This window comes from Exiguobacterium sp. E17S (assembly GCF_057772545.1).
Genome location: NZ_JBYLRU010000009.1, coordinates 1 through 41,602, shown reverse-complemented (window position 1 = coordinate 41,602; position 41,602 = coordinate 1). Strand labels below are relative to the sequence as shown.

The following is a 41,602-nucleotide window of genomic DNA, read 5'->3' as shown; positions in this document are numbered from 1 at the left end:
GTGACCGAAGTCACGATTGACGAAGCTTGCGCTTCATTCGTTTTTGTATTCCGTAGAATACGATTTTTGCCTCATCGTTCAGTTTTCAAAGTTCGTCGTGTCGTTTTCAGCGACTTTAATATCTTACCAAGCTATCAACTCGATTGTCAACAACTTTTTCGATATTTATTTTTGTGTGTCACGACCATTCGCGGCACAAGAAGTAATATACCATGGCTTTTTGAATCGTACAAGCATTTTATTAGAAAAACATTTAAAAACTTTTATTTACCCGTTTTTCGACTCGTTTATCCCTGTGTTGACTTCAAAAAGAATGCTCCATTCCTTCTATACAGTATAGAAAGAACGGAGCTCCACTCATTAATTTTGTTGGTGACGCATCGTTGGGAAGAGTAATACATCACGAATCGATGGCGCATTCGTCAACAACATGACGAGACGATCGATCCCGATCCCAAGACCACCCGTTGGCGGCATACCGTACTCGAGTGCTTCAATGAAGTCTGTATCCATTTCATGTGCTTCGTCGTTTCCTGCTTCTTTTTCGACGAGTTGTGCTTCGAAACGTTCACGTTGATCGATTGGATCGTTCAATTCCGTGAAGGCATTCGCATGCTCACGACGGACGATGAATAATTCAAAGCGATCCGTAAAGCGTGGATCTTCTGGATTTTTCTTCGCAAGTGGTGATACTTCAACAGGATGACCATAGACGAATGTTGGTTGAACGAGTGTTTCTTCTACTTTTTGTTCAAAGAACTCATTCAAGATATGTCCCGTCGTCATGTGTGACTGGACTTCAACACCGTGTTCATGCGCTAGTTCAAGGGCACGTTCGTTTGAAATCTGTTCAAAGAAGTCGACACCTGTCGCTTCTTTAACGAGATCGACCATGTGCGCCCGCTTCCAACCAACAGATAGATCGATGACATCTTCTCCGTAAGTGACTTGTGTCGTACCGAGTACTTCTTGTGCGACGTGAGCGATCAGGTTCTCTGTCAAGTTCATGATGTCTTTATAATCCGCATACGCTTCATAGAGTTCGATCATCGTAAATTCTGGGTTATGGCGTGTTGAGATTCCTTCATTACGGAACACACGACCAATTTCGTAGACTTTCTCAAGTCCACCGACGATCAAACGTTTCAAATGGAGCTCGATCGCAATCCGCATGTAAAGCGTCATGTCGAGTGCATTATGATGCGTGATGAACGGACGAGCCGATGCTCCACCCGCAATCGTGTGCAACATTGGTGTTTCGACTTCCAAGTATCCGAGGTTATCGAGATATTGACGGATTCCACGAATGACTTTACTCCGCGCGATGAATGTCTCACGTGATTCTTGGTTCGTAATAAGGTCGAGGTAACGCTGACGGTAGCGTTGCTCGATATCTTTTAATCCGTGATATTTATCTGGAAGCGGACGTAATGCTTTTGTTAATAACGTAAATGCTGTGACGTGAACAGAGAGTTCACCAACATTCGTCTTGAACACGTATCCTTGGATCCCGACGATGTCACCTAAGTCACATGTCTTATAGATCTCATACGCCTCTTCACCGACATCATCTTTACGGACATACAACTGAATTTGACCTTGTACATCCTGAACATTCGTAAAGCCAACCTTCCCTTTACGACGTGTTGTCATGACACGACCAGCGATGGCAACTTCCGGTTTTAGTTCAGCCAACTCTTCTTTTGTATGTTCACCAAACGATGCACGAATGCTCGCGGTATCCGTCGAACGTTCAAAACGTGCGCCGAATGGATCGAGACCTTGTTCACGCATGGCGTTCATCTTACCAAGACGCACCTGCATTTGATCGTTCATTTCCATATCCTGACTCACTATCTTCACTCCTTTTAATAATGGTTCACGACGATTCTCTCGAATAAAAAGCTGCCGGAACGACCGACAGCCCTTTAGAAAACCGATACGCTCATCTTCAATGCAACTAGCGTACCACAAAACGACTCTGTCCGACTATACTTTACCTGTTAGGCATATGCTACGTCTTCTTCGAGTGTCTGCAAGTACTGCTGTAGCAGTTCAACGAGTCCTGCGTGCGTATCGATATTGAATAACGCATTGCGAACGCGACCGTTCCCCTTCATTCCTTTCAAGTACCAGGCGACATGTGTCCGCATTTCGCGTACGGCGAGTTCTTCTCCCTTTAGTGCGACTAGTCGTGTGGCGTGCAAGAGACAGATATCAATCTTCTCACGCGCCGTCGGTTCTGCCGGAAGCGTTCCTGATTCGAGATACTGGATCGTCTGATACAACATCCACGGGTTCCCGAGAGCGGCCCGTCCGATCATGACACCGTCGACGCCGATCTCATCAATCATCCGTTTTGCATCTTGCGGCGTCTGAACATCTCCATTTCCGATGATCGGAATGTTGACCGCTTTTTTCGCTTCGCCAATGATGTTCCAGTCTGCGACCCCTTCATACTTTTGCGAACGTGTCCGCCCGTGGATGGCAACGGCTTTTGCACCACCCGCTTCTGCCGCTTTGACATTATCAACACAATAGATGTGATGACTGTCCCAGCCGGTCCGCATCTTAACAGTAACGGGTTTATCGATCGCTTGCGTCACCGCATGGACCATCTCATATACCTTATCCGGATCAAGCAACCATTTCGCTCCAGCATCACTTTTCGTGACTTTCGGGACCGGACAGCCCATGTTGATGTCAATGATATCGGCATTCGTGTTCGCCTCGACATATCGCGCCGCTTGAACGAGTGTCTCTTTTGAACCGCCATAGATTTGAAGGCTCAGCGGTTTTTCCCGCTCATCTACGTACAGCATCTGAAGCGTTCGTTCGTTCTCGTACAAGATCCCTTTATCGCTGACCATCTCGGCACAAACGAGTCCCGCACCAAATTCCTTTGCAATTAACCGAAACGCCGGATTACAGACGCCTGCCATCGGTGCCAAGATGACTTGATTCTTCAGTTTGACATCACCAATGTGAAATTCCATTATTGTTCCTCCGCTTCTAAAAGCCCACCTAACCGTCGTACACCGTTTCGTTCTGTCTCTGGTAACTGCTGATACAACTGCTCGACGCTTTGTCCAAGACCGGGTATGACGCATGTTGCTGCGAGTTCACGTAATGGTGCGAGGACGAATGCCCGCTCTTGCATCCGCGGATGCGGAACGGTTAATCCTTCGAGATCAATGCGTTCTTCCTCATATAGCAAAATATCTAAGTCAAGCGTTCGTGGTCCATTTTTGAACAGACGCTCGCGTCCTTCTAGCTGTTCAATTTCCTGCAGTCGCCCAAGTAAGACAGATGCCTCATCCGTCGTTTGGATTGCGACGACCATATTATAGAATAAATCCTGCTCGAGATACCCGACAGGTACAGTCTCATAAATGGAAGAGGTCTTTACGTCATGAACGGACGGTAATGCTCTCAGGCGAGCAATCGCTGCTCTTAAGTGAGCCGCTTTATCGCCGATGTTCGAGCCGAGTGCAATGTAAGCTTCCTTCATGCATAGTCCTCCCGAAGGCGATTGATCTCGACCGCCACATGTTCATAATGACCGGCAATCGGCGGATCCGGTTTGATGACCTTGATCGACGCTTCTTGAATTCGTTCGTCTAACGCAAATACTGCTTTTGCAATACGATCCGCCAAGGCTTCGACGAGTTGGAGCGGTTCTCCTTCGACGACACGTTTCGTCGCTTCATACAATTCGGCGTAATTGACACTTTTCGTCAAATCATCCGTCCGACCGGCTTCTGCCAATGCAAGTCCGATCGATAAGTCGACATTAAAGCGTTGACCGAGTTTTGTCTCTTCTGCGAATACACCGTGGTACCCATAAAAACGCATTCCTGTTACATGAATTCGATCCACCGTTATTCCCCCTTCGTCGCAGCCAACATGATGTCCATCATCTGCGCTGCCCGTTTGACTTCTTTGACGTCATGCACACGCATCCAGTCACATCCTTGTTGAATCCCGTAGCAAACCGTCGCAATCGTTCCTTCGAGTCGTTCTTCTGTCGGTAATCCGAGCGCAAGTCCGATCATCGATTTACGGGACGTTCCGAGTAAAACCGGATACCCGAAGTCCGTTACGATCGATAGATGACGCATCAGGTACAAGTTCTCTTCATGCGTCTTCATGAATCCAATCCCAGGGTCGAGCCAAATGTGCTCTTCCGCTACGCCTGCCTGTTTTGCTAACCGAATCGATTCCTCAAGGTCAGCCCGGACTTCTGCAAGCATATCTGCCCCATGCGCCGTCTCCCGGTTATGCATCAAAATGATGGGTACTTTATACTGCGCAGCAACGTTGACCATCGAACGATCGCCCCACTTCGAGCCCCAAACATCGTTGATGATATCTGCTCCCGCTTGAATAGCAGCCTCTGCGACGACCGGTTTGTACGTATCGATCGATACGAGGACGTTCAGCTCTCGTTTGATGCGCTTGATGATCGGTAAAACACGGGCGAGTTCTTCTTCGACTGATACGAATGCTGCACCCGGTCGTGTCGATTCTCCACCGACATCGATCGCATCTGCTCCATCCGCGACGAGCTGACGCGCTTGCCGCATCGCTTGCTCGACATCGACATATTGTCCACCGTCAGAAAAGGAGTCCGGTGTCACGTTCAAGATACCCATGATGTAGGTCATAGTTGTTCTCTCCTTGTCGTCACATGTTCGACAGATTGATCGAACAGCGTCATGATTTGTGCATATCCTGTTCCGTAGATTCCAGGGAAAGGGCGTCCGTCAAGTGACGAAATGGCGACCGCTTCCTGAACGGAATTCGTATAGATGATCTCATCTGCTTCTTCAAGTTGCGGTAAATACGCCAGGCGCTCTTCGACCGGTACATGTTGCATGAGGAACTGACGGGTAATCCCGTTCAGTGCACCGGTTTCAAGCGGTGACGTATACCATGTATTTCCGTAACGCCAAAAGATGTTTGACGTAATGCCCTCACAGACATGACCTTCCTTCGTTAAAAACAGCCCTTCTGCTTCCGGATTGAACAATTGGCGTTTCGCCACTAGATTGTTCATGTAATGATGTGACTTCAAGCGGTAAGTCGTCTCCGGCGTACTGCGCGGTAAACGAATCGTCTCGAGTGCACGTTCCGCCCGTTTTCGCGAAGCGATTGGTTTCGCATAGATCAACACGGTCGGCGTATCGTAAGGATCGATTGATAACCCGATCTCGCGTGGACCAGCCGAGACGTTCAACCGAATGTATAAATCGTTCGCCCCATATGCTTCATATAAATCTTGGATCGCTTGCCGTAAGGTTTCCCGATCATATGCTAGCTGGATTCCGAGTGCGACACAACTCATCCGTAAGCGTTCAATATGATCATCGAACAAAAACGGATGTCCGTTATAGGTCCGAAACGTCTCGAATACACCCATCCCGTAGATGAATCCGTGATCGAGCGGGGAGATGCGTACTTCTTCTTCTCGTTTAATGGTTCCGTCATGCCAGAGATACATAATGCGTCAACTCCAAGAAATTTTTTAACATCTGCTTACCGTCTCGCGTCAAAATCGCTTCCGGATGGAACTGGACACCGAGAATCGGCAACGTCCGGTGACGGAGTGCCATGATCTCTCCACCGGCTTCCGCCGTCACTTCAAGCACTTCCGGGAATGTCTCGCGTTCAACGACGAGCGAGTGGTAACGCGTCACCGGCGTCGCTTGTGGGATCCGTTCAAAGATGCCTTGTCCGTCATGCGTCAGTGGCGAGACTTTTCCGTGCATCAATTCCTTCGCGCGGACGACTTGACCACCGAATACTTGCCCAATCGCTTGATGACCTAAGCAGACCCCTAGTATCGGCACCTTCCCAGCAAAATAAGCAATCGCTTCTAGACTGATCCCCGCTTCATTCGGTGTACAGGGGCCCGGTGAGATGACCAGATGATCCGGTTGCAATGCTTCGATTTCCGCAAGTGTGATCGCGTCGTTGCGAAATACCCGGATGTCTTGCCCAAGTTCGCCGAAATACTGGACTAAGTTGTACGTAAAGGAATCATAGTTATCAATCAATACAATCATTGCGTTCCCTCCGCTGTTTCTTTTGTCACCCATAACGCCTTTGCTTTACTAAGTGACTCTTCGTATTCACGTGCTGCGTCCGAATCTGTGACGACTCCAGCACCTGCTTGAACATACGCCATCCCGCCTTTTGCGACGAGTGTCCGGATCAAGATGTTGAAGATGACATCATCCGCCCAACTGATGAAGCCAAGCGACCCAGTGTAGATACCGCGCCGGACCGGTTCCAGTTCTTCAATGATTTCCATCGTCCGGATTTTTGGTGCGCCAGTGATCGTACCACCCGGGAACATCGCAGCGAGCACCTGACTCCCCGAGTGTTCCGGAGCTACTTCCCCTCTGACGTTTGAGACGATGTGTTGTACGTGCGAGTATTTCTCGATCACCATCAGCTCATCGACATGAACCGTACCATAACGACTGACGCGTCCTAAATCATTCCGCTCTAAATCAACGAGCATCACATGCTCTGCCCGTTCTTTTTCATTATCGAGTAAGGTTTTCGCAAGTCGTAAATCTTCTGCTTCATCCTTCCCGCGTGGCCGTGTTCCCGCAATCGGACGTGTCGCTAACGCATCGCCGATTTTTTCGACGAGTAACTCGGGTGAGGCGGACACGAGTGTTAAATCTTCATCCGCAAAGTAACCCATGTATGGAGAAGGATTGACTTGTCGTAATACATCATACAAATGTTCCGCTGTCGTCCCAAGCGGTTCCTGTTGACGGACGGACAAATTAACTTGGAAAACGTCACCGTCCTCAATATAGGATTTAATCCGGTGTGCCGCTGTCATGAACGCTTCCTGCCCGAAAGCCCGTTCCCGCTCACCTGATGAACCAGTCGCTGTAAATTGAGGTGCATCCGTCTCGATGCACCAACGCGCGACTTCCGTTTCAAGAACTCGCTCTGCTTCTTCTGCCGTGTCTCGTGTCACGGCAATGAACAACTGCTTCGTTTCTTCATCAAACACGGCGACTTCATCGTACCAGTAAAATGATAGATCGGGTGTTTGCAGATCATCCGTCGCTCGCTTCGGTAGCTTTTCTAAATAACGGACGGCATCATAACTGACGTATCCGGCAAACCCACCAAAGAACGGTGGCATTCCATCCGGTCGGACTGATTCACGGTCGACGCGGAGCTGTTCGAGTACATCAAACGGATTCGCCGTCGATGTCTCGACTTTTCCATCTGTCTCAATCGTCGTCGTTCCGTCTTTTGTCCGGACGTATCCGACAGGACGAGTCGCCGCCATCGTATACCGGCCGATTCGACCGCTTTCGAGCCAGACGTGTCCCGTTGTGCCATTCGTCTGTTCAACATATCGATTGTAGAATTGTTCTTTCGTCCATGGTACTGCTTTGTATTTCGTCTGTCGCATACGCGTCCCTCACTTCACACTATTCTGCTCTCATTATACGCAAAAAAGTACACGGAAGCCGAATGACTTCCGTGTACGTCAAGTTGATTACTTCGATTGGTCTGCTTCTTCCTCGATTTGATACAGCGGTGTACTTAAGTACCGCTCCCCATTCGAAGGAATGATCGCGAGAACGTTTTTCCCTTTACCGAGACGTTTCGCTGTCTTGAGCGCCGCTGCAATCGCAGCACCTGACGAGATACCGCCTAAGACACCATTCGTCTTCGCTGCTCGGCGTGCGTGATCGAATGCTTCTTCCGTCGTGATTTGCTCAACACCATCATAAATCTCTGTATCGAGAATCGACGGCACGAACCCAGCACCGATTCCTTGCAGTTTGTGTGGTCCCGGTTTACCACCTGATAAGACCGGTGAATCCGTTGGTTCGACGGCAATGATCTCAATACCTTGGAAAGTATCGCGTAACACTTTACCAGCACCGGTGATCGTTCCGCCCGTTCCAATTCCCGCGATGAACGCATCGAGTTGCATGCCTTCGAACGCTTCGACGATTTCAGGACCTGTCGTTTTTTCATGAACGACTGGATTGGCACCGTTATTGAATTGTTGTGGCATGAAGTAACCGTGTTCTTCTGCTTCCGCTGTCGCGCGAGCAATCGCACCCTTCATTCCTTCAGGACCCGGAGTCAGAATCAATTCCGCACCATAAGCGCGAAGCAACGTCCGACGCTCCATGCTCATCGTTTCTGGCATGACGAGGATGGCGCGGTATCCTTTCGCCGAAGCGACCATCGCTAGTCCGATCCCTGTGTTTCCACTCGTCGGCTCGATGATCGTGTCTCCTTCTTTGAGTTGACCCGCTTCTTCTGCGGCCTCAATCATGGATAGCGCGATCCGGTCTTTTACGCTTGATCCAGGGTTCATGTACTCCAATTTCAGATACACATCTGCATCCTCAGGACCCGTTAGATGATGTAACTTGACGATCGGTGTCCGACCGACTAAATCTAATACTGAATTCGCAATACGCATGACCATTCCTCCTCATTAGTGAACCGCTTGAATTCCAAGTAATCCGATAAACTAATTATCAGCGGATTGGATGAAATCTGTCAATCAAAGCGTTTGACTTCCGGCTTTTTTCCATCCTTCGTCTGGCGTTCGACCGCTTCTTGAATCAAACGATCAATCGTCTGTTTTTCCTGTTCCGTTCGCATCGTCTGATAGACCATCGCGCGCGTGATTTTCTCATCACCGACTTCGGCGACGACATCCTCGAGCGGACCACCGATGCTGTCTTGAACGATTTTAGGAGAATCGACCTTTGGGAGCTCACCCATGAAGGCGTAAGCACCGGTCATGAAATTCGTCAACATTAAGATGAAGATCAACATCCACAAGTACTTAGGTTGTACATTCCCCATATTAGATCCCTCTTATGCTCTTTCGAGTGATTTTTCGCGAAGTTCCTCTAATTCTGGAACATCATAGTGATAATGCTCTGAACAGAAGTGACAAACGGCTTCCGCACCACCATCTTCATCAATCATCGCTTGAATCTCATCTGGTCCAAGAGCGATGATCGCTGTCGCTAATTTGTCACGGTCACACGTACATTCGAATGATACTGGAATCGTATCAAGATGTTCGTAGTCACCGAGAACGAGTTCTAACATTTCTTCTGGTGTTTTTTCCTCACCGACGAGAATCGAGATCGGTTTTAGGGCTCCAACACGTTTTTCGAGTGCTGCAATCGTCTCTTCCGATGCACCTGGCATCAATTGAACGATCAAGCCACCTGCTGCAATGACTGATTCGTCTTCCGGATAGACGAGAACGCCAGCTCCAACGACCGATGGGCTTTGTTCCGATACAGCGAAGTAATACGTGAAGTCTTCGCTGATCTCACCTGTTTGAATCGGCGATTGACCACCGACGAAGTCACGTAGTCCGAGGTCTTTGATGACAGAGATGTTTCCGCGACCGACCGCTTCACCGACTTTTAGTTTCGTCAGACCATCTGCATTGACATACGTATCCATCTCGACGCGGGGACGACTCACATATCCACGTACGACACCTTTTGCGTCGGCATCGACGATGATTTTCCCAATCGGTCCATCGCCTTCGACTTTTAATGTGACACGTGTATCGCCTTTTTGCATCGTACCCATCATTGCACCGATCGTCAGTGTCCGACCGAGCGCTGCTGTGACGACAGGTGTCGTCTGGTGGCGCAGTTGTGCTTCATAGACCGTCTTCGTCGAACGGATTGCAAACGCACGGACTTCTCCATTGAAGCCTAACGCCCGTACTAAATAGTCATCTTTTAATTGTGCTAATAATTCTTCACGTTTCATCTTGATTCCCTCACTTATTTCGTTCGTAGATAATCCGTAATCCATCTAACGTCAAGAATGGATCGACGACCTCAATCATCGTGGATTCCTCGCTGATTAATCGGGCTAAGCCGCCGGTCGCAATGACCTTCGCTTCTCCCATTTCTTCTTTCATCCGGTGAACGAGTCCGTCCACCTGTGCCACATATCCGAAATAGGTCCCCGACTGCATCGCATGGATCGTATTCCGTCCGATGGCTGACTGCGGTTTCGCGATTTCGATTCGTGGCAATTTTGCTGCCTTATTATAGAGTGCCTCGGTTGCAACCATCACACCGGGTGAGATGATGCCGCCGTAATACCGTTTTTGTGCATCGATGTAACAATACGTCGTCGCTGTTCCGAAATCGACGATGATCATCGGTCCCTCGTATTTCGCCGTCGCCGCTACTGCGTTGACGATTCGATCGGCTCCCACTTCCCGTGGATTATCGACTTTTAAATCCAGTCCTGTCTTGATTCCTGGTCCAATCAAGAACGGACGGCGTTTAAAGTAACGCACACACATATTTTCTAGCGGAAACACGACGGGGGGTACGACAGATGATAACACGATTCCCTCGATTTCTTCCACGTTTAGCTCTGCGTCACGGAACAACGCTTTGACGAGCATACCGTATTCGTCCGTCGTCCGTGTTCGGTCTGTCGCAATCCGCCAATGCTCAATCAACTCTTGTCCTTGATAGACACCTAAGACGATATTCGTATTTCCGACATCGATGACTAAAATCATTTGCTTATTTCCCCGCTTCTTCTCAATTTTCATGCTTCTATTGTATTCCGTTGTTTCACGATCGGAACTATATACGTTGTGATTATACCATGCTCGTATGGTCACACCTACCGATGTGTATTCGCTCGGTCTGCCACAAAAAGAACGGATTCGATATCAATCGAATCCGTTCCATCCGTTTACACTTGATCGTCGCGACGCGGCGTATCTGGTGTATCCGTATCTACATTTTTCCCTTCGTCAACGACTGAACCCATTTGCGTTGGAGACTCTGTCGGTTGATCAACAGTTGCATCTGTCGATTCCGGTGCTTTCTCTTCTGCTTTTGGAGTCGTTGCTTCTGGTTCATGTTTTTTGTATTCGCCTGTCTCTAGGAGATGGTGAATTTGTTTTTGATCAAGTGTTTCAACTTCAAGCAACGTCGTTGCAATCAAGTCGAGCTGATCGCGCTTCTCAGTCAGAATATCTTTCGCTTTTTGGTAACAGCGGTTGATGATCGCTTGGATTTCCGTATCGATCTCGTGTGCGATTGCATCCGAGTAATTCTGTTCGTTTTGGAAATCACGGCCGAGGAAGACGTTACCGCTTTGACCTGATCCGAATTGAAGTGGTCCGAGTTTTTCACTCATCCCGAACTCCATGACCATTTTCCGTGCAAGACCTGTCGCACGCTGGAAGTCATTGCTTGCCCCAGTCGAGACTTCTCCGAAGACGATATCCTCTGCGACGCGACCACCGAGCAATCCAGTAATCTTATCTTCGAGTTCCGGCTTCGTCATGAAGTAACGATCTTCTTTTGGCAACATGACGACATATCCGCCCGCGTTTCCGCGAGGAACGATCGTTACCTTGTGTACTTCATCCGCATCGTCGAGCGTGACACCGATGATCGTATGTCCAGCTTCGTGCCATGCGACGATCTTTTTCTCTTTCGGCGAGATGATCCGGCTCTTCTTCGCTGGTCCAGCAATGACGCGGTCAATCGCTTCTTCGAGGTCAACGATCGAGACTTTATCACGATCTGCACGAGCGGCAACAAGTGCTGCTTCGTTTAGAAGGTTTTCAAGATCCGCACCTGAGAATCCAGGTGTCCGCTGTGCGATGGCTTTCAAATCAACCGTCGAATCGAGCGGTTTGTTCCGTGCGTGAACTTTCAAGACTGCTTCACGACCGACGACATCTGGACGGTCAACCGTGATTTGACGGTCAAAACGACCTGGACGGAGTAAGGCCGGGTCAAGAATATCAGCACGGTTCGTTGCTGCGATCATGATGATACCTTCGTTTTCACTAAATCCATCCATCTCAACGAGAAGTTGGTTCAATGTCTGCTCACGCTCATCATGTCCACCACCGAGACCTGCGCCCCGTTGACGACCAACAGCATCGATTTCATCGATGAAGATGATACATGGTGCATTTTTCTTCGCGTTTTCGAACAAGTCACGGACACGTGATGCCCCGACACCGACGAACATCTCAACGAAGTCAGAACCTGAAATCGAGAAGAATGGTACGCCTGCTTCACCAGCTGCGGCACGTGCGAGCAACGTCTTACCTGTACCTGGAGGACCTACGAGGAGGACCCCTTTCGGAATACGGGCACCGAGTTTCGCGAATTTACGCGGATCTTTCAAGAATTCGACGACTTCGACGAGTTCTTGTTTCTCTTCGTCTGCGCCGGCTACATCATCAAACGTGATCTTTTTCTTCTCTGTATCATAGAGGCGTGCCTTCGATTTCCCGAAGTTCATGACGCGACCGCCACCACCGCCACCTTGTGCTTGATTAATCAAGAAGAAGAAGAGGATGAAGATGATGATGAATGGAACGATCGTCGTCAGTAACGCGATCCAACCACCATTCGTTTCTGCTGCCTTGAAGTCCAATTTGACTCCTTGGCTTCTTAGTTGCGTATAGAGATCCGTTAGTTCCGTATCAACAGCCGGTACGACCGTCTCATACGTCGAATCTTTTTCACGCAAATCTCCTGTCACATTATACGTCTGCCCTTCATATTGGAAGGTAGCCGTCTTGATTTCACCTTTTTCAACAGACTCGACAAACTGTGTGTAATTGATTTCTTTGCTTTTGTTCACTGGACTCTGCAAGTATTGCAGAAACAAGATCAAAGCTAGAAAAATGACCCCAAACACGAGGGTATTCTTCACTGCTCGGTTCATCTTATGCCTCCTCTCCGCATCCATCTCGTTTTTCTAGTGGATGAATACGAATCCTGGCGCGACGGGGCGCGCTTTGTAATTGGTTTCATCTTATCATGGGACAGACGAGATTAAAAATAATTAGCCACCGTAGACTGCAGGTTTCAAGACACCTACGTACGGAAGGTTACGGTACTTCTCTTCGTAATCGAGACCATAACCGACGACGAATTCGTGTGGAATGACGAAGCCGCTGTAATCCGCATGCAAATCGTTTTTCCGTCCTGTCGGTTTGTCGAGCAATGTCACGATTTTAACGGACTTCGCTTTCCGGTACTTGAAGAGGTCGACGAGGTAACCAAGCGTCAATCCGCTGTCGATGATATCTTCGACAATCAAGATGTCGCGTCCTTCTACCGATGTGTTCAAATCTTTTTCAATCTTGACTTCACCTGTTGATGTTGTCCCACCGTGATACGTTGAAACGTCCATGAAGTCCATTTCAAGATGCATATCCATCTTTTTGACAAGATCAGACATGAACGGCATCGCGCCTTTTAAGACACACACAAGCAACGGAAAACGATCGTGATAATCCGCTGTCAATTCGCCGGCGAGTTCGCCCACTTTATTTTGGATCTCTTCTTCTGAAATCAGTACTTTTTCCATATCGTTCATCAAGGTCATGCTAGGTATTCCTCCTCCATAATAAACACTACATTACCATTCTATCATTAAATAAGATTTTGCGAGGAGTTCAAATGACCCGAATATTGCAATTCGATGTCCAATGACGGCTAAAATCACTCCATTTGCATCGACGACGACTGGAACCTGTTCTCGGAGATAACGCGGAACCTTAGCGTCAATCAGAATTCGACTGACTTTTTTCGATCCCACCGCAAGCTGAATCCGATCTCCCGGACGCGGCGGACGTACCGTCAACGGGAACGTAATCGCGTCCAGCGGGATACCTTGGTGTCCGATTGAGAAGCGAACCATTTGTTCACCATAATGATACGTTCCCAAATTCTCCCCTACTTGAAACGGTAAATCGTCATTCATTGACCGTATCACACGATCCTGCATCAAAAAGCCATATGCACGTCGCATCCTCCAGTTTCCATAATACACTTCGTCCGAGCCCTTATCCACCCGAAGCCATGTAACAAAGTGACGAATCACATCGGAAGAAAACGTTTCGCCCGTTAATGTCGGCAAGACGAGCCGCTGTAAATCCGTCGGTAACTCTAAAATACGTACGAGCGGAATTCCGTTTTCTTCCTTACACTGGTCGAGATAGGTCGCGACGAATGTCGTCTGCTCACGCATGATTTGCTGTCGCGCATGTGCTGCCGCTGCTGTCGCCTGTTCAAACCCGGGACGAATGTCGCGAAGTGACGGAACAATCGTATGTCGAATTTGATTGCGCAAATATGTGGTTTCTGCATTTGATGCATCTTCTCGCCATGGAACTTCATGTTGCAACGCATACTCGAGTAATGTTTGCTTCGATTCGTGTAGCAACGGACGATGTAACCAACCGTTACCAAACGGACGAACCGTCGGAATCCCATCAATTTGCGCTTCTCCACGAACGAGCTGAATAAGTAGCGTCTCGATTTGATCGTCTTGATGATGAGCGAGAACGAGATGCGAACGCCCGGTCTCTTCCATGATTCGTTCAAAAAACGCATATCGTTCCTCACGACAAGCTGCTTGAGAGCTCGTACGTCCGGTCCATTCTAAACGTGTCATGAAAAAGGAGATCTTTCGGGACGTCGCCCACTCCTTAATAAAGCACGCTTCTTCGTCCGACGCTTCTCGTAATCCATGATGCACATGTGCAATTGCGACATCGTACCCTTCTTTGTACAATCGATCAATGAGTACCATCGAGTCACATCCTCCCGACACACCCACTAAGAGCGGTTCGAACGGCACACCTTCCATAACGACTTCCTCCTTCCCGTTAAAACCTAAAAAAAGCTATCTCTATATAATAGAGATAGCTTTTGAGAATGACCCGTACGGGATTCGAACCCGTGTTACCGCCGTGAAAGGGCGGTGTCTTAACCGCTTGACCAACGGGCCAAAAAAATATGGTAGCGGCGGAGGGAGTCGAACCCACGACCTCACGGGTATGAACCGTACGCTCTAGCCAGCTGAGCTACACCGCCATATTTTTAACTCGTGCGTCTTAAGCACATTTTCTATAATACGGGCAGGTCAAATGAAAGTCAACGCTTTTTATAAAAATAATTTTAAAAAAATAAAAGATGGAATGAACAGCGCCATTCCATCTCTATTCTTATAAAGAACAGGTCAGCAAGTTATTGACGTTTTGCGCCGCGTCCGCCACGTTTTGAATCCGTTTGACGTTTCAATGTAGCAAGACGATCTTCACTATCTTTCAGGAAACTAGACATCAACGTATCGAACGATTGTTCTTTGCGCGGTGGTGGTGTGTTGCGGCCACCTTTGTTGAAGCCTCCACGATTACCGCCTCCACGTGGTCCTTTGTTATCGAACGAACGTGGTCCGCGATCTTGCCCTGCTGGACGTGGTCCACGGTCGAACTGACGTGCAGGACGAGGACGTTCGCCTTCTGGACGATCGACGGCTTTTTTGATGGAAAGACCGATCTTACCATCGTTTTCAACACTTAAGACTTTGACGGTGATTTCTTGACCAACCGTCAACACATCATTGATGTCTTTAACGTAAGAATCTGCCACTTCACTGATGTGAACAAGACCAGTTTTCCCTGTTGGTAACTCAACGAACGCTCCGAAATTCGTGATGCCTGTTACTTTCCCTTGCACTTTGCTGCCTACTTCAATCGACATAAATTGTATTGCTCCTTTTTAGTTGATTCGTTTCTTATTATACGAGTGATTCATTCTTTTTTCAATCAATCGGCAACCTTCAATTAGTCTTCTGGTGAAAAGTAGAAGATCGTTTCCCCTTTTTTCGAGTAGAGCAACTCGCTCCGGGCTAAGTTCGCTACATACTCTTTATCATTGAGGCGATTGATTTCTTCTTTCAGACGGGCGGTCTCTTTTTTTGCTTTCGTCTGCTCTTGTTCGGCGACTTGAAACGATTGCTTTTGTTCGGCGATCAATTGCCGTTTTTCCATGTATGACCACCCCATGAGGGAAAAGATGAGCAAAAAGACGGTCAGACACAAGAAAAAGCGATTTTTGAGACGTCGACGGTTTTCGATGGCATTCTGACTCAACTGCTTCTTACGGTCATTGAGCGGCTTGATCTTTGGCGCTGGACGCCCTGATTCGAGCGGTGTTGGCATATCATCCCTCCTCTTTCTGAATGGTCATCGCTGACACTCTTTAGTATACTTCCTTTTTCCGGTAAATTACATCGATTCTTCGGAATTCACCTTTTCTTCACGGATGATCTCATACATGTCAGACGCTTCTTCTTTTTTCGCATGTTCTTTAATGCTTGAAACAGCAACCGTGACAATCTTGTTTCCGAACCGGATCGTCATCTCATCACCTGCTGCTACCGTGCTACTTGCTTTCGCCACATTACCATTGATCGTAATCCGACCTTGATCCGCTACTTCTTTTGCAAGCGTCCGTCGTTTGATCAGACGCGATACTTTTAAAAATTTATCAAGTCTCATGACTGTTCCTCCTGCTTCGCTTGATGCCAGAGTGAATCTTGCTCTTCAAGCGTCATCTCAACGAGCGGTCGATCCGCTAGTTGTTCCATTCGTGTAAAGCGCCGGATGAATTTATCATTCGTCTGTTGCAGTCCCTCTTCTGCCGAGAGACCGAGGTACTTCCCGACGAGTGTCATCGAAAACAGGACGTCCCCAAATTCACCAAGTTGTTCTTCTGGTGTCGCTTCCTTCAATTCACGTAACTCTTCGATTACTTTTTCAAGTGCACCCTCGACGTCTGCCCATTCAAAACCGACTTTCGCGACTTTCTTTTGAATGTCTTCTGCGCGCATCAAGGCGGGTGCTCCTTTTGTCACACCATCGAGCAGAGATGTACGCTCTGGTTTTTCTTGTGCTTTGATATCTTGCCAGTTCGAAACGACGTCTGCTGAAGAATCAACAGTCGTTTCACCGAAGACATGTGGATGGCGACGGATCATCTTGTCACTGACGCTTCCGATGACGTCCCGAATATCGAAATACCCTTCATCTAGACCAATTTGTGCGTGGAGCATGACCTGTAACAGGACGTCTCCTAGCTCTTCTATCATTAAGTTATCGTCCTGAAGGTCGATTGCTTCCAGTAATTCGTAAGATTCTTCGATTAAATGACGTTTTAGGGACTCATGTGTCTGCTCTTGATCCCATGGGCAACCACCTTCACCACGTAATCGCGCGATGATCTCTTTTAATGTCGCGAAGTCACGATTCAACGTCTGCTCATCCGTGACGGGTGGCACGTAGACTGTCGTCAAGTTACTGAGCGTCGTCACATGATCGAGTTCATACAACGGCACGCTTTGGACGGTTTGTTTGCTTGTACCCGCTGCCGTGACAAGAGTGACAAGATGTTCGTCCGGATAACGTTCCATCAACTGGACCTTTAAATCACCGGCGACGAGCGCATCATAGACTTGTCCAATCAGCAGATGTTGACGGATCTGTGCTTCATCGACGGCAAACGCCGTCGCATCAAGCAACTGGAATCCTTCAATCGGATCCACACCAAGCGCCGCGAACATCGGATCAAGAAAACTTTGTCCGCCTACAACGTCGACCGCGTCCGTCCGCTCTAATAACTGTTGGACGGTACTTTCAGCGACCAGCGGATGACCTGGGACGGCATAGATGATGTCCGTCGTCTTTGAGAGGCGAAGTAATTCCTCAACGATTTCTGTGTATACGTCTTCAAACCGACTATGTCGTTCGTAAACCGAGTCAAATGATGTAAAGTTCATTCCCTCTGCTGCGAGTTCTGAAACGACCGGATGATCCATTGTCCGTAAATAGACGGGTTGTGTCGTGTTTTTTAATAATCGATAGATGCCAAACGGCAATTGTTCGAGTTCGCCGACGCCAAGGCCGACGATCGTAATTCGGTGTGTCATATACTCCTCCTACGTTGGTACATCTGATATAACTTATCTCCTAAAGGCAATAGCGCCCACTCTTGTTCTGTTAATGCACGGACGCGTAATGCCATACTGCCATAAATGATGGCACCACCGACGACAAGGACGCCGACTTCGAGTGCCGCACCGATTCGTGTCTCAAGCTCAAACAGCTGGAAGAACGTTTCGATCAGATACAGAAACACACCCATGGCGAGCACAGGTAAGACCAGTCGTCGGTAGAACGTGTTTCCTGCCGATACGCGACCGAACTTTCGGTTCAATAAAGTCCATTGTGCTGCCGCCATGACGGCAAAGCCGCCAAATGTCGCCATACCCGCCCCGATCATACCATATCGGGGAATGAAATAGAGATTCAGAACGAGCTTCGCCCCTAATCCGACAAGAACACCAACGAGCGCATATTTTTCAGCATCGACCGACTGGAGACAAGAGATGATCATCATCGCAATCGAAGCAGCAAATGCCGTCGCCGCGAGCCAAATCAACCCTGCTGTTCCCTGGTCATCTTGATATAACGCAATATTGAGCGGACGCATCACACCCATTAGTCCGATTGTCGCTGCAGCGGCAATCAACAGACCGGAACGGAGTAATGTCTCGAGTTGTTGACGCATCAACTGTGGATCGTGTTTACGGTATGCGGTCGATAAGGACGGAACGCTCGCAAGACTCATCGATGTCGCAAAGAGAATCGCGAATTGCAGTAACGGATATCCACGGTCGAGCACCCCTTTTTCAATTTTCGTCTCCGTCGTATTACCAAGCAGATTGACGAACGTCAATCCATCGATCAATTGCATCAGCAATAAAGCAAGTGAGGCGATACTGACCGCCACTCCGCTTGTCACGAGCACTTTCCCGACTCGTCGTACGTGAATACCTGAAAACACAGGGCGGCCGATCTTCCCTTTCGCAAAACGTAACAGGACGAATAACGAAACGATGCTGCCGCCGATTGCTGTCAGATGGGCACTGGCACCAATCCAGTACGGATCTGCCTGCATCGAGACGCCGATATAGGTCACGAGCAACAAGAGTCCGACACGGACGGCATTTTCAGAGACTTGGGATACAGCCGTCGGTCGCATCTCGAGATCTGCTTGAAACATGCCTCGCAGAACAGCAATCACGGGTAGTAAATAAAACGTACACGTCACCGCACGCAGGGGTACGACCAGTTTTGCATCGCCGAACCAGCCCGCGAGTGTCGGGGCAATCCACCATCCGAGCAGACCAAAAAAGACCGTCATCGCAAGTAAGACATAAAAAATCGACCAAAGGACTTCTCGTTTCTCATCCGGGTGGTGAAGCGTCAACTTCGCCACGATGACGGGCAGCGCATAAATTCCAAGCGCTGCCGCTATCGCGAATAAAGGATAGACCGTCTGATAGACATACAATCCGAAATCACCAGCAAGGTTCTGATACGGAATCCGGTAAAAGAAGCTGAGCAGTTTCGAGATATAACTAGAGATTGCAAGCAGTGCTGCGCCTTGCGCAATCGTTCGTCTATTCATCGTGCGACGAGCCGACGATCAAGCTCTGCTAGCAACTGTTCTGCTTGCATTGTCATCTGTTGCGTCGACTGCTTGTTGCGGTTCAGCGTCAAGACGAGTTTCTGTTCTTGTTGTCCCATCCCTAGACCACGTCCAAGCGGAACGGTCCACTTGACGAAGTCCGCCACGTCAAGCTGCTGTGTAGATTGGAGCGACAAGACGATCTCGATTTTCGGATCGGTTTGTTTGACGCGTTCGACACGCGCTCGTTCGGCAAAAATCCGCATCCGTGTCAATTGGATCAAACGCGCAACCTCATCCGGGAACTCACCGAATCGTTCAAGCATCTCTGTTTCAAGTTGTTCGAGACTGTCGACGGTATCGACATATTTCAAGCGTTTATAGAACTCGATTTTCAGCTCGGAGTCCGTCATGTAGTGTGATGGAATATACGCATCAAGACTGAACGTGAACTCGGGTACGAATTTCTGGACGCGTTTTTTACCTTTCATCCGTTCTTTGCGTTCTTCAACCGCTTCTGCGAGCATCTGCGAATAAAGATCGAAACCAACGGAGTCGATGAAGCCCGATTGTTGGGAACCGAGTAAGTTCCCCGCACCACGAATCGATAAGTCGCGCATCGCGATCTTAAAGCCGCTACCGAGCTCCGTGAATTCCTTGATCGCCTGTAGACGACTTTCTGCTACTTCCGTCAATCGTTTTTGCGGACGGTACGTAAAGTACGAATAAGCAACGCGACTTGATCGACCAACACGACCGCGCAATTGATATAGCTGCGATAAGCCCATTTGATCCGCGTCATGAACGATCAACGTATTGACGTTCGGAATGTCGATTCCTGTCTCGATGATCGTCGTACTGACAAGAACATCCGCGTCTCCTTCGAAGAACGCGATCAACTGACTCTCGAGTTCGGTTTCCGTCATCCGACCGTGCGCCGTGACAATCCGTGCTTCCGGTACGAGCGCGCGAATCTCTTCTGCCTTTCGCTCGATGCCTTCGACCCGGTTATACAGGAAGAACGCTTGTCCCCCCCGACCGAGTTCCCGCTCGAGTGCTTCCCGCATGACGATTCCGTCGTATTCCATGACATACGTCTGAACCGGATAACGGTTTTCAGGTGGGGTCTCAAGGACCGAGAGATCGCGGATCCCGATCATCGACATGTGCAATGTCCGTGGAATCGGTGTCGCTGTCAACGTCAAGACGTCAACGTTCGTCTTCAACTGTTTCAGACGCTCTTTGTGTTTCACACCGAATCGTTGCTCTTCATCAATGATCAATAATCCGATATCAGCAAACTGGACGTCTTTCGACAGCACACGGTGTGTCCCGACGACGACATCGATCGTTCCCTCTTTTAGTCCTTGTTTCGTCGCCTTTAATTCTGCTGGCGAACGGAACCGGCTCATGACCGACACACGAATCGGCCATTCACTGAATCGTTCAAGCATCGTTTCGTAGTGTTGTTGTGCAAGGACGGTCGTCGGTACGAGTAACGCGACTTGTTTTCCAGACATGACCGCCTTGAACGCTGCTCGAATCGCAACTTCTGTTTTCCCGTATCCAACGTCGCCACATAATAAACGATCCATCGGACGCGGACGTTCCATATCCTTCTTGATCTCAGCGATCGATCGCAATTGATCGACCGTTTCCTCATACGGGAACGAAGCCTCGAATGCTTGCATGTTATCGTCGTCCTCTGGGAACGCAAAACCGACGGCAGCTTCGCGAGCCGCATAAAGCTTGATCAACTCGTCAGCGATATCCTCGACCGATTTTTGGACCTTCGCTTTGACCTTTTTCCATTCCGTTCCACCGAGTTTATAGATCTTCGGCTCTTTTCCTTCAGCGCCGACATACTTTTGAATCAAGTCGATTTGATCGACAGGAACATACAACGAGTCCTCTCCCGCATAAACGAGATGGAGATAATCCTGATGATTACCGGCTACATCAATCGTCTTGATGCCGTGGTATCGTCCAATCCCATGATGAATATGAACGACGTAATCGCCTGTCTTCAATTCTTGGTAGCTCTTGATCCGTTCAGCGTTCGTCAGCTTCGTCGTTTGCTTCCGGCGACGCGCTGGTTGCTTGAAGACTTCTTCTTCCGTGATGACGACGAGACGCGCATTCGTCATCTCGAATCCACCATGAATTCCGCCAATCAGGATCGCGGGTTGACCACGAGTGATGCCTTCTTTCGTTACGATCGAGGCTTCGACTCCATAATCGGATAACGTCTGACGCATCCGCTCGGCACGTTCTCGGTTACTCGCTAAGAAAACCATCCACATGTCAGCGCGACGATATCGCTCGACTTCTTGCTTCAGGCGTTCCATCTGACCATGGAACGGTGCAATCGGTTTGATGCTGAAATGGATTGCCGCACTTTCCGGTACCCCACTCCGGCGGGTCGGTAGGAGCGAGAGGTATAACAAGGGTTGTCCTTCAAAGACATGTGCCATCGGAACGGACAGGACGTAATCACTGACGCTTTGTCCGCGTTCAATGAGAGACGCCATCCATTCTGCTTCCTCTGCATCCTGGACTTCCGCCGCTTCTTCGACCCGTGCGACTTCATCAACGATCAAGACGCTTCCCGTCACGTCTTGACGTAGCGTCGACGTGTAGAGAATCGGTGCATACTTCGCGAACTGTTTCGGACGATCGCCGTTTTCTAGCAACTCGACGTCATAAGCAATGCCCTCTTCAAGTGCCGCGAGGACCTCCGTACTTTGGACGCGCTCTTTCGTCGCCTCATAAAGACGACGGACTTTTTCACCCGCGTCCTTCAACTGATCCTTCGTCGCGAAGTGTTCCGCCGCTGGCATCAAACATGCTTCTGCGACGACGCCAAGCGAACGTTGTGTCTCCGCATCGAATGTATAGATCGAGTCGACTTCCTCGTCGAATAGATCGAGCCGGTATGGGCGTTCGACCGTGAGCGGATAAATATCAATGATACTTCCGCGAACAGCAAACTCACCTGGTGTCGTCACGGTCGCTGTCCGTTCGTACCCCGCATCGACTAAATCCTGGACGAAGTCCGGAATCGATAAGATGTCGCCCGGCTTCACTTGTTTGACGTGTGACAGGAACGTCTGTGCATCCGGAACATATCGACGTAAACCGACGAGCGGAATGATCAAAATTCCGTCGTCCGTCGTCAGTAAACGATGACGGGTCTCGATCCGCGTCGCCCGCAGTTCTGGACTTGCGCCATAGGAAAGTTCCGCTGCTAACGTCTCATCAACCGGATAGAGCATGACGTCTTCTTCCGGTACGAGTTCAATCAAATCATCGTACAACTTTTGTGCTTGGAACATGTTATGTGTCACGAGTACGAATCGACGTTTCGTCTCCTGATAAATCCCGGCGACGAACAATGCTTTCCCACTGTTCATCAGACCGGTGATCAACTGAGCGTTGACACCGTCCCGGAAGCGTTCCCGAACCGTCTTGATTTCAGGAATCGCTAGTAAGAGTTCTTGTAATTGTTTCATCTTCTTCCTCCTAAAACACGACAGCAAAAACGCTTTGGAACCCCAAAGCGTTGCGTTCAGTTATACCGATTCATCAAAGCGAGAAACGGTGTGTCTATGAAGTCCGTCGCTACATCGACAGACGCATTGAGTACGTGTTGCAGACTTCCTTGCTCCGCCTTCGAAAAATTCATTAACACCCAGTCAATGACTTGGATGGGTGCCGGTGGTCGACCGACGCCGAGCTTAAGGCGCTTGATCTCCTGCGTACCGAGGTGCTGGATCAACGACTTGACGCCGTTATGACCGCCTGCACTGCCTTTTGAACGCAACCGTAGTTTCTCAAGCGGCAAGTCCAGATCGTCATAGATGACGAGCACATCTTCGACCGCGATTTTATAGAAATCAAGTAACGGTCGCACCGCTTCACCTGATAAGTTCATATACGTCAATGGCTTGACGAGCACGACACGTTCTCCGTTTATCATTCCCGTTCCGAAGAGGGCTTTAAACTTCGATTCTGAAAGCTTGATCCCGTGCTTCTCCGCTAAGGCATCAATCGCAAGAAAACCGATGTTGTGGCGCGTATTCGCATACTTCGCACCAGGATTCCCTAATCCGACGATACATTTCATATCGATTCCTCATTTCTATTAAAAAAAGTAAACGAACAAGGGTCCGATTTCAATAAACCGGACCACGTCGTTCGTATGCATCAATCAATCAGCTGAAGAGCGGGCTGATTGATTTCTGTTCGTGTACACGGATGATTGCTTCTGCAAGCAAACGTGCCACAGAGATTTGTTTGATTTTGCTTGCACATTCGCGTTGTGTCAAGTCGATCGTGTTCAAGACGACGAGTTCTTCGATCGCTGAGTTCTCGATCCGTTCCATTGCTGGACCTGAAAGAACAGGGTGTGTACAACATGCATAGACTTGTTTCGCTCCGTTTTCGATCAAAGCGTTCGCTGCAAGTGTGATCGTACCCGCTGTATCGATGATGTCATCGATAATGATGGCAATCTTACCATCGACTTGACCAACGATGTTCATGACTTCTGCGACGTTCGGTTTCGGACGGCGTTTGTCGATGATCGCGATCGGTGCTTTTAATTGTTCTGCTAATTTACGTGCCCGTGTGACACCGCCATGGTCTGGAGAAACGATGACGAGTTCGTTTGGATCGATGTTCTTTTTCTCGAAGTATGAAGCGAGAAGCGGTACACCCATCAATTGATCTACTGGAATATCGAAGAACCCTTGGATTTGTGCTGCATGGAGATCCATCGTCACGACGCGTGTCGCCCCTGCTACTTCAAGCAAGTTCGCAACGAGTTTCGCCGTGATTGGCTCACGTGAACGTGCTTTGCGGTCTTGACGCGCATAACCGTAATATGGAATGACGACGTTGATTGTCCGTGCAGACGCCCGTTTCAGTGCATCGATCATGATGAGAAGTTCCATCAGGTTTTCGTTGACTGGTTGGCTTGTCGATTGAATGATGTAAATATCATCCCCTCGGACACTTTCTTCGATGTTCATCGAAATTTCGCCATCACTGAAGTGTTTGACTGAACTTTCGCTGACCGGGATTCCGATGACTTTAGCGATTTCCTCTGCCAGTGGTTTGTTCGAGTTGAGTGCGAAAATACGAATTTCATGTTCTAAGACAGTAGACATGTGTAGGTGGCCTCCATTTGTTTGGGTTTAGACGAGTAGAGCGACAAGTAATGAATTAACGATAATCGGGTTTCGTCGTTTGACGTTCCCGTGCGATCGCGAGACCGTTTTCCGGCACATCATCCGTGACGGTTGATCCGGCAGCAACAAGGGCATTCTTGCCGACCGTGACCGGTGCGATCAAGTTGACGTTACAGCCGATGAAGGCATCGTCCTCAATGATCGTCTGGAATTTATTTTTCCATCGTAATTGACCGTGATTGATCCACAACCGAGGTTGACGTTCTCTCCGATCGTCGCATCTCCGACATAGCTCAGGTGTGCTGATTTGCTACCTTCGCCAAATGTTGATTTCTTGATCTCAACAAAGTTTCCGACGCGTGTGTTCGCACCGAGAACCGCTTGCTGACGTAAATGCGCGAATGGACCGACTTGTGCCGCTGGACCAATCTTGCTATCCGTGACGACGGATTGACGAACAATGGCACCATCTGCCACTTCACTATTGCGGATATCCGAGTTCGGACCAATCGTACATTCTGAACCAATGACCGTGCGACCGAGTATTTGCGTTCCCGGATAAAGAACAGTATCTGAACCAATCGTGACGTCCGGTCCGATATACGTCGAAGACGGATCAACGAATGTGACACCCTGACGCATCCAGTACTCGTTCGTCCGCTTACGCATCGATGTTTCCGCTTGCGCAAGTGCGACGCGATCGTTGACACCGATTGTCTCTTCGAACGTAGGTGCCGCATACGCTGCGATCGTTTCGCCTGCTGCTTTAGCAATCTCAATCACGTCTGGTAAGTAATACTCACCTTGCGCGTTATCGTTCTTGACCTGCTTCAGCGTTGCGAACAACATCTCGTTATCAAATACATACGTACCTGTATTGATTTCCCGAAGTGCAAGTTCTTCTGCATTCGCATCCTTGTGCTCGACGATTTTCGAGACGTTTCCATCTTCGCCACGCACGATTCGTCCGTAACCTGTCGGATCGTCAGCGAGTGCCGTCAAGACAGTCACTTTTGCGTTCGTATCCGTATGATGTTGTAACAATGAAGACAGTGTCTCGCTCGTCAAGAGTGGTGTATCGCCACAGACGACGAGTGTTGCTCCCTGTTCGTTCCCGAGTACGGGTTCTGCCATTTGAACAGCATGACCTGTGCCAAGCTGCTCACTTTGAAGTGCGTATTCCACCGATGTGCCAAGCACTTCTTTGACGGATTCCGCACCGTGACCGACGATGACGACCTGTCGCTTGACGCCGAGCGTCGCTAATTGATCGACGACGTGCTGTACCATAGGTTTCCCAGCGACTGGGTGAAGTACTTTGTAAAGCTTCGATTTCATCCGAGTTCCTTTACCCGCTGCTAGAATTACCGCGAAATGATTCATCCTTGTCGCTCCTCCACGTAAATTAGTGTTGATTTCGTTCTGAAATAGTACACTCGTTCCAACTATAACGAAAATGACCTCGTTATTCAATGATAGGACGAAGGAGAATCGAGGAAAAAACGAGAAAAAAGACAGCTTTTCCCAAGAAGAGAAAAACTGTCTTTTTCTTATGCTTGATCTGTCATTTGGGCAGAAGAGACTTCGTAACCGACGCCTTCTTCTTGATCCTCACGTGCCGCATAGGCTTCGAGTACTGAATCTTCGACCTTTTTTCGCATTAATGCATTGATTGGATGAGCGACATCCCGGAAGATCCCCTCTTGCGTTCGTTTGCTTGGCATGGCGACGAAGAGACCACTGTTCCCTTCGATGACACGCAAATCATGTACCACGAATTCGTGGTCGAGCGTAATAGAGGCAAGTGCTTTCATTCGACCCTCTGCCACGACGCGACGAATTTTAACGTCAGTAACGTTCATTTTGTCCGCACCCCTTTAACCGTTGTCACAACTCTTCGTTGTCTACTTCTACTTACGGCTTAAAACAAATAAAGGTTTAGTCTTTCCCAATCTTTTTACGCATAATTTCCAAAAGTTTGATAATTACAGTATAGTTACAATCCATGCGGCTGTCAATTTCAGGTAGTCTCAGCTTCTGAGAAATAGTGGTCGACGTTTCCACGCTTGACTTGGATTTGACCAAGATCGACGTCGACGTCCGCTAATTTCATTAAGCTGACGTATTCGTTGACCATCTTCTTCTCGGCACCCTCTGCCTCGATCAAGACACCCACACCTGCGACCTTTGCTTCGAACTCGCTCAAGAGACTCATCATTCCGCGAATCGTTCCGCCGGCTTTCATGAAGTCATCGATTAATAAGACGTTCGCCCCGCGTGGTAAACTCCGACGCGCGAGTGCCATCGTCCGGATCGCTTTTGAAGACCCTGAGACATAGTTGATGCTGACTGTTGATCCTTCTGTCACGCGACTATCCGAACGCACGATGACGAACGGCACACCCAGTTGCTCAGCGACCGCATAAGCAAGTGGAATCCCTTTCGTCGCGATCGTCATGACGACATCGACTTTCTTTTGGCTAAAGACAGATGCAAACACTTGCCCCATTTGTTTGACCATTTTCGGATCCCCGAGTAAGTCCGTCAAATAGAGATATCCCCCCGGTAACAGTCGATCTGGACGTGCGACACGTTCACATAGTTCATCGATGAACGGTAACGCCTTCTTACTGCTCCACGTCGGGATGAACATGACGCCACCCGCAGCACCTGGTACCGTGACGAGACGACCTGTTCCCTCATGTTCTAACATCTCACTGACGATATCTAAGTCTTCACTGATCGACGATTTCGCCGATTTATAGCGTTCTGCAAAAATCGTCAATGAGACGAGATGATGGGGATGGTCAAGCAAGTACCGCGTCATGTCGACCAATCGACCACTTCTCCGAATTTTCATTTGTTTTGTTCCACCTCTCCGTAATTCCGAATATTCAATAGTGAATATATCATTTTCATACGGATATTATCAATGGTTTTCGCCTAAAAGACGAACGACGTAGACTTCGTTACAAAAGCCGCGTAATCCATTATAGAGACGTTGTGCTCGATTCTCGTGTTCCGTCAACGCAAAGACCGTCGGACCACTTCCGCTCATCAAGACGCCTTCTGCGCCACAACTCGCCATGAATTCCTTGATCTGCTCGACTTCCGGGTGCATCGGCAACGTGACCGATTCGAGAACATTACCGAGTGACTGGCAAATGCCTTGGAAATCTTGCGCCTTCACCGCATCGATCATCGCTTCGACGTTCGGACGTTTTGCCGTGTTCAAGTCAAGGGCACCATAGACGTCAGCCGTCGAGACACCAATCGTCGGTTTAGCAAGAACGACCCAGCATGGGGGTGGTGAGACAAGTTTTTCTAGCTTCTCTCCGCGACCCGTTGCAATCGCCGTTCCTCCCATGACACAAAATGGGACGTCAGAGCCAACCGCCGCGCCGACTTCCGCCAACTCTTCAAGCGTCAAACCAAGTTGCCATAACTCGTTCAAACCACGTAACGTCGCTGCCGCGTCACTAGAACCACCGGCAAGTCCCGCTGCGACCGGGATGTGTTTCTCTAAGAAGATTTCTACCCCTGTCTTGACGTCGTATTTTTCTTTTAAGATCGCTGCTGCTTTATACGCAAGATTACGTTCGTCGTTCGGAACGTAAGCGTGCTGGGCATTCATTCGAATTTCTCCTGACGGCAGCTCCGTCAATTCTAGACGGTCTGCCAAATCGACTGTCGTCATCACCATATGTACATCGTGATAGCCGTCCGGGCGCTTTGCTGTCGCATCCAGGACTAGGTTGATCTTGGCCGGAGCCTTTACAATAATCGTCATCGTGCCGTTCCTCCTCTAGTTCGTTTCCTGTAGGAATTGTATCAACCTTTCCACAAAAAAAGAAGCGAACATTTTGTCCGCTTCGGAAGGTAAGTTTACGAATTCGCAAATTCGATTTGTACGGAGTCTGTTAGCACGTCGGCGTAGCTATAAGAAACTCGCTCGACATTGTGGCGCTCTGCGTCTAGCTTGACTACAAACACCGAAGGATACGTCTCAACGAGCGTTCCGATTCGGGTTACGACCTTTTTACGACCGCCGCTTGCTTTTAGCGTCAGTCTTTCACCAACATGTGTTTCGAAAACATGTCTGATTTCGTTCAACGTCTTTGGCATACGCTTCACCTCACTAATATTTATTATAGCATATTAAATAAATATTAGAAAGGGGAAATATTATATCTGTTCTAATCGTATCCGTCAACGTTTTTTAATTGGCAAAAGTGCATCCGCTAACTGTGCGAATTCCTGCAGGCTGAGCGTTTCTCCGCGACGACGTGGTTCGATTCCAGCTTCCAACAATGCCGCTTCGACCGCCGCCTTTTCCGTCTTCCCGAAGTGTGTCGTCAAGTTGTTCAAAATCGTTTTCCGGCGTTGTGCAAAACTTGCTCGGACGATTTCGAAGAATAATGCCTCATCCTGTGTCTGTACCGCCGGCTCTTTTCGAATGTTCAAACGGATGACTGCTGAATCGACATTTGGTGCCGGAATGAAGACTTGTTTTGGAACCGTGAAGCAGACTTCAGCTTCCGCATAATACTGAATCGCGATCGATAGAGAACCGTATGCTTTCGTGCCCGGTTTTGCACCGATTCGTTCAGCGACTTCCTTTTGAATCATCATGACGAGCGTCCGAAACGGTGCTTTCGCTTCGAGAATCCGCATGATGATCGGTGTCGTGACGTAATACGGGAGGTTCGCGACGACGGCAATGTCAGTGATGCCTTCTTGCGTGAACTCTTCTGCGACGATCGTCGAAAGATCAAGTTCAAGAGCATCGCCGTGAATGACCTTCGTATGAGGATATGGTGAAAGTGTATCGTCAAGAATCGGTAGCAACCGCTGATCGATTTCAAGAGCGACGACTTTTTTCGCCTGTTTCGCCGATTGTTCCGTCAATGAGCCGATTCCTGGTCCGATCTCGAGTACGCCGCTTTCAGGCGTTAATCCAGCTGCCCCGACGATGTTTCCTAATACGTTTAAATCAATTAAAAAGTTTTGTCCCAACGATTTTTTAAACGAAAAGCCATGTTTCGCTAAAATTTCCTTCGTCCGGTGCAATGTAGCAATGTCTTTCAAACTTCTTCCTCCTCTAATTGTTTCAATGCCGCTTCCCATTCCGCCCGCGTGATTCGGATCGATGCGACGCGTTTGACGAGTTGTTTTGCATTCGGTTCACCAATCGCAAGAATCTGACCGAGACGACGACGACGGATCGAGGCTGCTGGTCCACCAATCAAATCGGCTGCTAGAATCATCTCACGTGTCACTTCGGCAACCGGTGCTTCTTCCGTCTCATAGACAGCAGCGAGCGCCTCTTCGATTGCGGCAGGTGAGGCATGCTCCACACCGATTTTCCCTCGTTTATCTTTTGCTTGAGCACGCGGAAGATAGGCGTGTTTACAGCCTGGTACGCGTTCATTGATTCGGGCACGGATACGATCTCCTGGAAAATCAGGGTCCGTGAAGATGATGACACCGCGTCGTTCCAGTGCCTTCTCGATGCGTTGCATCGTTTGTTCATTAACGGCTGAACCGTTCGTTTCAATTGTATCGACATCAAAGACTTCTTGTAATCGTGTCGTATCATCCCGTCCTTCGACGACGATGACTTCTTTTAAGCGTTTCCGCATGATCTCTCCACCTTCTTCAAACACTCTCGTAATTGTACCTGTTTCCACGAAAAAAACAAGGAAGCGTCACGTGTCCGCTTCCGTTGCACTAGGAATGACCCAGACTTGCAGTTGTTTTCGACCGAACGTCTTCGCTTTTTGTTCTCCATCGACCAAGACATCGATCTTATTTCCTTTGATGGCTCCACCGGTATCGAGGGCGATCGCAAGACCCACTCCTTCGACGTAGACCTTCGTTCCAAGCGGAATGACTTTCGGATCAACCGCGATGATCGGCATCCCTTGATAGGTGATCGTATCCGTCACGTCATACCCGGTCGCTGTCAAGGCACGTCCGTTGTACAAACGACTGCCGTTCGAAGCTGGGTCGTTCGTATACGCCGTCGCTTCGACCATCAAACTCTTCGCACTCGAAAAATCAAGGTCCGCGTCGGCTTTAGGTGTTTCAGTTAGTGGATTCGTCGCCTGCTCTTCGTTAAAGACGGGTGCTTCAGTAGGCGTCTCGATTGGTTTTGTTCCGACCTTGACGACTTGTTTGATCGGTGTCCGTGTCACTTGGTCATCAATCAGTTTCTTCTCTTTGCTAAGACCGTCAGCTAACGTCAATTGATACTTTTTCGTTCGGACACCCGGACGACCAGATGCCGTCACGAGTTGCTCGCCTTCCGGTAAGGTCGGATCCTCGACTTCTTCAATTTCAAACGGCACGAGCTGTTCTTGCGTCAACGTCGCACGACGTGTCGTGTTGACCGTGATCAACGTTCCTTCCGTCACGCGGGTATCGGGATCCGGAGCGACCCGGTCTTCTTTTTGCAGACGGATTCCTTCTCGTGCTAACAATTCCCGAACTGACGTCTCATACGTGTAGATTTGTCGGGCTTTTCCACCAACGACGAGATCAACGGGAAAAGCTTCTCGGTACCGAACTGTCATTCCGTTCGTCAACACAGCGTCAGACGACGGATAAATATCATCCGTATCCGCTTTTTTGATACCACGTTCTGCCAGCAAGTCCTTCACTTGGCGTGCTTGCGTTCGAACGCGACGGGACTCACCGTAGCCCATGATCAGTGTGATTTCTTTCGCCCGCTGAATGACGATCAATCGTTTTTTCGGCAGGTCGGCACTGAGTGCAGGTTCAATCACATCATTGGCACGCGTCGTAATACCGGCTTCTTCAAGTGCTCCATAAACAGAGTCAGCTGTCGTTTCAATTTGTTGTTCTTGGCCATCAATCAAGACAGTCACGATTTGTGGATGATCCATCATCCCATAGACGAGTGCAGCCGCAAGTAGCAGGCTGCACCCGATCGTAATGAACGTTAACGAACGCATCATGGCAAACGGAAGACCCGTTTTGCATTTTCCGTCGTCGCTGCTTCGACGTCAGCGTACATCATGCCACGGAGCTGCGCGATCTCTTCGGCGACGAATCGGACGTAAGCCGGTTCGTTGCGTTTACCGCGGTGCGGTGTTGGTGTCAGGTACGGACAATCCGTCTCAACGAGTAGACGATCGAGCGGGACTTCCTGCGCGACACGTTTCGGCATCTTCGCATTCTTGAACGTAACGGGACCTCCGAGTGAAATGTAGAAGTTCATCGCCAGGCATCGTGGTAATAATTCAGCACTCATGCTGTAGCTATGCAGAATCCCGCCGACTTCTTTTGCATCCTCTTCTTCAAGGATCCGTAACGTATCTTCTGTCGCTTCCCGGTTATGGATGACGATTGGTTTCTTTTTCTGCTTCGCGAGACGGATCTGTTTGCGGAAAGCTTCCTGCTGCACATCTTTCGGTGACGTGTCCCAGTGATAGTCGAGTCCGATTTCTCCGAGCGCAACGACTTTTTCGTGATCCATCAACCGTGCGACCTTTTGGTACGCTTCCTCATCAAAATCAATCGAGTCGACGGGATGCCAGCCGATGACCGCATAAAGATCATCGTACGCTTCAACGAGTTCCATCGCACGATCGATCGTCTTATGATCAAATCCGACGACGATCATCGGTGAGACACCGTTCGCGCGTGCCCGCTCGATCGTCTCGTGGACGTCGTCCGCAAATTGGTCTGCATTCAAGTGAGTGTGTGTATCGATTAACATAGCTGTTCGACTCCTTCTTTAAAAAAATGCCTGTGACATGAAGTCCACAGGCATCGGTTTTATTTTACGCTTGCGCCGTTCGCCATCGTTGACGGGACCGTCGCTAGTTCAAGTTTTCCTGCTTTTTCAGCAGCAAGGACCATTCCTTGTGAGAGTTCGCCACGTAACGTGACCGGTTTTAAGTTCGCTACGACGATGACTTTTCGTCCGACTAAATCTTCCGGCTCATACCACTGAGCGATACCAGAGACGATTTGGCGTGTTTCTTTGCCCATATCGACTTGTAGCTTCAATAGTTTTTTCGCCTTTTTGATTTTTTCAGCCGTCACGACTTCACCGACACGTAATTCGATCTGGTCAAAGACATCGATTGTCGTTTCTGGACGAATATCTTCGTCTTCTTCTTCAACTTCTTCTTCCTCAACACGTGCTGCAGAAGCTTGACGCATCATGTCGACGATTGCTTCGACTTCTTCTTTGACGTCGAGACGTGGGAAAATCGGTGTCGCTGTACCGACTTTTGTTCCTGGTGTGATGTCTGCGAATTTCTCGAGCGCCGCCCAGTCCATCGCTTGTCCAGAGAGACCAAGTTGCGCGAAGATCTCTTTTGGTGAACGCGTCATGAACGGTTGCAACATGATCGCCACGTGACGTAAGACGCCGACGAGATGCACCATGACTGAACCGAGTTCCGCCGTTTTGGATTCGTCTTTTGCAAGCACCCATGGTTGTGTCTCATCAATGTATTTATTGGCACGGCTGATCAATTGCCAAATGTTCGATAGCACGACAGAGAATTCCATGTGTTCCATCGATGCTTCGACTTTCGTGACCGTTTCTTTTGCAAGATCTGACAGTGTCGCATCAAACGGTGTCACATTACCTGTATAGGCTGGGATCTCACCGTCAAAGTATTTCGTGACCATCGCGATCGTCCGGTTGAGTAAGTTCCCGAGATCGTTCGCTAAATCGTAGTTCATCCGCTCAACGAATGCTTCAGGTGTGAACATACCGTCCGAACCGAATGGCACTTCCCGTAAGAGGTAGTAACGAAGAGCATCGAGACCGTAACGATCCGTCAACGGAATCGGATCGACGACGTTTCCTTTTGATTTCGACATTTTTCCGTCTTTCATCAATAACCAACCATGTGCGAAGACTTTCTTCGGTAATGGGAGGTCAAGCGCCATCAAGAGTGCCGGCCAGATAATCGTGTGGAAACGAACGATTTCTTTTCCGACGAGATGAACATCTGCTGGCCAGTACTTATCGAAGTTACCATGATCATCCGTACCATAACCGAGTGACGAGATATAGTTCGTCAACGCATCGATCCAGACGTAGACGACGTGCTTCGGATTCGACGGGACTTGTACACCCCAGTTGAATGTCGTCCGTGAGACCGCTAAGTCTTGAAGACCTGGTTTAATGAAGTTATTGATCATTTCGTGTTTACGTGATTCTGGCAAGATGAATGACGGATTCGCTTCAAAGTACTCAAGTAGACGGTCCGCGTACTTGCTGATCCGGAAGAAGTAACATTCTTCGCGAACGAGTTCGACCGGGTGTCCACTGTCAGGGCTCTTCCCGTCGACGAGTTGTGATTCGGTATAGTACGTCTCATCCGGAATCGAATACCAACCTTCGTATTCACCTAAATAGATATCGCCTGATTCAAGAAGTGTTTCGAACACTTTTTCGACGACTTTCTTGTGACGTGGTTCTGTCGTCCGGATATAATCATCGTACGAGATGTCGAGACGATCCCATAAGACTTTTATCTGTTCGACGACACCGTCGACGAATGCCTGTTCCGAAATCCCTGCTTCTGCTGCTTTTTCCTGGATCTTTTGACCGTGCTCATCGCTACCTGTCAAATACCGGACGTCGAATCCTTGAAGTCGTTTGTACCGTGCCATCGCATCTCCAGCCACCGTCGTGTACGCGTGACCGATATGTAGTTTTGCACTTGGATAATAAATCGGGGTCGTGATATAAAATGTCTTTGCCATGTTATTCCTCCGTTCTCTGATTTCCATCTTCATTATAGGCTATTATACGCTGTTACGGGACTGATGTCGAAACTCACTTTTTGTCGAATCGAAACATTTTTTGACATCAGACATCAAATTACAAAAAAACACACTCTATAGTTTCATTTCCTTTAAAAAGGGAAAATGTATTAATAAATCGTTTCAAATATGGTTTTTTTGAGAAATAAATGACATTTTGATTTCAAGCTATTCAGATTGGTTGACTACTTTTGGAAAGTCTAGTATTCTACATTCTATAGAAACGATGTCGAATTTTGACGATTTTTCAAAAGAAAAAGAGATCCATGACATCAAAGGAGGAACAACAAAATGAAATCAACAGGTATTGTACGTAAAGTAGACGAGCTCGGTCGTGTCGTAATTCCAATCGAATTACGCCGTACACTTCAAATTGCAGAAAAGGATGCCCTCGAGATTTATGTCGACAACGAACAGATCATCCTTAAAAAATATAAACCAAACATGACTTGCCAAGTAACAGGAGAAGTATCAGAAGATAACTTCAAATTGGCTGATGGTAAATTGATTCTTTCACCAGATGGCGCACAACGCGTTCTCGTTGAATTAAAAGATTTCCTCGATCGTCATTACGCAAGCAACGAATAAACAAAAAAGGAAGCTCCTGACGGGGCTTCCTTTTTTTAATCTGCTTCGTGAAACGCAAGGTATAGTTCCTGACGATCCAGTCCCCGTTCCTTGGCGACACGCTTCAACGCCGCGTTCGGCTTTTCGCCTTCTTCGATGTACCGACGGATTTGCTCGAGTGGATCACTGTCTTGGATGACCGCATCCGGTCGTTCTTCGTGTGATCCTTCGACAAGGACGACAAACTCACCCCGAACGTCTTCTGCTGCCCAAGCGCGTAATTCACTCACGCTTCCCCGAATGTACTCCTCGTACCGTTTTGTTAATTCCCGGGCTAACGTCACCTGGCGATCGCCGAGTACTTCCTCGATCCCTTGCAACATCTCTTTCAATCGATGTGGTGCTTCATAAAAGACGAGCGTTCCGGTTTCGTATTTCAATTGCTCTAACGCTTCGCGACGTTCTTTTTTCTTCCGTGGCAAAAAGCCGTAATATAAAAAGCGTTCCGTCGACAGACCAGACGCGACCAGAGCTGTTAACGCAGCGTTCGCACCCGGAAGAACGATGACAGGGATGTCTGCTGCAATCGCTTGGCGGATCAAGTCGCTTCCCGGGTCCGAGATACCTGGCATGCCGGCGTCGGAGACGAGGGCGATTTGTTTTCCTGTCTCTAAGTCAGCGAGGAGTCGTTCGCCGCTTGTTTGTTTATTGTGTTCATGGTAACTGACAAGCTTCGTCTCAATCGAAAAATGTCGAAACAGTTTCATCGTCTGCCGGGTATCTTCTGCTGCGACGATATCGGATTCCTGTAAGATCCGGACGGCCCGATACGTCATGTCTTCTAAATTGCCGATTGGTGTCGGGACGATATAGAGACCGGCTCCTTGCTGTTGATAGCTACTCGTCGCTTTCATGAGGTTCCTCCTTGAATCAAACGTTCTTTTTGTGAACGGGTTAATTGTTTAATCGCATATTCCCGCTTCATTGCCTCTGACTTCGTCGCAAAAACTTCCTGATGAACGAGGACGACCGGTAGACGGGCACGTGTATACTTCGCACCCTTACCTGCGTTATGTGTCGCGATGCGTTGCGTGACGTCTACAGCGTAACCCGTATAATACGTATCATCTTGGCAACGAACGATATAGACTGCATGCTCAGACATCGAACAGTTCCTTCATCTGAGCCGCATACGAGTTGTCCGCTTCATAGACGATGAATGGGGGGAGCACCTTCAGTCCAGGTTTTGCATCCTTGATCCCCTCGATCAACAGCATGTTTGCTTCCTTCCCTGCTTTCGGATAAATCAGCTGCATCCGTTTCGGTTCCAAGCGATACGTCCGCATCAAGGTGACAATATCGAGCAGTCGTTCCGGTCGATGGACGAACGCTGCCTTTCCGCCTTGTTTCAACAAATCAGATGCACCTCGAATGCAGTCTTCGAGTGTACAGAGGACTTCATGTCGTGCAATCGTATAATGTTCACTTTGGTTTTGGTTCGATGTCTCGTTTGCTAAAAAATAAGGCGGATTACAGGTGACAGCATCATAGATGCCGTATCCAAGACGCGTACCCGCCTCTTTGACGTCCCCTTCAATCATCTCAATCCGGTCGTTCAGTTCATTCAAGGTGACGCTACGTCGTGCCATCTCCGCTAGTCGCGGCTGGATTTCAAGACCCGTGATCTGCCCTTTCGTCCGGTAAGATAAAAAGAGTGGAATCGCACCGTTTCCTGAACAGAGATCGGCAATCCGTCCTTGTTGAATCGGGACCCACGCAAATCGTGCGAGCAGTGCCGCGTCGAGTGAATACGAGAAGACGGATGGACTTTGAATGATTTTCCCTTCTTGTCCTAAGAGATAATCAAGTCGTTCGTCTGGTAATAGTTCAAACATGTCGTGCCTTCCTTTCCGAAAAAAAGACTGACTCATGTAGAAGTCAGCCTCTCAATGTTTCGTTAACATGGATAAGCAAAAGAGGCAATCGCCGTCTTTTCGTACTTGTCCATAATGCAAGTTACAGATGTGGAACCCTTCCTGGTACAATCGTCCGAGATTATCGTAGCCCGCACCGACGCCCGCTTCCGCTTCTTCCGCTTCCGTGACCGGCTGTTGTTCATCGCGTTCGACTTTTTCCCGAAGATGATGATTCTCCAGATACAGATGTTGGTTCTCTTCCATCATGTAAGCCAGCTGATCCTTTAACACGCTCAGATGCTCAGTCAGCAAATGAATCTGTTGCTCAATCGCATCGACACGCGTAATGATTTCTTTTTTATCGACTCTCTCCACGCGTATGCACCCCGTTATTCTTTTGGTCGTTTTGGTTTTACGGCACCAACGGATAATAGTTCTTCCATTGAATACGTCAAGACGCGGGAACGATCCTTCAGTTCGATTTGAACGATTTGATCGAGGATGTTCAAACCAACGACGCGTCCTTCGCCTTCAGGTACTGTCAAACGTTTTCCGTAGTCCGGCAAATCACGGCGCATTTCTTCATACGTATCGTTCTCGTATTTCAGGCAGCACATCAAACGACCACATACTCCTGAAATCTTCGTCGGATTCAACGACAGGTTTTGATCTTTTGCCATCTTGATTGAAACCGGTTCGAACTCACCGAGGAAAGATGAACAACATAAGACACGACCACACGGACCGATGCCTCCCAGTAACTTCGCTTCATCCCGAACACCGATTTGACGGAGTTCGATACGCGTCCGGAAGACCGCCGCTAAATCTTTGACGAGCTCACGGAAATCAACACGTCCTTCTGCCGTGAAGTAGAAGATGACCTTATTGCGATCAAACGTGTACTCGACATCGACCAATTTCATATCGAGTTTATGTTCACGGATTTTTTCGACACATACCGCATGCGCATCAAGCGCTGCGACTTTATTTTCGCGGACGATCATTGCATCCTTATCGTCAGCAATCCGAAGAATGGATTTCAGTGGCAACACCACATCTTCTTCGTCCATTTGTTTATCGGCGATGACCACTTCGCCATATTCAATGCCCCGTACCGTCTCAACGATGACTGCTTGTCCTCGTGATAATGACTCTTGTCCAGGTGCAAAATAATAAATTTTGCCCGCTTCTTTAAAGCGAACGCCTACTACTTCTAGCATGTCGCTCTACCCTTTCTGTAAGTCAAACATGAGACGCTCAACTGTTAATTGGGGATTAACATTCGCTTCGACCCGTCTTACTGAGGCAAGCACAGCTTGCAACCAGCGGGTGATCGTCGTCTGGCTCTTGGACCCCATCTGTTCAAGTTGGGGTTTACTATTCGTATAGGTCATACCTTCCCACGCCGGATTCAGTTTCAGACGTAAGACATCCTCAAAGAAACAGGTGACGAGTTCAAGACCGATTCGGACATCCTGACGGTTCTTGAATTGTCCCATCCATTTCTCTTGTACGAACAGTGGTAAATCAGCCGGACGATTCGCTAATTCCTCCATCAATTGTAACACTGACGCTCGCGCATTTACAAACCAGTCTTCGAGTAATGCTTCTTCTGCATCCTCGACTTTTGGATAGACACGCGCTGCCAATTGCGTCAACTCGTGGTCCCGTCCCGTTTTTTCAGATAAAACCTCGCCAATCATTTGACGATCCGCCGGGCGAAAACTTAATAACTGTCCCCGCGATCGAATCGTCGGTAAAAGGAGCTGGGGTTGATTCGTCAACAATAAGGCCACTTTTCCTTCTCCTGGTTCCTCAAAGAACTTCAGCAAACTGTTTGCTGCCTGAGGAGTCATCTTATGGGACTGGGTAATGACATAAATCTGACGATCGCCTTCAAGTCCTCGGAGTGAGAGATCATGCATCAATTGTTGAATCTGTTCTTTTTTGATGGTCGCGCCATCTGGTTCGATTTCATAATAATCGACCAAGTTGCCACTTTCCATTCGCCGACAGCTACGACAGACACCACATGGCTCTACATCAACCGGGGCCTCACAAAAAAGGCTTTTCGCGAACAAGTGAGCCGCTTCAAGTAGAAGCGGCTCATAGTCTCCGGTGAAGATATAAGCGTGATTGATTCGATCGTTTCGTAACGAATTTTGAAGAATCGTCGAAATGACCGATTGTGTCTGTTCCAGTTCATGAAACGTCTGCATCAGAATTGATGAAACCCTTCGATTGGCAAGACGAAGACCGTTGCCCCGCCTACCTGGACTTCAACGGGATACGGGATGTAAGAATCGGCATGACCACCCATTGGTGAGATTGGAGAGACCATCTGTTCGCGGCTCGAACAGTTCTTTTTGATCAATCGTAACAAATCATCGAGACGCTCACTCTGTACACCAATCATGAACGTCGTGTTCCCTTCTTTAAGAAAACCACCTGTCGTTGCCAGTTTCGTTGCTCGGAAATCATGCTCGACAAGTGCTTCCGCCAAACGTAAGCTATCTTTATCTTGAACGATCGTAATGACCATTTTCATGAAAATCTCTCCTTTTCTTCTAAATACGTAATGACATCTTCCACTAAGTCCTGATGAATCGCTTCAATCGACCGATTGGCTTGTACGATCTGTACCCGTTCCGGATCCGATATTGCAATCTGTTGGAAACCTTCATAGACGCGGGCACGAAACGCATCATCTCGCTGCTCGATTCGATCAAGTGCTCCCCGTTCCATCATTCGTTTTTTAGAATCCGTTACCGTTAAATCAAATAAATACGTTCGGTCTGGCGCTAACCCACCTGTTGCAGAATCATTGATTTGACGCACGAGATCAATCGGATGTCCAAGACCATACCCTTGATACGCAAGTGACGCATCAACGAATCGGTCACATAAAACGATTGTGCCTGCCTCTAACGCCGGTCGAATCAATTCCTCGACATGCTGGGCACGAGACGCTGCATACAACAGAATTTCTGTCATCTCTTTCATCTCTTCAAAATCAGGATTCAAAATCAACGAACGAATTTCGTTCCCAACGCGTGTGCCACCTGGCTCACGGGTCGTCATGACGTTATAGCCTTTTTCTTTTAACACATCACTAAGCAATTGTAGTTGTGTCGTTTTACCGGCACCATCTGGTCCTTCGACAGTAATGAACGTACCTTTCATCCTTCAAACCCTTCCTCTATGACGCGTAACGCTCCTCGTTGCAATTGTTCGCCCCCTTGCAAATGAACGGCTACGGTTTGATAATGTCGTAAACGTAGTACCTGTTCCGCCGTAATGCGTTCGCCTCTGACGATCAACGGAATGCCTGGCGGGTACGGAATAATCGTTTCGAGTGAAACATGACCGATACACTCATCCAGCTGACGGAACGTACCTGTTGCTTGTTCTAACTGTTCATAAGAACAAGCTAAAGCAGATACCTGTATTTTACCCATAATTGGTTGCTCGATATACCTTTCAAAGGAATTCCTTCTGATTTCATCATTTGAATGGCTCGTTCGACACGGTGGACCCAGTCAGCCTGCTCAGACTTAGCTAGCGGACGAAGTGGCAAAATACAGACGACGTGATCTCCTAAAGCAAATTCTGCATCGAGTTGAACAGCTCGTAACGCGTGCAGCAACGCATCTCCTGAATATCCCTCATACGTTAATGTCATCCGTGACCAATCATCGAAGCGAAGGACCGTCATATGATCGAACCGTTGAAGTGCTTCGATGAATGCATCATGACTAGCCTGAATATCTGACATACCTTTAACTGTCCATTGTTCACGATAGGAACGGGCGTAATCTAATGAAGCCAGCAGTAAATATGAAGGACTCGAAGTCTGAAACGCTTGAAGCGCTCGCTGTAACTTCCTTCTCATCTTTTCCGAAAATCGCTCATGCATCCATGCTCCCATCGTCAGTGCTGGAAGTGTTTTATGAGCAGACTGGACAACAGCAGTTGCTCCCAATTCAAATGCAGAGCGTACACCAAATGCTTCACCGAAGTGTGCACCATGTGCTTCATCCACTAATAAAGGGAGCCCGTGCGACGCTGTGAGCTGAACGAGTGACGTGATATCAGCAGCTTCCCCGTAATAGGTCGGTGAAGTGATAAACACGCCGACTCCTCCTGGGTATTTCGTAAACGCTTCCTTTAATGTTTCACGTGAAACATGTCCACTGATTCCCGTTTCCTCATGGATGTCTGGTTCAAGAAAGATCGGTTCGATCCCCAGCCATTCTAACGCATTGAACACCGATTTATGGGAATTACGCTGTACATAAACACGCTCTCCTCTTGTTGCTGTAGCGGCAAGCATCGCCCAGTTCCCAACGGTCGAACCATTTACAAGGAAATGACTCGCTTTTGCACCGTAGACTTTTTGCAGCAAAGCTATCGCGTCTGCAATGGCCTCTTCCGGATGATGAAAATCATCTAGACCAGGTAATTCTGTGATGTCCCATTTAAAGAAGTCAGGAAGAGGTGTCAATGTTCCATTCTTATGACCAGGAACATGCCATGAGATGGGCGTTCGATCTAAATGGCGTTGAAGTGCATGTACAATAGGAAGTTCGTGTTTCATGAAAAAACTCCTTTTCCTCTAAAATGATTACACAAAAAGACCGACCTGCAATTTGCAGATCGGTCAAGTGCCTGGCAACGTCCTATCCTCACAGGGGGAAGCCCCCAACTACTTTCGGCGTTCAAGTGCTTAACTTCCGTGTTCGGCATG

The 41,602-nt window shown here is 48.5% G+C and carries 43 protein-coding genes, 2 tRNA genes, 1 rRNA gene and 1 pseudogene; 1 reads left to right on the top strand and 46 read right to left on the bottom strand.

Translation table 11 applies throughout. The features are described 5' to 3' along the window. Positions 1 to 360 precede the first annotated feature (360 nt). From lysS to metG, 35 genes and pseudogenes are all read right to left on the bottom strand, one after another. Positions 361 to 1,842 carry a lysine--tRNA ligase gene (gene lysS, locus AC3B4V_RS15990; protein ID WP_087682563.1) on the bottom strand — a complete coding sequence of 494 codons (1,482 nt, stop codon included), beginning with the start codon at positions 1,840 to 1,842 and terminating at the stop codon, positions 361 to 363. A gap of 161 nt (positions 1,843 to 2,003) precedes the next feature. Then, the gene (gene dusB / locus AC3B4V_RS15985; RefSeq protein ID WP_195866276.1) at positions 2,004 to 2,996 is read right to left on the bottom strand and encodes a tRNA dihydrouridine synthase DusB; all 993 of its coding nucleotides are present in this window, start codon (positions 2,994 to 2,996) and stop codon (positions 2,004 to 2,006) included. After that, positions 2,996 to 3,511: a 2-amino-4-hydroxy-6-hydroxymethyldihydropteridine diphosphokinase gene (gene folK / locus AC3B4V_RS15980; protein ID WP_350468337.1), complete on the bottom strand. Its 516-nt coding sequence runs from the start codon at positions 3,509 to 3,511 to the stop codon at positions 2,996 to 2,998. The genes dusB and folK overlap by 1 nt, the downstream gene beginning before the upstream one ends. Continuing rightward, positions 3,508 to 3,879, bottom strand: a complete 372-nt coding sequence (folB, locus tag AC3B4V_RS15975; RefSeq protein WP_023466572.1) for a dihydroneopterin aldolase — start codon at positions 3,877 to 3,879, stop codon at positions 3,508 to 3,510. Before folB ends, folK begins: the two co-directional genes overlap by 4 nt. 2 nt (positions 3,880 to 3,881) lie before the next feature. Then, positions 3,882 to 4,667 (bottom strand): dihydropteroate synthase, encoded by a 786-nt coding sequence (folP, locus tag AC3B4V_RS15970; protein WP_488378860.1) that lies wholly within the window; start codon positions 4,665 to 4,667, stop codon positions 3,882 to 3,884. Next, a complete protein-coding gene (locus AC3B4V_RS15965) occupies positions 4,664 to 5,503 on the bottom strand; it encodes an aminotransferase class IV (RefSeq protein ID WP_488378859.1) in 840 nt (279 codons plus the stop codon). Before AC3B4V_RS15965 ends, folP begins: the two co-directional genes overlap by 4 nt. Further along, positions 5,487 to 6,068, bottom strand: a complete 582-nt coding sequence (locus AC3B4V_RS15960; protein WP_488378858.1) for an anthranilate synthase component II — start codon at positions 6,066 to 6,068, stop codon at positions 5,487 to 5,489. Before AC3B4V_RS15960 ends, AC3B4V_RS15965 begins: the two co-directional genes overlap by 17 nt. Next, positions 6,065 to 7,450, bottom strand: a complete 1,386-nt coding sequence (locus AC3B4V_RS15955) for an anthranilate synthase component I family protein (RefSeq protein WP_488378857.1) — start codon at positions 7,448 to 7,450, stop codon at positions 6,065 to 6,067. Before AC3B4V_RS15955 ends, AC3B4V_RS15960 begins: the two co-directional genes overlap by 4 nt. 87 nt (positions 7,451 to 7,537) lie before the next feature. Continuing rightward, positions 7,538 to 8,482, bottom strand: coding sequence for a cysteine synthase A (gene cysK / locus AC3B4V_RS15950; protein WP_488378856.1), 945 nt, complete (start codon positions 8,480 to 8,482; stop codon positions 7,538 to 7,540). Between the two features lie 80 nt (positions 8,483 to 8,562). Next, entirely contained in the window at positions 8,563 to 8,874 is a 312-nt protein-coding gene (locus AC3B4V_RS15945; RefSeq protein ID WP_023466564.1) for a SurA N-terminal domain-containing protein, read from the bottom strand. A gap of 12 nt (positions 8,875 to 8,886) precedes the next feature. Continuing rightward, positions 8,887 to 9,810 (bottom strand): Hsp33 family molecular chaperone HslO, encoded by a 924-nt coding sequence (gene hslO / locus AC3B4V_RS15940; RefSeq protein WP_023466563.1) that lies wholly within the window; start codon positions 9,808 to 9,810, stop codon positions 8,887 to 8,889. A 10-nt stretch (positions 9,811 to 9,820) separates the two neighbouring features. Further along, positions 9,821 to 10,582, bottom strand: a complete 762-nt coding sequence (locus AC3B4V_RS15935; protein WP_029343061.1) for a type III pantothenate kinase — start codon at positions 10,580 to 10,582, stop codon at positions 9,821 to 9,823. 179 nt (positions 10,583 to 10,761) lie between these two features. Continuing rightward, positions 10,762 to 12,765, bottom strand: coding sequence for an ATP-dependent zinc metalloprotease FtsH (ftsH, locus tag AC3B4V_RS15930; RefSeq protein ID WP_223041102.1), 2,004 nt, complete (start codon positions 12,763 to 12,765; stop codon positions 10,762 to 10,764). A gap of 120 nt (positions 12,766 to 12,885) precedes the next feature. Beyond that, complete coding sequence (gene hpt, locus AC3B4V_RS15925) at positions 12,886 to 13,431, bottom strand: hypoxanthine phosphoribosyltransferase (RefSeq protein WP_023466560.1); 546 nt, start codon at positions 13,429 to 13,431, stop codon at positions 12,886 to 12,888. A 33-nt stretch (positions 13,432 to 13,464) separates the two neighbouring features. Next, positions 13,465 to 14,697 carry a tRNA lysidine(34) synthetase TilS gene (tilS, locus tag AC3B4V_RS15920; protein WP_488378855.1) on the bottom strand — a complete coding sequence of 411 codons (1,233 nt, stop codon included), beginning with the start codon at positions 14,695 to 14,697 and terminating at the stop codon, positions 13,465 to 13,467. A 69-nt stretch (positions 14,698 to 14,766) separates the two neighbouring features. Then, positions 14,767 to 14,838, bottom strand: a tRNA-Glu gene (locus tag AC3B4V_RS15915). A 9-nt stretch (positions 14,839 to 14,847) separates the two neighbouring features. Next, positions 14,848 to 14,924 (bottom strand) — tRNA-Met (locus AC3B4V_RS15910). A gap of 153 nt (positions 14,925 to 15,077) precedes the next feature. Continuing rightward, a complete protein-coding gene (locus AC3B4V_RS15905; RefSeq protein WP_035413250.1) occupies positions 15,078 to 15,593 on the bottom strand; it encodes a S1 domain-containing RNA-binding protein in 516 nt (171 codons plus the stop codon). An 83-nt stretch (positions 15,594 to 15,676) separates the two neighbouring features. Further along, positions 15,677 to 16,054 carry an FtsB family cell division protein gene (locus AC3B4V_RS15900; protein ID WP_023466557.1) on the bottom strand — a complete coding sequence of 126 codons (378 nt, stop codon included), beginning with the start codon at positions 16,052 to 16,054 and terminating at the stop codon, positions 15,677 to 15,679. A gap of 66 nt (positions 16,055 to 16,120) precedes the next feature. Continuing rightward, a complete protein-coding gene (locus AC3B4V_RS15895) occupies positions 16,121 to 16,393 on the bottom strand; it encodes an RNA-binding S4 domain-containing protein (protein ID WP_488378854.1) in 273 nt (90 codons plus the stop codon). Then, positions 16,390 to 17,820, bottom strand: coding sequence for a bifunctional methyltransferase/pyrophosphohydrolase YabN (yabN, locus tag AC3B4V_RS15890; RefSeq protein WP_488378853.1), 1,431 nt, complete (start codon positions 17,818 to 17,820; stop codon positions 16,390 to 16,392). Before yabN ends, AC3B4V_RS15895 begins: the two co-directional genes overlap by 4 nt. Next, on the bottom strand, positions 17,817 to 19,364 hold the full coding sequence (locus AC3B4V_RS15885; RefSeq protein WP_488378852.1) for a putative polysaccharide biosynthesis protein: 1,548 nt from the start codon (positions 19,362 to 19,364) through the stop codon (positions 17,817 to 17,819). Before AC3B4V_RS15885 ends, yabN begins: the two co-directional genes overlap by 4 nt. Further along, entirely contained in the window at positions 19,361 to 22,876 is a 3,516-nt protein-coding gene (mfd, locus tag AC3B4V_RS15880) for a transcription-repair coupling factor (protein ID WP_023466550.1), read from the bottom strand. The genes AC3B4V_RS15885 and mfd overlap by 4 nt, the downstream gene beginning before the upstream one ends. Positions 22,877 to 22,932: 56 nt before the next feature. Then, on the bottom strand, positions 22,933 to 23,490 hold the full coding sequence (gene pth / locus AC3B4V_RS15875; protein ID WP_023466549.1) for an aminoacyl-tRNA hydrolase: 558 nt from the start codon (positions 23,488 to 23,490) through the stop codon (positions 22,933 to 22,935). A gap of 88 nt (positions 23,491 to 23,578) precedes the next feature. Further along, positions 23,579 to 24,535 (bottom strand): ribose-phosphate diphosphokinase, encoded by a 957-nt coding sequence (locus AC3B4V_RS15870; protein ID WP_012368955.1) that lies wholly within the window; start codon positions 24,533 to 24,535, stop codon positions 23,579 to 23,581. Positions 24,536 to 24,590: 55 nt separating this feature from the next. Beyond that, positions 24,591 to 25,939 (bottom strand): annotated as a pseudogene (gene glmU, locus AC3B4V_RS15865) (bifunctional UDP-N-acetylglucosamine diphosphorylase/glucosamine-1-phosphate N-acetyltransferase GlmU). 167 nt (positions 25,940 to 26,106) lie between these two features. After that, entirely contained in the window at positions 26,107 to 26,418 is a 312-nt protein-coding gene (gene spoVG, locus AC3B4V_RS15860) for a septation regulator SpoVG (RefSeq protein WP_488378851.1), read from the bottom strand. Between the two features lie 158 nt (positions 26,419 to 26,576). Continuing rightward, positions 26,577 to 27,416, bottom strand: a complete 840-nt coding sequence (purR, locus tag AC3B4V_RS15855; RefSeq protein ID WP_488378850.1) for a pur operon repressor — start codon at positions 27,414 to 27,416, stop codon at positions 26,577 to 26,579. Positions 27,417 to 27,485: 69 nt separating this feature from the next. Beyond that, complete coding sequence (ispE, locus tag AC3B4V_RS15850) at positions 27,486 to 28,346, bottom strand: 4-(cytidine 5'-diphospho)-2-C-methyl-D-erythritol kinase (RefSeq protein ID WP_023466542.1); 861 nt, start codon at positions 28,344 to 28,346, stop codon at positions 27,486 to 27,488. Between the two features lie 95 nt (positions 28,347 to 28,441). Next, the gene (locus tag AC3B4V_RS15845) at positions 28,442 to 28,681 is read right to left on the bottom strand and encodes a Veg family protein (RefSeq protein ID WP_012368950.1); all 240 of its coding nucleotides are present in this window, start codon (positions 28,679 to 28,681) and stop codon (positions 28,442 to 28,444) included. Between the two features lie 84 nt (positions 28,682 to 28,765). Next, positions 28,766 to 29,644 carry a 16S rRNA (adenine(1518)-N(6)/adenine(1519)-N(6))-dimethyltransferase RsmA gene (gene rsmA / locus AC3B4V_RS15840; RefSeq protein ID WP_023466540.1) on the bottom strand — a complete coding sequence of 293 codons (879 nt, stop codon included), beginning with the start codon at positions 29,642 to 29,644 and terminating at the stop codon, positions 28,766 to 28,768. After that, positions 29,641 to 30,198 (bottom strand): ribonuclease M5, encoded by a 558-nt coding sequence (gene rnmV, locus AC3B4V_RS15835; protein WP_023466539.1) that lies wholly within the window; start codon positions 30,196 to 30,198, stop codon positions 29,641 to 29,643. The genes rsmA and rnmV overlap by 4 nt, the downstream gene beginning before the upstream one ends. 66 nt (positions 30,199 to 30,264) lie before the next feature. Next, complete coding sequence (locus tag AC3B4V_RS15830) at positions 30,265 to 31,536, bottom strand: ubiquitin-like domain-containing protein (RefSeq protein ID WP_326198784.1); 1,272 nt, start codon at positions 31,534 to 31,536, stop codon at positions 30,265 to 30,267. After that, positions 31,533 to 32,300 carry a TatD family hydrolase gene (locus AC3B4V_RS15825; RefSeq protein ID WP_488378849.1) on the bottom strand — a complete coding sequence of 256 codons (768 nt, stop codon included), beginning with the start codon at positions 32,298 to 32,300 and terminating at the stop codon, positions 31,533 to 31,535. The genes AC3B4V_RS15830 and AC3B4V_RS15825 overlap by 4 nt, the downstream gene beginning before the upstream one ends. A gap of 59 nt (positions 32,301 to 32,359) precedes the next feature. Further along, a complete protein-coding gene (metG, locus tag AC3B4V_RS15820; RefSeq protein WP_256429264.1) occupies positions 32,360 to 34,339 on the bottom strand; it encodes a methionine--tRNA ligase in 1,980 nt (659 codons plus the stop codon). 324 nt (positions 34,340 to 34,663) lie between these two features. Here metG and abrB point away from each other — a divergent pair, with 324 nt between their 5' ends. Next, positions 34,664 to 34,960 carry a transition state genes transcriptional regulator AbrB gene (abrB, locus tag AC3B4V_RS15815; protein ID WP_023466531.1) on the top strand — a complete coding sequence of 99 codons (297 nt, stop codon included), beginning with the start codon at positions 34,664 to 34,666 and terminating at the stop codon, positions 34,958 to 34,960. A gap of 35 nt (positions 34,961 to 34,995) precedes the next feature. On the opposite strand, the gene rsmI is transcribed toward abrB, so the two are convergent. From rsmI to rrf, 11 genes are all read right to left on the bottom strand, one after another. After that, positions 34,996 to 35,853 (bottom strand): 16S rRNA (cytidine(1402)-2'-O)-methyltransferase, encoded by an 858-nt coding sequence (rsmI, locus tag AC3B4V_RS15810; protein WP_488378848.1) that lies wholly within the window; start codon positions 35,851 to 35,853, stop codon positions 34,996 to 34,998. Continuing rightward, a complete protein-coding gene (locus tag AC3B4V_RS15805; RefSeq protein WP_023466528.1) occupies positions 35,850 to 36,104 on the bottom strand; it encodes a GIY-YIG nuclease family protein in 255 nt (84 codons plus the stop codon). The genes rsmI and AC3B4V_RS15805 overlap by 4 nt, the downstream gene beginning before the upstream one ends. After that, positions 36,097 to 36,834, bottom strand: coding sequence for a tRNA1(Val) (adenine(37)-N6)-methyltransferase (locus AC3B4V_RS15800; RefSeq protein WP_214725615.1), 738 nt, complete (start codon positions 36,832 to 36,834; stop codon positions 36,097 to 36,099). The genes AC3B4V_RS15805 and AC3B4V_RS15800 overlap by 8 nt, the downstream gene beginning before the upstream one ends. Before the next feature lie 51 nt (positions 36,835 to 36,885). Next, the gene (yabA, locus tag AC3B4V_RS15795) at positions 36,886 to 37,236 is read right to left on the bottom strand and encodes a DNA replication initiation control protein YabA (protein ID WP_119182633.1); all 351 of its coding nucleotides are present in this window, start codon (positions 37,234 to 37,236) and stop codon (positions 36,886 to 36,888) included. Between the two features lie 8 nt (positions 37,237 to 37,244). Next, complete coding sequence (locus AC3B4V_RS15790) at positions 37,245 to 38,075, bottom strand: PSP1 domain-containing protein (protein WP_488378847.1); 831 nt, start codon at positions 38,073 to 38,075, stop codon at positions 37,245 to 37,247. Between the two features lie 6 nt (positions 38,076 to 38,081). Further along, the gene (locus AC3B4V_RS15785) at positions 38,082 to 39,074 is read right to left on the bottom strand and encodes a DNA polymerase III subunit delta' (protein ID WP_488378846.1); all 993 of its coding nucleotides are present in this window, start codon (positions 39,072 to 39,074) and stop codon (positions 38,082 to 38,084) included. Continuing rightward, complete coding sequence (locus tag AC3B4V_RS15780) at positions 39,074 to 39,403, bottom strand: cyclic-di-AMP receptor (RefSeq protein WP_023466519.1); 330 nt, start codon at positions 39,401 to 39,403, stop codon at positions 39,074 to 39,076. Before AC3B4V_RS15780 ends, AC3B4V_RS15785 begins: the two co-directional genes overlap by 1 nt. Further along, entirely contained in the window at positions 39,400 to 40,038 is a 639-nt protein-coding gene (tmk, locus tag AC3B4V_RS15775) for a dTMP kinase (protein ID WP_488378845.1), read from the bottom strand. Before tmk ends, AC3B4V_RS15780 begins: the two co-directional genes overlap by 4 nt. Beyond that, on the bottom strand, positions 40,035 to 40,313 hold the full coding sequence (locus AC3B4V_RS15770; RefSeq protein ID WP_488378844.1) for an Orn/Lys/Arg family decarboxylase: 279 nt from the start codon (positions 40,311 to 40,313) through the stop codon (positions 40,035 to 40,037). The genes tmk and AC3B4V_RS15770 overlap by 4 nt, the downstream gene beginning before the upstream one ends. Further along, on the bottom strand, positions 40,286 to 41,452 hold the full coding sequence (locus AC3B4V_RS15765) for an aminotransferase class I/II-fold pyridoxal phosphate-dependent enzyme (protein ID WP_488378843.1): 1,167 nt from the start codon (positions 41,450 to 41,452) through the stop codon (positions 40,286 to 40,288). Before AC3B4V_RS15765 ends, AC3B4V_RS15770 begins: the two co-directional genes overlap by 28 nt. A gap of 69 nt (positions 41,453 to 41,521) precedes the next feature. Further along, positions 41,522 to 41,602 (bottom strand): 5S ribosomal RNA (gene rrf, locus AC3B4V_RS15760); the annotation flags it as partial.

Bases quoted from the DNA above. Each gene is read 5' to 3' on its own strand.
- mfd (WP_023466550.1), bottom strand. From the start codon at position 22,876: ATGAAACAATTACAAGAACTCTTACTAGCGATTCCTGAAATCAAGACG.
- AC3B4V_RS15870 (WP_012368955.1), bottom strand. From the start codon at position 24,535: ATGTCTACTGTCTTAGAACATGAAATTCGTATTTTCGCACTCAACTCG.
- folP (WP_488378860.1), bottom strand. From the start codon at position 4,667: ATGACCTACATCATGGGTATCTTGAACGTGACACCGGACTCCTTTTCT.
- dusB (WP_195866276.1), bottom strand. From the start codon at position 2,996: ATGGAATTTCACATTGGTGATGTCAAACTGAAGAATCAAGTCATCTTG.
- AC3B4V_RS15830 (WP_326198784.1), bottom strand. From the start codon at position 31,536: ATGATGCGTTCGTTAACGTTCATTACGATCGGGTGCAGCCTGCTACTT.
- AC3B4V_RS15845 (WP_012368950.1), bottom strand. From the start codon at position 28,681: ATGCCAAAGACGTTGAACGAAATCAGACATGTTTTCGAAACACATGTT.
- folK (WP_350468337.1), bottom strand. From the start codon at position 3,511: ATGAAGGAAGCTTACATTGCACTCGGCTCGAACATCGGCGATAAAGCG.
- AC3B4V_RS15935 (WP_029343061.1), bottom strand. From the start codon at position 10,582: ATGATTTTAGTCATCGATGTCGGAAATACGAATATCGTCTTAGGTGTC.
- AC3B4V_RS15955 (WP_488378857.1), bottom strand. From the start codon at position 7,450: ATGCGACAGACGAAATACAAAGCAGTACCATGGACGAAAGAACAATTC.
- rsmI (WP_488378848.1), bottom strand. From the start codon at position 35,853: ATGAAAGCGACGAGTAGCTATCAACAGCAAGGAGCCGGTCTCTATATC.
- ftsH (WP_223041102.1), bottom strand. From the start codon at position 12,765: ATGAACCGAGCAGTGAAGAATACCCTCGTGTTTGGGGTCATTTTTCTA.
- AC3B4V_RS15780 (WP_023466519.1), bottom strand. From the start codon at position 39,403: ATGAAAATGGTCATTACGATCGTTCAAGATAAAGATAGCTTACGTTTG.
- AC3B4V_RS15905 (WP_035413250.1), bottom strand. From the start codon at position 15,593: ATGTCGATTGAAGTAGGCAGCAAAGTGCAAGGGAAAGTAACAGGCATC.
- rnmV (WP_023466539.1), bottom strand. From the start codon at position 30,198: ATGCGGAAACGCTTAAAAGAAGTCATCGTCGTCGAAGGACGGGATGAT.
- AC3B4V_RS15960 (WP_488378858.1), bottom strand. From the start codon at position 6,068: ATGATTGTATTGATTGATAACTATGATTCCTTTACGTACAACTTAGTC.
- AC3B4V_RS15765 (WP_488378843.1), bottom strand. From the start codon at position 41,452: ATGAAACACGAACTTCCTATTGTACATGCACTTCAACGCCATTTAGAT.
- abrB (WP_023466531.1), top strand. From the start codon at position 34,664: ATGAAATCAACAGGTATTGTACGTAAAGTAGACGAGCTCGGTCGTGTC.
- AC3B4V_RS15805 (WP_023466528.1), bottom strand. From the start codon at position 36,104: ATGTCTGAGCATGCAGTCTATATCGTTCGTTGCCAAGATGATACGTAT.
- AC3B4V_RS15785 (WP_488378846.1), bottom strand. From the start codon at position 39,074: ATGCAGACGTTTCATGAACTGGAACAGACACAATCGGTCATTTCGACG.
- metG (WP_256429264.1), bottom strand. From the start codon at position 34,339: ATGGAAATCAGAGAACGGAGGAATAACATGGCAAAGACATTTTATATC.
- pth (WP_023466549.1), bottom strand. From the start codon at position 23,490: ATGAAATGTATCGTCGGATTAGGGAATCCTGGTGCGAAGTATGCGAAT.
- yabN (WP_488378853.1), bottom strand. From the start codon at position 17,820: ATGACACACCGAATTACGATCGTCGGCCTTGGCGTCGGCGAACTCGAA.
- cysK (WP_488378856.1), bottom strand. From the start codon at position 8,482: ATGCGTATTGCGAATTCAGTATTAGATTTAGTCGGTCGGACACCGATC.
- AC3B4V_RS15800 (WP_214725615.1), bottom strand. From the start codon at position 36,834: ATGTTTGAACTATTACCAGACGAACGACTTGATTATCTCTTAGGACAA.
- AC3B4V_RS15825 (WP_488378849.1), bottom strand. From the start codon at position 32,300: ATGTTAATCGATACACACACTCACTTGAATGCAGACCAATTTGCGGAC.
- AC3B4V_RS15790 (WP_488378847.1), bottom strand. From the start codon at position 38,075: ATGCTAGAAGTAGTAGGCGTTCGCTTTAAAGAAGCGGGCAAAATTTAT.
- hslO (WP_023466563.1), bottom strand. From the start codon at position 9,810: ATGAAACGTGAAGAATTATTAGCACAATTAAAAGATGACTATTTAGTA.
- tmk (WP_488378845.1), bottom strand. From the start codon at position 40,038: ATGAAAGGTACGTTCATTACTGTCGAAGGACCAGATGGTGCCGGTAAA.
- ispE (WP_023466542.1), bottom strand. From the start codon at position 28,346: ATGACGATTATTGTAAAGGCTCCGGCCAAGATCAACCTAGTCCTGGAT.
- AC3B4V_RS15900 (WP_023466557.1), bottom strand. From the start codon at position 16,054: ATGCCAACACCGCTCGAATCAGGGCGTCCAGCGCCAAAGATCAAGCCG.
- lysS (WP_087682563.1), bottom strand. From the start codon at position 1,842: ATGGAAATGAACGATCAAATGCAGGTGCGTCTTGGTAAGATGAACGCC.
- hpt (WP_023466560.1), bottom strand. From the start codon at position 13,431: ATGACCTTGATGAACGATATGGAAAAAGTACTGATTTCAGAAGAAGAG.
- AC3B4V_RS15945 (WP_023466564.1), bottom strand. From the start codon at position 8,874: ATGGGGAATGTACAACCTAAGTACTTGTGGATGTTGATCTTCATCTTA.
- AC3B4V_RS15885 (WP_488378852.1), bottom strand. From the start codon at position 19,364: ATGAATAGACGAACGATTGCGCAAGGCGCAGCACTGCTTGCAATCTCT.
- tilS (WP_488378855.1), bottom strand. From the start codon at position 14,697: ATGGAAGGTGTGCCGTTCGAACCGCTCTTAGTGGGTGTGTCGGGAGGA.
- purR (WP_488378850.1), bottom strand. From the start codon at position 27,416: ATGAAAATTCGGAGAAGTGGTCGATTGGTCGACATGACGCGGTACTTG.
- AC3B4V_RS15895 (WP_488378854.1), bottom strand. From the start codon at position 16,393: ATGAGACTTGATAAATTTTTAAAAGTATCGCGTCTGATCAAACGACGG.
- AC3B4V_RS15965 (WP_488378859.1), bottom strand. From the start codon at position 5,503: ATGTATCTCTGGCATGACGGAACCATTAAACGAGAAGAAGAAGTACGC.
- AC3B4V_RS15770 (WP_488378844.1), bottom strand. From the start codon at position 40,313: ATGGGTAAAATACAGGTATCTGCTTTAGCTTGTTCTTATGAACAGTTA.
- spoVG (WP_488378851.1), bottom strand. From the start codon at position 26,418: ATGAACGTTACTGACGTTAAAATTCGTCGCGTCGTGGCAGAGGGTCGA.